A 54,366-nucleotide genomic window follows, 5' to 3' on the forward strand; every position below is an offset into this window, starting at 1 on the left:
GTGTTATGTAGCCTGCTTGGTTCGGTTTCTGCAGCCAGCCGATATCAGCCCAAACCCAACAACCTAGATAGGCGTTTCGCATTCTCGTGAAACGCTTTCAAGCTTCGTGCGCCGCTGAGCAGAAGATAACCAATAAAGCAGCGAAATGTTAGCAGAAAGCAACGTAACGCCTTGAAGGAATTTGCTTTAGGTGTCGAGTCGGTAAATCGCTTTGTTGGCAAAGAGTCGTTGGAGCGGTACCACGAATGCGTGTTGGGAGTTTTAGCATTAGAATCAGATCCAATCGATCCAAGGCTTTAAGCGTTAGTGGACGGTTTTAACCTACTAGAATCGGTAGATAATTTTTTGATTAACAACTTAGTATAATCAATTTCCAAATCCATATGATTGTAATAGGGAGGTGGAGTGTTATGGACGTTCATGTTGTTCAAAGTGGAGAGAATTTATGGAAGATCTCAAACAGGTATGGGGTGACCATTCAATCAATCATAGAATTAAACGGATTACCATCGGCGACTTCTATTGTTCCTGGACTTGCATTATATATCCCTAACACTCTACAGCCGCTTCGCTATTATCGAATACAAGCAGGGGATCAAATCTGGAAATTAGCACAGCGATTTATAATCGACGCCTCCTCCATTCTAGCTGTGAATCCAGGGCTGGATCCAAATCAACTCCTAATCGGCCAAATTATCAGGATCCCATCACCAATAAAGTTTGAAATTTCCACACTGGGATTTATTGTGCCATCATCGGCAAGCACCGTTTATTCAATCCTTGATTCTGTTGCCGGCCAATTGACCTATGGGGCCATCGTTGCCTATTCATTTACAAGAGGAAGGTTACGCCTATAACGAAACCGAGGATGCCGATATTATAGCAAGGTGTATGGAATTGAACATTACACCGCTATTGATGATCCGGAATTTTACAGGCAGTAATTTCAGTGCGGAGCTTGCCGGAAAGGTTCTACAAAATCCCGCCTTTCGTGGAAATTTAGTAGCAAGTATTGTGAATCTCACCATACAACGGGGGTTTGGCGGCGTAAGTATTGACTTTGAGTTTATCCCTCCGGCAAGGCGCATTGATTTTATTACTTTTTTAGGAGATTTAAAGAATGCATTAGGCGGGCTGATCTTGCATGTAAATGTTCACGCGAAAACAGCAGATATACCGACCAATCGAATCATCGGGGCATACGACTATGCGGCTATTGGTAACGTGTCCGACCTGGTAGCGGTCATGACGATTGACTACGGTTATCCCGGTGGTCCGCCTGATCCGGTTGCTCCGGTTTCATGGATGGAGCAAGTGATTCAATACTCGATAACCCAAATTAATCCACGAAAGCTGCAAATCGCCATGCCGCTTTATGGGTACGACAAGGTGGTTCATACTAATAAAACACATGCTCAATCGGTTCTTGGCGCCCAAAATCAAGCCATCTCAACCGGGTCTCCGATTGAATTTAATCAAACTGCTAAATCACCATGGTATCGGTATTGGCATGGAGTAGAAGAGCATGTCGTCTGGTTTGAAGACATTCGGAGCTATATAGAAAAATACCGTTTAATTGATATTTACCAATTAAGTGGCACGACTTTTTGGCAGATAAGTCTGCCGGCACCGCAAAATTGGGCGTATCTTAGTAAAAATATTAATGTTTTAAAAAAATAGGGCCTAAAAACTGCATTTTTGGAAACACTTTTTAAAAAAAGGGAAGGCTGGTTCATAGATTGATAAAGAGTGTGAACTATTACGTTTTACTAATCATCATGCTGTTTGCTGTAACATCTCCAAGCCATCACGTTAAAGCAATGAATGGCCATAAGAATTGGAGCCAGCAGCTAAATTATATCATTCAATCGGACCCAGATTTAGAGGGGCAATTGCTGGAATCAGTATTCGAAATGCAACGAACGGTGAAATTATTTATGATCATCAAGGAGATATTCGATTACGTCCCGCTTCAAACATGAAGTTGTTTACAGCCGCGGCCGCTTTAAGCGTTTTGGGAGAGAATTATTCTTTTACGACGGAAGTGCTTACAGATTCCAAAGTGAAAAATAATACATTGCATGGCAATATTTATCTAAAAGGTAAAGGTGACCCAACCTTATTAAAGTCTGATTTTGATCAAATGGCTGGGGAGATAAAAAAGAAGGGAATTAAACAGATAAAGGGAAATCTGGTTGGGGATGATTCGCGTTACGATGATGTTCGTTATTCACTCGATATGCCATGGAGTGACGAAACCACCTATTATGGAGCCCAGATTTCTGCACTTACCGCCTCCCCAACAAATGACTACGATGCAGGTTCTGTTAAAGTGAAAGTTAAACCGGGAACAAAAATTGGGGACATGGTGAATGTGGAAGTTACACCGAAAACAAATTATATGAAGATCACCAATCATGCTGTCACGGTTGAAGCTGATGGCAATAAGAAGATCTCTGTCGAGCGGGATCACGCAACGAACACGATCACCATTGAAGGGACAATTCCATTAAAATCCAAAGCGGTTACAGAATGGATTGGTGTGTGGGACCCGACCAGGTATGCAGCCACGCTTTTTAAGAAATCATTAGCCAAACATGGAATCACTGTGTCCGGAAAAATCGTATCAGGCGAGGTGCCTGATACAGCAAGAGTTTTGACGAACCACCAATCGATGCCCTTATCGGAATTGCTTGTTCCATTTATGAAGCTGAGTAACAATGTGCACGCTGAGATATTAATCAAAGAAATGGGCAAGGTGATGAAAGGAGAAGGAAGTTGGGAAAAGGGGTTAGCTGTTATGGAAACCGAAGCCGCACGTTTCGGTGTAAATACAAAAACAATGGTAATCCGGGATGGTTCAGGCATATCCCATGTTGATCTTGTCCCAGCCAATCAAATCACCCAGCTATTATTTGCTGTCCAGAAGGAAACGTGGTTCACTACCTATCTCCATTCACTGCCTGTAGCTGGTGTCCATGAGAAAATGGTAGGGGGATCCCTAAGGAATCGATTAAAAAATCCAAGTACCCTCGGAAAAGTCAAGGCAAAAACCGGTACGATTTCTACTGTTAGTTCATTATCAGGCTATGCAACCACGAAAAGTGGACAAACATTGATATTTTCTATCCTGTTAAATAATTTAGTGAATGAAAAAAAAGGGAAAATAATTGAAGATCAAATCGTGCAGCTGTTAGGGAACCTATATTAAGTAAATTATGGCGGAAAATGATAGGTAAAATACCTTGGACATGACATTTATCATGCCCGGTATATGACACCTGCTACTAACAAGTCCAAATCCCTTCCTTTATAATTGGTTTAACGCCACATTCCAAGAAGGGAACTCAACTAAATGACCTTACAAAATACGAAAAACTTAAAAAAGCAAATGACTCCTTTTGAAAAATCAACGACAAAGCAAAGTATATGGCAGATCATTAACACGGTCGTGCCATTTATGATCCTATGGTTCCTTGCTTATCAAAGTCTCTCTGTCTCCTATTGGTTGACACTCGTTCCATCCATCCTTGCTGCCGGGTATTTAGTACGGATTTTCATTATTTTTCATGATTGTACCCATCATTCGTTCTTTAAAAGCCGCCGTGCTAACCGAGCAGTGGGGACATGTATGGGGGTTTTAACATTATTCCCATTTGATCAATGGGGTCATGAGCACTCGGTTCATCATGCGACAAGTGGTAACCTTGATAAGCGAGGCACTGGAGATATTTGGACACTTACAGTTGATGAATACCTAGCAGCACCACTTAAACTGCGTTTAGCCTATCGATTTTATCGTAATCCTTTGGTAATGTTTGGATTAGGTCCGATTTATGTATTCCTTCTTAAAAATAGATTTAACCGTAAAGGTGCTAGAACGAAGGAACGTAACAACACCTATTTAACGAATGTAATCATCGTTGCTTTGATTGCAATATTCTGCTGGGCAATAGGGTGGCAGACATTTCTGTTAGTACAGGGCACAATTTTTATGATTTCAGGATCAGCAGGTATTTGGCTTTTTTATGTACAGCACACCTTTGAGGATTCCTATTTTGAAGAAGATAAAGAGTGGGAATACGTGAAAGCTGCTGTGGAGGGAAGTTCTTTTTATAAGCTTCCAAAAATCATGCAATTTCTAACAGGAAATATCGGCTTTCACCACGTACACCATTTAAGTCCAAGGGTACCTAATTATAAACTGGAAGAGGCACACAAAAATACACCTCCGTTACAAAATGTACCGACTATCACGCTTACGACAAGCTTACGGTCACTTCGCTTCCGCTTATGGGATGAGAAAAACAAGAATTTCGTGACCTTTAAGGATATTAAATCTGCAGCTAAAAGTAGTGTTTCGCATCAAATTAAACCAGAACTTTAAGAATACCGTCAATGGCTGACTCCTTTTACTAAAGAGGAATCTCTGCTTAGTTGCGGCTGCCAGATAAGGAGAGAACATAATGATACGGATTGTCATCGCAGAAGATCAGGAACTGCTGTTAGGGGCAATGGGTTCGCTCCTCAATTTGGAAGATGATATGGAAGTAGTAGGACTGGCAAGCAATGGGGAAGAGGCACTTACGCTTGTACACCAATTACAGCCCGATGTTTGCCTGATGGATATTGAGATGCCCAAAATAACGGGGCTTGAGGCAGCGGAAGCATTAAATCCGTCACCCTGCAAAGTAATCATTTTAACAACCTTTGCTAGGATAGGATATTTTAGACGTGCCTTAGAAGCGAATGTTAAAGGTTATTTATTGAAGGATAGTCCGAGTGACGAGTTGGTCTCCTCAATACGGAGTGTTATAGCTGGAAAGCGGATTTATTCTCCTGAATTAATGGACTCGGAATCCAGTGCTGATGAATTAGATAATGATAAAACTATAAATGAGAACTCTACTGATCAAAGTAAAACACTTGGCACCGTTAGAAGCTATTTTTCAACCATAATAGATAAAATAAAGTTACCAACCGGATAGGGTTATGGTGATTTTTAAAGAAGCGGGCTGTATCCAATTTGGATACAGTTTCTTTGGTTAATAGTGGAATAATGGGTAAGTAAAAAAAAGAGGGCCATTACTTTGAAAATATCAAGTATTGATTTTACAATGAGAATGTTGATTTAATAAAGATAAAGTAGATTTAAAATTAGGAGAACATAATATGAATAAAAAACAAGGACAGCAATTATCGGAGCGGTTTGAAGTCGCCTACAATCAAGTTCATGAGGCACTACGCGACATTGTTCAAATCAATGATGAAAGATTTGTAGTTTTGGTGAAGGTTGGGGCAAAAAAATATCAAATTATCGAAACCTTTAAGAAAGATTTAGAGCAATACGCACGGCTCAGAAACGCAATTGTCCACGAAAAAATGGAGGTTGGCTTCTATATCGCTGAACCAAATGCAAAGGTGGTTAGTCATATTGAAAAAATCGCCAATGTCTTAAGCCGTCCTAATTACGCACTTTCCATTGCCTCAAAAAAGGTCGTTTATTTTGATGTACAGGACAGCATTTTAAAAGTAACTGATGCCATAAAAGAATTCGGTTATTCTAAGTTTCCAATCTATAAAAATAAAAAATGCATCGGCCTTTTGACGGCTGGATCCATCGTAAAATGGATGGCGCAACATATGGAGGCCGGACGAGTGAACCTATCGGATATCCGTGTTTCTGCTATTCTGGAGTACGAAAAAGATCGTCCGATAGAGATAGTCAATAAAAGTATCAATATATTTGAGGTTGAAAATATCTTTGAAAAAGCCCATAAAAAGAAACGTAAAATTGAAGGTGTAATTATCACAGAAAATGGGAGTGACGATGAGGTACCATTAGGCATTATCACCGCTTGGGATTTGATTGAAATTGATTATACTGTGGACTAAATGAAAGAGGGAGCAGCAATAGCGCTGCTCCCTTGTATGTTAGGGCATATCATCAAAATTAAACTCGCTTAGTTGGTCCATGTGGCTGGCAATCATCGCGATAATCGTTGACGCTTCCTCTTTACTAAAAACGAAATGGGATTCATCCTTGATTAGCTCGTCATCGGTTGTCCAAATCCGGTTCACCCGTTTGAGGACGCCATCACCTGTTGCCTGAACGACACCAAACTGATAGGTTACTTCCACCTCGTCTTCATGCTTGAAGGCTGTCACTTCTGGTGTAGACCAATCGACATCAATTTCCTCAAAGATATCATCGGTGTTGATTTGTTCTGCTTCAAAGTATTCTTCATCATCATCGTCCACCGTTCCGCATTCATCTTCAAAACTTTCATCAGACTGCAGATAGACGCCATCGTCTGTATAATGGTCTTCGCCGTTGATGTAGTCATGAAGGCTTGCATGTACTTCCTCGACAATTTCCTCGATGTCTGAAAGGATGATTTTCGCCGTGTGGCCGCTGTCAACATCGAAGCTATCAATGTAAAATTCTTCGTTTTGCGGGTCGAAAAACAGCGTGCAAAAATAATCTCTGTCAAGTTCCTCGGTGTCCACATCAGTGGTATCAACGTAAAACTCAATCCTTGGATGCTTGGCGGCTCTCTCAATTGTCATTTGACCAACCTGATCATATTCTTCACAAATCGACTCCAGGTGATCCTGCAGTTCCGCACATACTCTGTCAAACCATTCTAACGACATCAAACATCCCATCCTCTCAATGTTAATCGAGGTTATTATTTCCAACATTTAAAAATATATAAGTTGCTGAGAATTTCTTTATTTGCTTTTTTTTAACTCCAAGGAGCACATTGTATTGGATTTCAAACCTGGTATGTTACTATATTACATAATCAAAGAAAAACGAGGTGTTTTCATGAAAATTGAAGTATGGTCTGATTATGTATGTCCGTTTTGTTATATTGGGAAACGCAGGTTAGAAGAGGCGTTAGATCAATTTCCACATAAAGATCAGGTAGAGGTTGAATTTAAAAGTTTTGAACTGGATCCGAATTCGTCCGAATACAGTGGTCAGAATATACATGAAGTGTTAGCAAAAAAGTATGGCATGAGTATTGAACAGGCAAAGCAAGCCAATCTAGGTGTCGGCCAGCAGGCAGCGTCAGTCGGATTAACATATGATTTTGAAGGGATGAAACCTACTAATACATTTGATGCCCACCGCTTGGCAAAGTTTGCGAAAACAAAAGGGAAAGAAGCAATGGTTACTGAAAAGCTCCTTCATGGCTATTTCAGCGAATCAAAGCATATAGGCGATATTGATACTTTAGCAGATATTGCTGAGGTATCAGGTATAGACCGGCAAGAGGTATTGGCGGTTCTTCAAGATAAAACCGCTTATGCCAACGAGGTGCGTGCAGATGAAGGAATAGCCCAGCAATATCAGATTAGCGGCGTTCCCTATTTTATTATCAATTCCAAATATGCCATTTCCGGTGCTCAGCCACTAGAAACGTTTAAAGGTGCGTTGGAAAAAGTTTGGGAGGAAGAATCACCTGCACCGATCCTTCAGGATCTTTCGACCGAGGAAGATGTTAGTTGTGCCGATGGAAACTGTGTGATTCCCAAAGAGAAATAGATCGAAAAAAACATGGGAAAGTATGCATTGGCGTGCTTTCCCATGTTATTGGCGTAATCCATTACCTGCGACTGCGAATACAATATTCCCACATGTTGCCGTCTTGCCAACAAGTCTTTACCTGTTCATTGCCACGAGAAGTGTTCCGCCAACCGGAGCAGCATCTCCTCGTATTTCTTCTTGAAGTATGCCGTCTCGACGTTTTTCTACGTGAAGTATTGTGAGAACTTGATGTGACACGTCTTGAAGTCCTTCTTCGTGATGTCATCTGACGCCGTGAGGTTCTTCGTCGTGAAGTTCCACGGTGCTGTCCTGGGTCTCTAAACATAAAGTCTCCGAAACCACCACGTCTAACTTCGTCCGCTGCCCTTTGAATATCCTCTGATGAAAATTCACTCACCTTAATTTAGCACCTCCTTAAAATCCAGAAAAGGAAGTATACAATCCAATTGACATGATTGGCGTTCATACTCACTCTTCTTTAATCAATTTACGTTTGTACAGTTGTCCCTGTTTGGGACAAACGCCTATGTAAAGAAAATATGCAATTAAAACGTGACCTTCATTCTTTATTATTCATACGAATAAAGAAAGGAGGTATAAATAATCGCCGTGGATACAAGCATTCCGCACTATAAGCTTTTTATTAAACCAATTGACCTGCGAGAGCTTAGAAGAGACATCTGGATTGATGAACCAGTTCCAGCCCAGTTAACGATAGATGGGAGAAGGCTTGAGATTGATTTAAGTTATCGTGGATCCCATATTCGAGATTTTTCGAAAAAGTCTTATCAAATTGCATTTTATAACCCTAAAAAATATAAAGGTTCTAGCCGGATGCACCTTAATGCTGAATTTAAAGATCCATCACTCATCCGAAACAAATTGTCTTTTGATTTCTTCTCAGAGATTGGCGTTTTATCACCGCAATCTAAACATGTTTTCTTAATGCAAAATGGCAGGGCAGATGGAGTTTATTTAGAAATCGAGTCGGTGGATGAGAATTTTTTACAAAGAAGAGTCCTTCCAACCGGAAGTATTTTTTATGCAGTCGATGGGGATGCAAACTTTTCTTTAATGAGTGACTTAGACAAAGAAACAAAGAAATCATTGGAGTTGGGATATGAAAGAAAGTGCGGCACTCCCGAGGAAGATTTTTACTTACAAGAATTTATCTTTCACATTAACACGATTCCACAATCTGATTTTGAAAAAGAAATCCAGAATTATGTCGACGTGGAAAAATACCTTCGTTGGATTGCCGGGATAATTTTCACATCTAACTATGATGGTTTTGTTCATAACTATGCCCTTTACAGGAATGGAACTACCGGCTTATTTGAAGTGATTCCCTGGGATTATGATGCAACATGGGGACGAGATGTCAACGGAAAGGTAATGGAAGCGAATTATGTCCCGATTGATGGTTTTAATACATTAACAGCAAGGCTCCTTGATGTTGATTATTTTCGTAATCGGTACCGAAACTTGCTTAAAGAAATTATGGAACAACAATTTACCCTGGAATTTATGATGCCAAAGGTTGAAAGATTGCTCCAACAGGTTCGTCCGTTTGTGCTGCAGGATCCTTATATAAAGCATAATATAGCTGACTTTGATAAGGAGCCTGAAGTGATTTCTAAGTATATTGAGGATAGAAGAATGTATTTACAGAGAAAATTATTAAACTGGGAATAGAGAAAAAGATGCCGATTGGCATCTTTTACATTTCAGAGATATTTGACATAGACTTAGCCCCTAATAGGTCTCCAAATATTGCCGTCCAAAATATAACCTTCCACTTCAAAATCATCATTCGGCGTTGCGCTCCATCCAAAGTTGTCTTGGCCTCTATTATTCCTGCGTGAACGATTGCAACATCTTGACCCGCCTTGCCCCGAAGTATTCCTTCTTGAAGTATTCCTTCTTGAAGTATTCCTTCTTGAAGTATTTCTTCTGGAAGTATTTCTTCTTGAGGTATTTCTTCTGGAAGTTACCATGACAGAAGTAGGGCGGTTTCTGGAAGTATTTCGACGAGAAGTTACCATGACAGAAGTAGGGCGGTTTCTGGAAGTATTTCGACGAGAAGTTACCATGACAGAAGTAGGGCGGTTTCTGGAAGTATTTCGACGAGAAGTTACCATGACAGAAGTAGGACGGTTTCTGGAAGTATTTCGACGAGAAGTTACCATGACAGAAGTAGGTCGGTTTCTGGAAGTATTCCATCGAGAAGTCACCATGACAGAAGTAGGACGGTTTCTAGAGGTATTGCGTCGAGAAGTCACCATGACAGAAGTAGGACGGTTTCTGGAAGTATTGCGTCGAGAAGTCACCATGACAGAAGTAGGACGGTTTCTGGAAGTATTGCGTCGAGAAGTCACCATGACAGAAGTAGGACGGTTTCTGGAAGTGTTCCTGCGAGCCTTATTTTGATGCATTGGTTTTGCGGTTCTCCTACGTGAAGTTTTCCGATGTCCAGGAGGCTTTGGTCCATGATGTCTTTTGTGATGTGATCTCTTTTTTAATCCAGGGTCATTAAACATGTGTTTTCCTTGACCGGACCTTTTTACCTCCTCTGCAGCCTTTTGAATATCATCTGAAGAAAAATGTCTCATTATTTCACCTCTTATTATTCTTGAAAAGGGAAGACGGAAGCAATACACAAATAAATACTGCTCGTCTCCTATTCTCCTACTAATCTACGTAGGTCACGTACAATTTGTATAGGGGAATGACTCAATAATTAAAAAAGATTGTCCAAAACCAACATAAAAAAGGTGACATACTTAAAAAGGGTGTCAGGCACCAATTTTTCAAAACTGGGATAAGATTTTTTTCAAATATAAAGGGTTTTTTCGAATCATTGCTGAAATTAATAAGTGAATTTTCAAAAAAGGAGATGGATGTTATGTTTTCCCCACTAACCCCACTTGATTGGAAACGGCGAGCGATAAAATATTATCCTAAAAAAACAGCTGTGATTGACGGTGAAAAAGAATTTACATATCAAGAATTTGGACAACGAGTAGATCAGCTTTCGGCAGCATTGTATCAAGCGGGAATATCGGAGGGTGATCACGTAGCGGTGATGCTGCCTAACACCCATTATATGTTGGAAAGCTTTTATGGAATTTGCCAACTTGGTGCTGTCATGGTTCCATTGAATTACCGTTTGTCCGCAGAGGATTTGGAGTACATTATCCGTCACAGTGATTCAAAGATGTTAATTGTCGATGAAGAATTTTGCGCACCGATTGAGAAAATCATTCATCGACTTTCCCTTGATCCAATCATTATCGTGCCAGTTCCGGGACAAAAAACATCTTTAAAAAGTGTGGATTATGAGGATTTCCTTCGCCATGCTCCAAAAATTTCCAAGTTACCGAAAGTGGAAATTGATGAAAATCAGCTTCTTACTCTCAATTATACGAGTGGAACCACTTCAAAACCAAAGGGTGTTATGTTAACACATCGAGGAAATTACCTGAATGCAGCTAATTTCCTTTATCATCTGAATGTACAACATGATGATGTATATCTACACACGTTACCGATGTTTCACGCAAATGGCTGGGGAGGGGTATGGGCAATTACAGCAGCCGGCGGTACCCATGTTTGTTTGCGAAAGGTTGATCCACCGCTTATTCTCGAACTATTTGAAGAAAAAAATATTTCACTGTTATGTGGGGCGCCGACCGTGGTGAACATGCTGGTAAATGATCCAAAGGCGAAGGAAGTCGAAATCAAGACGAATCCTCGGATGGCTACAGCAGGGGCACCGCCTGCAGCTGCGTTGATTCATAAAGCACAAGAAATTCTAGGATTAAATATGATCCACGTATACGGGTTGACGGAAACATCACCGTTCATTCTCTATTGTGAATGGAAAAAAGAATTTGAATCAAAGTCGTCGGATGAACAAGCAACAATTAAGGCAAGACAGGGTATTGAACTCGCGTTTAATGGAGAAACAAGGGTCGTCCATCAGGACGGTCAGGAAGTTGCCTGGAATGGACGAGAGCTGGGAGAGATTGTTACCCGCGGAAATGTGGTCATGGCGGGATATTATAAGGACCCTGAAACGACTGCTGCTTCAATTAGGGATGGATGGTTCCATACTGGCGATTTGGCGGTTACTCATCCAGACGGATTCATAGAAATCCAAGACCGTGCCAAGGATTTGATTATTTCAGGAGGAGAAAATATTTCTTCTACTGAGGTCGAAGGGGTTTTGTATAAACACCCAGATGTCTTGGAGACTGCAGTTATTGCCATTCCGGATGAAAAATGGGGCGAGGTTCCAAAGGCCATCATCGTGTTGCAACCCGGAGCAAACGTCACGGAAGAGGAAATCATCCAATTTTGCCGAGCGAACATGGCCCACTTTAAATCACCAAAAGCGGTCGAATTTGTGGAGGCTCTTCCAAAAACAGCCACAGGTAAACTGCAAAAATATCGTTTGAGAGAAATGTATTGGCAGGGTCCGAAAAGAGTGAATTAACTGATCATAAACAAAAGGCAATGATTTCAAGATCAATGCCTTTTGTTGTACGATTCTTAACGGCCTCAACGATATATTGCCCGTGAAAAAATCATTCCTTTTTAAATTCAATTGTGCTTCTAACTGTGTTAATCGGACGGACTAGTTTCTCGATCTGTTCTCGTTTTGTCTCTAAGAATGGAGGCAATGATAACTTTTCTCCAAGAGTTTCATACGGTTCATCACCCATAAATCCTGGTCCGTCTGTTGCGAATTCAAATAAGATTTGTGGGGCCACTCTTACATACAATGAACCAAAAAAGTATTGATCGACAAAACCAGAGGTTTGGAAGCCGAAACCTTCCATTCGCCCTATCCAATCTTCTAAAACAGAACGATCTTCCACACGGAATGCTGCATGGTGTACTGTCCCAAATCCTTGTTGTGCCTGTGGAAGAACCGCATTATATTCGACGACAACCTGTGCACCATTGCCGCCTTCTCCTACTTCGAATAAATGGAAGGCACCTTCGTGAGCAATTTCTTTAAACAGTAACACCTTTTCCATCATTTCTTTAAAATAGTCAAAGTTGGCGATGCGAACGAATATCGGTCCTAATCCGGTAATGGCATACTCTAATGGGATCGGTCCATTTTGCCATGGTGTGCCAGAAGCAACCCCTTTATTGGTTTCATCTGAAATCAATTGATACTGCTGATCATCAAAATCAACAAATGATAATGTCTTTTTGCCAAATTGCTCTTTAATCGCAGTATGTTTTACTTCTAAACGGTCAAAACGTTTGACCCAATAATTCAGGGCAGCATCACTCGGAACACGGAAGGAAGTTTTTGAAATCTCATTGGTCCCATGAGTCCCTTTTGGAATGCCGGGGAAGTCGAAGAATGTCATATCGGTGCCAGGGCTTCCGGAATCGTCTGCAAAAAATAAATGGTAGGTTTGAATATCATCCTGATTGACTGTTTTCTTAACTAAGCGCATCCCTAAAACATTTGTGAAAAATTCGTAGTTTTTTTCAGCACTGCTCGTAATTGCGGTAACATGGTGGATCCCTTTTAATCTGCTCATTTGAATTCCTCCTTAAAGATGTTTATATTATTCCATTCCAGAATTGATTCACCCATATCTCAAGTTCATACATCTTTAATTCGAGATAAATATATCATGGATAAAAGACAATGTCAAGATTGGAAATATTACGCCTACAGCAAACGTCATTCCCATTTTAATTTTAGAAGTGATCGTTCTTAAAGTTTTCACAATTAAAAGCATACTTATGATGTTAATCACAAACATCCCTTTTTTTAAGTGTTAAGTTTGTAATGAGAAATGTTTCACAAGTATGCAGCAATAGTGAAGGAGAATCTTTTATGAGTGAATTCATTAATAACCGAAAAAATTTGACCACTACTAATACAGATCGTCTTACCATATTAAAGCAAATCTTTCAGGACCTTCATAACGGGCGCAATCTTGATGAGGTAAAAGCACATTTTGATGCCTTTATTGGAAAAATTACCGTCGATGAAATTTCCCAGCTCCAGCATGATTTTGTTGAAGGTATATCTGCTGAGGAGCTGCAGCGCTTATACACAAAACATACGGCAATATTTAAAGGTTCAATTGAGGAAGAGAGTGAACAATACAGGAAACCAGAGGAACAGCCGGGGCATCCCATTCATACCTTTAAACTTGAAAATCAAGAAATTGAAAAATTATTAAAAACGCAGATTCAGATCCATCTATGGCAATTTGATAAAGATGATAGTACTGAAAATGTATATACGCTATTGGAAGATATCAATCTCTTGTTGGACATTGATAAACATTACAGCCGAAAGGAGAATTTGATTTTTCCTTATTTAGAAAAGTATGGTATTTATGGACCAACCACTAATATGTGGCGAATCGATGACTTTATCCGCGATGCGATTAAAGATGCCAAACAAAAGTTAGCCAATTATCATGGCGACAAGCAAGCAGTATCGAGTGTAATGGATTATGTCATTCAAGAAGTAGGGGAGATGATTTATCGAGAAGAAAACATCCTCTTCCCCATGGCATTGAAAAATCTAACGGAGGATGAGTGGGTAAAAATTGCCCATGAAAGTGATGAAATTGGTTTTTGCTTGACGGCACCTGCAGAAGAATGGAAACCAGACAGAAAAGGACTGAACGAAAAGGCAATCTCCGAAGGATATATTAAAATGGAAACCGGAATCTTATCATTAAAACAGCTTGAGCTGTTGTTAAATCATTTGCCGGTGGATATCACATTCATTGACCAGGATGATGTAGTCCGTTACTTCTCGCATGGGAAAGAAAGAATCTTTGCACGGACGAAAGCCATTATCGGCCGAACCGTTCAAAACTGCCACCCGCCAAGAAGTGTCCATGTGGTCGAGGAACTGCTAGCCGACTTTAAATCAGGCAAAAAAAACACAGAGGACTTCTGGATTCCGTTTAAGGATAAATATGTCTATATTCGTTATTTCGCTGTTCGTGATGAGACAGGAAAATACATTGGCACGCTAGAATTTACCCAAAATATTGCACCGATTAAAGGAATCGATGGTGAAAAACGAATATTATCTTAACTGATAAAACCTGCCTAGTTTGCATGATAGAATCGTGTCAAGCTTGGCAGGTTTTTTCTATGAGGCGCTTTCAATAGGTTGGTCTATATTGCGACATGAACAGTCAAATCTAGTGATTAATTAATTTTTGTGTCGATAAAAAAGCAGGACAAATTCACAAAGCTGTAACAGATAAACCGGAAAGTTGGAAAAAATCGGGGATAATAAGAGTAGTAGAAGAACGTTAATTCCATCTAATGAAAGGAAGAAAATTTTTTTTACGAGGTGAAGAACAATGGTAAATAGAAAATGGATTGCTTTGTTGTTGGCTGGCGGAAAGGGGACTAGGCTGAACCTCCTTACAAAGACACTAGTAAAACCAGCCGTGCCATTTGGCGGGAAATACCGCATCATTGACTTTACTCTAAGTAATTGCAAAAACTCTGGAATCGATACAGTTGGTATTTTAACTCAATATAAGCCCTATGAGCTGCATGCCCATCTTGGCCAATGCAGTTATTGGAATTTGTATAATCGGAATGGCGGTCTAACCATCCTTCCACCTTATCAGCATTGTGACTCTGGGGTTGAGTGGTATGAGGGTACTTCACATGCTGTATTTCAGAACATTGAATTTATCGAGCAATGTAATCCTGACTACGTTGCCATACTATCTGCAGATCAAATTTATAAAATGGATTATTCAATCATGTTGGAGCAGCATATTGAAACGAAAGCAGATTGTACCATTGCTGTTGTTGAAGTTCCATTGGAAGAAGCCAGCCGCTTTGGAATCATCCAAATGGATAAAAGAACGAATAAAATTATCGATTTTGAGGAAAAGCCAAAACGACCAACATCGAATCTGGCTTCTATGGGTATTTATATTTTTTCGTGGCCGATATTAAGAGAGTATTTGTGGCAAGAGGAACAAAAGGAATATACCAATAGAGACTTCGGCAAAGATATTATTCCGTCTATGCTGTGCGATGGCTTACGGCTATATGCCTACTGTTTTGACAATTACTGGCGGGATGTTGGCACTGTACATAGTTATTGGGAGGCCAATATGGATCTGTTAAATGGAGAGAATAATATATTTTTACAAAACCCCAAGTGGCCAATCCATACAGTTGAAACAACGGAGCCGCCGTTATTTTTAGCCGAAAGTGCAAAGATTCATCAAAGTTTGATTTCTGAAGGCTGCGAAATTTACGGTTCAATCGAAAAATCAGTTGTCTTTAACGGTGTTAAAGTTGGAAAGGGAGCACGGCTCAAAAACGCTGTGATCCTGCCTCATACAACAATTGAAGAAAATGTCTGGATTGAGAATGCTGTTGTCGGCAGCCAATCGATCATCAAGAATGGCGTCATTATTGTCTCAAATAATCCAAAAATGCAATTAATGGTTGTCGGACATAACGAAATCGTCGATCCCGCCATTAAGGGCAATACTCCACAGGAAAATGTGATATCGGTCATGTCATAGCAGGGAATGATAGAAATTGAATGTTCTTCTTTTTTGTTAGTTTCTCTTTATAATTATTCCACTATTCAAAAAATAATTTGTTTTTACCTATTAAAGTGGTAAACTATAAAAATATAATTGATAGGGGAGAGGGGCAACATGATTAAAGCGATTTTTTTTGATTTAGACGATACACTACTTTGGGACCAAAAAAGTGTAAAGGAAGCATTTGCGGCCACATGTAAAGTAGCAGAAGACCGGTGTGGAATTGATACAGATCAGCTAGAGGAAGCTGTGCGGGAGGCTGCGAGAAAGTTGTATGCTTCATATGAATTTTATTCTTTTACGCAAATGATAGGGATTAATCCATTCGAAGGATTATGGGGTAACTTTTTAGATGAAAATCATGATCATTTTAAAAAAATGCAGGAAACTGTTCCTACTTATCGGAAAGATGCTTGGACAAAAGGGCTTTTGACGTTGGGGATTGACGACCCTGCCCTGGGCCTTGAGTTAGCTGAGCGATTTCCACAGGAACGGCGAAAGGCACCGTTTGTTTACGAGGAATCCTTTAAAACTCTTGATGCCTTAAATGATCATTATCAGTTGCTTTTATTGACAAATGGGTCACCGGATTTACAAAATACAAAATTAGAGATTACACCCGAACTTGTCCCGTATTTTGATCATATTGTCATTTCTGGAGATTTCGGTAAGGGAAAGCCCGATCCTTCTATTTTTGAACATGCTTTGTCACTCCTTTCACTAAAGAAGGAGGAAGTGATAATGGTTGGAGATAATTTGATGACAGATATCCTTGGGGCGAACCGTGCGGGAATCAAAACCGTTTGGATTAATCGTCACAACAAAGTGAGAAATGAGGTAATCCCTTCATTCGAAATTCAGCATTTAGAAGAGCTTTTTCCAATCTTGGAGAATCTGTAGAGTTTAAAAAAAGGCTCAATCCAATGACATAGAAGCTGTAACTTTATTCCTCCTTTCTGCGACTATTTAGCTGAAACACCAAAATAGTAAAAGGGGTTTGGGATAAATGGTAACTAAAAAAATACTAATTATTATTAGTTCAACAGTTGTCATTGGACTTTTAGCTAGTTGCGGAATAGAGACAAAATCAAATGGGGGAGTGGAAGGGATAAAAACAGAAACTACTGAAGGAAATGAGATTGCTGCGAATTTCTTGCCTACTATCGATATTAGTGCTGAGAAAAATGAGACGCTTGTCCATTACAAAGTGAAAAATATTTCGGGACAAACAAAAAAACTTACGTTTCCAACTGGATTGGAAGCTGATTACATTGTTTACGATCAAGCAGGAAAGAAAGTAAAGCAATTTTCCGATGAAGTTGCATCCACACAAGCAATAAGAGAAATTACTTTAGAAAATAATCAAGAAATGACGAACGATTTTGCGATTACGGACCTGCCGAATGGCCAGTACAAAATTGAAGTTTTCTTAACTGCAAAAGAGGAAGAAGCAAAATCAGTTACAAACTTAATAATAAAAAATTCATTTGCAAAAGGCTCAGGCACGTACGTTGGTCAAATGGATCCACACACAATCGAAATTGACATGGAAGGGAAAAAAGTAGCCTATCAGCTGTCAGATGAAGCCCGAAACCAATTATCTTCCCTTCAAGAAGGCGGGACCGTTTCGTTCCACTATATAGAAAATGAAGCAGGACAAAAAGTCATTCAAATGTTTGTAGAAGAGTGATGTAAACGTGCCAATATTCTAAATTAAAAATATGCCTTAAGAATCACCTTTTTGCAGTTCCCAAAATCAGTTTGGGAACTGTTTTTTATTTTTCTAACATAATTTTAGGGAAAGGTGGATTTTTTTAGGCTAAACCTTGATTTTATCAAAAAAACTGTAAACGTTTGTCATTTCTAAATCGTCTAAATAATCCCTAAAATGAGTTGATTTTCTCTCTTGAGAATAGTAATATTAGTCACGGAAAAGTTTGATTAAGGATGATAGATTTCAATTATCAGTTAAATTACATCAGGGTGGGACAGTTTATATGCAAAATAAATTGCCGTTTTCAAGGTATTTCATTATAGGAGTTATGTTGTTTGCCTTATTTTTCGGTGCAGGGAATTTAATTTTTCCGGCTGGACTTGGGCAGCAAGCAGGAACGAATATTTGGATGGCTGTCGGAGGATTTTTGATCACAGGAATCGGGCTTCCATTCCTTGGCATTTTAGCGATGGGGGTTTCCGGCAGTAAGAATTTGCAAGAACTTGCTAGCAGGATTCATCCACTTTACGGAATCATCTTTACAGCATTACTCTATTTAACAATTGGGCCATTCTTTGCTGCGCCAAGGACGGGAGCAGTAGCCTACGATATCGGGATTGCTCCCTTAGTCGGTGAAGGATTGGGCCAAGTCGGATTAATTATTTTTACAGCTGTTTTCTTTATTGTCACACTATGGTTTTCATTAAACCCTGCTAAAATCGTGGACAACGTTGGAAAAATCCTTTCTCCAGGCATAATCGTTCTTATTTTTGTTTTATTGGTTATGGCAGTGGTGAAACCAATCGGTCCGATAAGTGCACCACAGGAAGCTTATGCTAATGGGGCTTTCATGAAGGGGATCATGGAAGGGTATAACACAATGGATGCCCTTGCCTCACTCGTTTTTGGAATTATTGTGATCAATGCCATTCGTTCGATGGGAATCACGACTACTCGTGGAATTCTTTCAGCATCTGCTAAGTCCGGAATTGTCGCGATCGTATTCCTTGGAATCATTTACGCTGGTATTGCTTATCTAGGAGCGACAAGTACAGAATCCTTTGGGCTGTTTGAGACTGGTGGGCCAGTTCTTGGGAAGGCAGCATCTTATTATTTTGGTACTTTAGGAACAGTCATGTTAGCAATTGTTATCATCCTAGCCTGTTTGACGACAAGTATTGGATTGATCACGGCTTGCGGGGAATACTTTCATATGTTATTTCCTAAATTCAGTTACAAAATGTGGGTGGTATTCTTTTCACTCGTGTCATTCACTGTCGCGAACTTTGGATTATCGAACATCATTCAATTCTCAATACCTGTTTTAATGTTTTTATATCCATTAGCAGTAGCATTAATGCTTTTGACATTTTTATCAAAATTATTTCATCATTCACGTCTCGTATATCTTTCAGCTACTACGGTTACATTTATGATTAGTGTGATTGATGGCATAAAAACATTTTGCCAGCAGCTTGAAATCGGTTATTTTGGCTGGTTAAAAGCGATAATTTCCTTTTATGAAAGGATTTTGCCTTTATACAATGATGGGCTGGGGTGGCTGATTCCAGTTTTGATTGCCATATTGATTTCGACATTAATCGTCCGTGTACAGAACTACTGGGCTTTTCGACTAAAGAGTAAAACGGAGGGTGCGGTTTAACATCTCCACAGTTGTGGAGGTGTTTTTTTCTTAAATTTAACTTATTTACCGTAAAAATGTTATGTAAACTAGAGGCTTGAGGTGCTTGAATTTGGAATTAAGACAACTACAATTTTTCATTGAGGTGGCCAAACATAAAAGTATAACAAAAGCGGCTGAAAATATGCATATTTCACAGCCAGCATTAAGTAAGTCCATCATGGCATTGGAAGAAGAGCTTGGCATGACCCTGATCATTCGCTCCAATAAGACAAGTGATTTGACCGATGCATGGAAGGTTGTAATGGAATATGCGCAGAAAATGAACGTCCTGATTGAAGAAATGAGAACGTCTTTAAATGATTTGACGAACTTAGCAAGGGGTCAAATTAATATCGGGCTTCCACCTTTTATCGGCAGTTTATTTTTTCCGAGGGTTATGGCTAAGTTTCATCGTGCCTATCCTAATATTGAATTGAATATTACAGAGTACGGCGGTTCTTCTTTTAATAGCTCTTTTCTTTAAAGTCATCAAGTTGGAATGGGTAGAGAAGGGTGCAAATTGGCTATTGGCAGAATTGCTGCTTTTCTTTATACCTTCCGCGGTCGGGATTGTGAACTATCATGATATTTTGAGCCTGCAGGGAGCGGAGATTGTTGGATTAATTGCAATAAGTACAATCATAGTTATGGGATTGACAGCCTTAGTTGCGGAAAAAATGACGGGCAGGAAAAGGAGTGAGCAGCATTGACGATGATCCTGTTTACTTTTGCAACGTATCTGATTTACCGTTTTTCCAAAATGGTGAATGGAAAATGGAGTATTCCACTTTTTCATCCCTTACTCTTAGCACCTATCCTATTAATTGTACTAATTTCAGTAACAAATGTTTCTGCAAACCAATATATTAAAGATGTCAAATGGCTGACACATTTACTCGGCCCAGCTACAGTTGCTTTTGCCGTACCAATATTCCCTCTCTAATGAATTTGAACATACATCACCTATTGTAGAAATGGTAATTATAGTGCTTATTGGAGCCTTTTTCTTTTAAAAAAATAGAAAGGATTCCATTATAATAGTCACATGATAGGTATTTAGGTATAATTAATTGACTGATTATTTTCCATTTTTTAAAAATTGCCAAATATAATGAAAAGGAATGTCCATTTTTCCAAGTTAACCAACTCAATTGAGGAGGGGAAATGATGCTGCGAAGGGTAATCGCCGTTACGGACGATGAGGCAAGTATCAAAAAGGCGATAAAAGAAGTACTAAGGTCGAAACATAAAGGCTTTGAATTTGCCCTGGATTTAACGAGAATAAAAGATAAGGATCGAAAAAAAGAGATTATGAAGCTGTTAACAAAATATTAAAAGATAAGAGGAAAGATGGTTTTCAAAAAAAGGGAACGAGCCATAAAAAATGGCTCGTTCTTATTAATTTGCTGGGACTTTTTCTTCGTTTTTTAGTAATGGGAGAAGCTGTCGAACAGCATAGGCAAAGCCATCTTCATCATTACTCTTCGTGATGATATCTGCTTTTTGCTGAACATGAGTTGGGGCATTTCCCATCGCAACGGAAGTCGTCGCCACTTCAAATTGGGCAAGGTCATTCCCGCCATCTCCAAAAGCAATAATTTCATCAAATATATGGCCCGTCATTGCTTGATAGCGTAATAAAGCCTTTCCTTTATGGGCTTCGTTAGAGGTGATTTCGACATTATTAGGGAAGGAGGACGCTACTGAAATTGAAAATTTGCCGGCTATTTGTGCTTTTACCGCTGTGATTTTTTCGAGTTGATCATGATGGACTAGTGCAATAAGTTTATAGATTTTTAGATTGTCTATTTCAAGAATTTCAGCATAATTAAATTCATTAAAAAGTGTATCAAGCTCCTGCCTTGTTTTACCATGTAATGGCGGCAATGTTGACGGAAAGCCGCCATGATTGGTGTAGACGAGGATTCCTACACCAAATTCCCTTAAAATGGAGAATAATTCAAGATATGTTTCAGGCGATAATGTCGCTTCAAACATCAGCTCTCTTGTATGGGAGTATAGAACAGAACCATTAACACAAAAAATTGGAATCTCCATATTTTGGATGGCTTTTAAATTAATCACATCTGCATAGGCGCGGCCAGTGTTCAAAATAAGACAATGTCCTTGTTCCTGCAGATCGTTTAAAGCTTTTAGATTTTCTTCCGAGATTTCATGGTCAGAGTTTAATAATGTTCCGTCTAAATCGATTGATAAACATTTCATCGTTCATAAGTCCTTTCTCATTTGATCTTAACGGAAAAGGCAAGCCGGTTTGTACTGGCTTGCCTTTATCTATGTGATCTATGAAAAACGCAGCAGTTATGCGCGTCTTCCGCCTCGGCCGCCCCGTTTTGATTCCGTGTTACGTTTAAGGCTAGATAAATTCTCTTCACTTGACTTCAAAAATTTAGACATTTTATCTTCAAAACTTTCCTTCGGTTTGAAATTGCCTTTTGAACGAAAGTCTTTCGAACGGTTGTCTGTTCTTCCTTGACGTGGTGGACGTGAATAGGAAGAGGTTTGTCCCTCAGGTTTATCAATTGCTTTTTTAATGGATAAGGCAGTTTTTCCGTCCTTCTCACTAATTACTTTTACTTCGACTACGTCACCTATTTTGAGATGATCATTCACATCCTTTACATAGCTGTCCGCAACCTCACTAATATGCACGAGACCTGTTGAGCCGCCTGGTAATTCTACGAATGCTCCAAAATTAGTGATACCTGTTACTTTACCTTGTACTTTACTGCCTACTTCGACTGACATTGAAATATAGTTCCCCCTCAATAATGTTAAAGACACCTTATTATAACAAATATTTATGAAAAAGAATATCCTCTTTATTTTTATAGCTAAATAGCCCACTTTTGTTTGCTGATATTTACGTGAAATAATTCACAAAAGCTATATAATAATCGATTTTCAAACAAAATTCCAATGAATTGCATCCCCGTTTCGAATTGTTGAATTGTTTTTGAACATTTAGTGACATATCTTCAAAATGGGTGTCCTTTCAAACTAATTGCTATTAAGATAGCTTTAAGATGTGATTTAAATCACACACACAAAAAATTTAAACATGGAAATGTCTTAAATAAGAGAAAGGGGTACTAGTATGAAATTAAAATCGGCTTTATTAATGCTTGTTTTAACCATTGCCACAGTGCTTACAGGATGTGAGCCATTAATGGTTCTTGACCCTAAAGGGCCTCAAGCGGAAAGGCAAGCCCATGATATCTTGTTATCGATTGGAATCATGTCATTTATTGTGGTTGTTGTTTTCGCTATTTTGATTTATGTGTTAATTAAGTATCGCGCTTCTAAGGCAAGCCCGGACTATGAACCGCCTCACATCGAGGGGAATAAATGGGTCGAATTGATCTGTGTCGGAATTCCAATCGTTATTGTTACGTACTTTTCGATTGTATCTGTACAAAGTAACTATATTGTTGAAGCTAAACCACTTGGATATCAGGATAAGGAACCTTTAGTTATATATGCTTCATCATCTGACTGGAAATGGCATTTTAGTTACCCGGAGGAAAATATTGAAACGGTTAACTATTTATATATTCCAACAGACCGTCCGATTGAATTTAAGCTATATTCATATGGACCGATTACAAGTTTCTGGATTCCGCAGCTTGGCGGACAAAAATATGCAATGTCTGATATGATCACGACATTGCACTTAGCTGCAGATGAACCCGGTGAAATGATGGGCCGAAACGCAAACTTCAGCGGTAAAGGATTCGCTGAAAATATGTTCAATGTTACGGCAATGTCCGAAGAGGATTTTGATAAATGGGTAAAAGACGTGAAGAAGACCGCAAACCCTCTAACGGAGAACAAGTTTAACGAGTTATTAAAACCGGGGCATCTCGGACAAATGACATTTACTGGTACGCATTTAGGCTTTAATCCTCCTCCTAATGAACATCACATGGGTTCGGACAAACAAGAGGAAGATCATGCTGGACATTCACCAATGGAAATGGATATGTCTGATCACTAAAATTATGAGTAAATATTGAACGGTAAATGAATAGTTAAAAAAATGAATTTCTTGGAAGGAGTTTATAAAAGGATGGAGTTCTTTGAACGATTTGCCATATCACATCCAAGTATTGCGATCTATGCATCAATGGTTGCAATTGGTCTTACAGTGATTGCCATTATTGCTGGCTTAACCTATTTTAAAAAATGGGGTTATTTATGGCAGGAATGGTTAACAACGGTTGACCATAAACGAATTGGGATTATGTATTTAATCTCTGCTTTGATTATGTTATTCAGAGGCGGAGTGGACGCAATTATGATGCGGGCCCAGCTTGCTGTCCCAGATAGTAAGCTGCTTGATGCACAGCATTATAATGAAGTTTTCTCAACACATGGTGTTGTTATGGTCATGTTTATGGCAATGCCATTCATCTTTGCCTTTATGAACTATGTTGTTCCATTACAAATTGGAGCACGGGATGTGGCATTTCCTAGATTAAATGCATTAAGCTTTTGGTTATTCTTCTTTGGCGCAATGCTATTTAATATCTCTTTTGTTGTCGGAGGATCACCTGATGCAGGCTGGACTTCTTATTTCCCGCTTGCAGGGAATGAATTCAGTAAATCAGTTGGAACGAACTATTATATGATCGCTATTCAAATATCCGGAATTGGATCGCTAATGACCGGTATTAATATGATTACAACGATTATGAAAATGAGAGCACCAGGCATGACCTTAATGAAGATGCCGATGTTTACCTGGTCTGTTTTAGTGACGAACCTAATTATCGTTACGGTTTTCCCTGTCATTACAGTGGCACTTGCAATGGGAAGCATGGACAGATTATTTGGAACCCATTTCTTCGCAACCACAAATGGTGGTATGGATATGCTCTGGGCCAACTTGTTCTGGGTATGGGGACATCCTGAAGTTTATATTCTCATTTTACCTGCGTTTGGCATATACAGTGAAATTATTTCAACATTCGCAGGAAGAAACCTTTATGGCTATAAATCCATGGTCGCTTCCATGGTTATTATTTCAGCTCTTTCCTGTATGGTTTGGGCACACCATTTCTTTACTATGGGTCAAGGGGCGGTAGCAAACAGCTTCTTTTCCATAACAACTATGATGATTGCTGTACCTACAGGAGTTAAGATTTTTAACTGGTTATTCACATTATGGAAAGGGAAAATTCGCTTTACCGTTCCAATGCTATATTCGCTCGGATTTATTCCGTTATTTGTCATTGGCGGGGTAACAGGGGTAATGTTAGCAATGTCAGCAGCTGACTACCAGTATCATAATACAATGTTCTTAGTCGCTCACTTCCATAATACGATTATTCCTGGTGTTGTATTTGCAATGCTTGCCGGTCTAACGTATTATTGGCCAAAAATGTTTGGCTTTATGTTAAATGAAAGAATTGGAAAATGGGCATTCTCGCTTCTTTCCATTGGCTTTTGCTTAGCTTTCTTCCCAATGTACATTACAGGCTTAGATGGACAGGCGCGACGTATGTACACCTATTCTGAGGCAACTGGCTATGGGCCATTAAATATGCTATCGTTCGTTGGCGCTGGGGTTATGGCAATCAGCTTTGCTCTAATCGTCTACAACGTTTATTACAGTGTTCGTTATTCGCCAAGAAATATTGGCGCGGATCCTTGGGATGCCCGGTCACTTGAATGGGCAACACATACTCCGGTACCGGAATATAACTTTGCCATTGAACCACAAGTTGCTTCAAGTCAAGCGTTTTGGGATGCAAAGAAAAAAGACCACGAGTTGTTCCCTGGTAAATTGGAAAAAATCCATATGCCGAATAACAGTGGAGTTCCATTTATAATGAGTGCGATATTCTTTGTATTTGGATTCTCGATGATCTTCTCACTATGGATTCCAGCGATTATTTCACTGATTGCCATCTTTGCATGTATGGCACACCGTTCATTTGAAAAAGATCATGGGCGATATATATCTGTTAAAGAAATAGAAGAAACTGAAACAAAATTGCGAGGTGTTAACTAATGAAAATCGATCACTCGCTGCCATTAGAATATAGTACAAAAGAAAATGATATGAAAATTTTTGGTTTTTGGGTTTTTATTGCAGCCGAAATTATGCTTTTTGCAACACTGTTTACATCTTACTTTACGTTAGAGCATAGAACCGGAAGCGGGCCAAGCGGCGCTGAAATTTTTGAAATTACGCCTGTCTTAATTGAAACTCTTGTATTATTAACAAGCAGTTTCACGATTGGACTTGGTGTTCATGCCATGCGCATCGGGAACAAAAAAGCAATGATGACCTTTTTTGCAGTTACATTGTTATTAGGTTTAGGTTTCTTAAGTGTTGAAATTTACGAGTTTATGCATTATGCCCATATCGGAGCTGGGTTACAAGTTAGTGCCTTTACAGCCATGCTCCTAACAACATTAGGAACACATGGGCTGCACGTTACCTTTGGATTATTCTGGGGAACAGCCATCCTAATTCAGTTGAAGAAACGAGGCTTAACTCCGGAAACAGCGAATAAATCCTTTATCTTCTCATTATATTGGCACTTCTTAGATGTCGTCTGGATCTTTATTTTCAGCTTCATCTATTTGAAAGGAATGATGTAAGATGAGCGAATTATTTCCGCGTAAACAAATAATGGGTTTTGTTTTTTCCTTAGTTTTAACAGCAGCTGCCCTTGCAGTATATTTCCTTCACTTGTCATTTGCACAAGGAATGATTGTTCTGATTGTTACTGCTTTTGTGCAAGCACTTCTTCAGCTTGTTGTGTTTATGCATGCAGGTGAAACGGAAGATAAATGGGTGATTTACGGTAAAGTAGGTTTTATGATTGCCATTGCCTTAATTACCGTGTTTGGTACATTACTCCTTTTCCTTTGGGATATGTAAAAAAACGAAGAAAGAGAGCGCTGATGCTCTCTTTCTTCATTTTATATAAGTATTAAAATTATCATTTAACTAAATACATTCCATTCTTATTTCTAATCGGCGTAATTTCAATTCCCTTATCCGTATTTTCAACCATCTCCTCAGTCGCAATAAAAAACATACCCATAAGAAAGAACATAACCGCTCCAACAATGGTTCCGACACCAATACCGATAACTGGAATGAATCCGCTTACAACACCGTATAAAAAGATCATTATACCTGTCATTAATGTAATACCGCCAGCCCATTTTGTTGCGTTTAAAATTTTCATACGTGAATTCAACATAACGATCTCCTCCAAATCCCCTTATACTACTATTATTCATGTTGTTCACAAAATTGTCAAAACTTTGTTCACAAATTTGTCAAAGTTATTTTTAAAAAGCGGTTGAAAAGGTTTACGAAGTGGATATTATTATTAATCGTTCTGACTAAAAGAAAAGTAAGAGCTTATTTCCTTGATTTCTAACAAAAATAATTTTAATCTAATACTAGTATCATACTAACAATGAATTAGGGGAGACAGAACATGAAAGAAGTAAAAACTGAGCAAGAATACCGTGAGCAAATCAAAAAAGATGAACTAACTGTGGGTATTTTTACCACAACATGGTGTCCGGATTGCAAACGGTTGGCGATGTTCATTGATGAAGTGATCGAAGAGAATCATGACAAACAATGGATCAAAATTGACCGCGATGAATTTCCAGAAATCTCTGAGGAGCAAAATGTAATGGGGATTCCTTCATTATTAGTATTCAAAAATGGTGAAAAATTAGCTCATTTACATAGTGCCAACGCTAAAACACAGGACCAAGTCAGGGAATTCTTGAATAGTCTTTAATTAGTACTATTCAGGGGAACCCAAAGCAAAAAAGTGTTTATGGTCATGAACAAAGCAATCGGATTTCCGATTGCTTTGTTTGTTCTACATTCAATGGTTGGATTAATAGATCTTATCACCATTGAAGATTGAATTCTTTACAACAACATAATCTACATTACGGATGGCTTCTAACTTGTTTCCTCCTGAATAGGAAATCGATGATTGAAGATCTTGTTCCATTTCGATTAATGTATCTTTTAAAGATCCCCGATACTCGACATACATTTTCTTACCTTCAACGTTTTTCTTTTCGCCTTTTTGGAATTCCGATGCGGAACCAAAATATTCTTTATAAAGCTTGCCATCTCTTTCAACGGTTTCGCCCGGAGATTCTTCATGGCCGGCAAATAGGGAACCGATCATGACCATTCTTGCCCCGAATCTGACGGATTTGGCGATATCACCATGTGTACGAATACCACCATCGGCAATAACCGGCTTACTAGCTGCCTTCGCACACCAACGCAATGCCGCCAATTGCCATCCACCAGTTCCAAATCCAGTCTTAATCTTTGTAATACAAACCTTTCCTGGTCCAATTCCTACTTTGGTAGCATCTGCACCCGCGTGTTCTAACTCTCTTACTGCTTCTGGAGTTCCTACATTACCTGCAATCACAAAGCTTTCCGGTAAATGTTTCTTAATATGCTTAATCATCTCGATAACGGCATTGGAATGACCATGAGCGATATCGATTGTAATGTATTCCGGGATAAGCTGTTCCTCTGCAAGTTGTTGGATAAATTGATATTCTTCTTCTTTGACACCTACACTAATTGAGGCGTACAAACCTCGTGTTTTCATATCTTTAATAAAATCAGTCCGCTTCTCTGGTTCAAAACGATGCATGACATAAAAGTACCCATTTTCAGCTAAGGTTATTGACAGCTTTTCATCGATAATTGTTTGCATATTGGCAGGTACCACAGGCAACTTGAAAGTACGCCCGCCTAATGTGACAGATGTATCACACTCAGAACGGCTATTTACGATACATTTTGCCGGAACCAATTGAATATCTTCGTAATCAAATACATTTTCCATGAGTTGCACCCCTAAACACGAATATTAAAGTTAAATAGAATAATTATTGTTCGTACATTTGCTAATTTACATCATTTTTATTAGTATGTCAAAGGTTTATATAGTTATTTAGCAATATTTACTGTTTTTTATTAAAAAACCCATTGAATTTATGAATCAGCATGCAGCGTTACATCACTTCATAGGATAGAGTAACAGAAACGGGGTGATTGCTTGAGGCGTTGGTTAAAAGCGATTATTTTGATCTATCTTTCCCTAATGTTTTTTGGAGGCTTTTTAGCGGTAGGATTGTTATGGACGGGAGCTCTTGAAAAATCACTGCCATTTATTTCTCAAATTAAAAACTTCCTTTATTATTTCTTTGCTGGAGCAATCGGCGGTTCATTGCGGCACCTTTATATGTTTTGTTCTCATTACATGGAAGGTGAATTACAGGATTATCGAAAGTGGATTATGTATATTTTTTATCCGATTTTTGCAACAGGAACTTCTGTAGTCGCCGTCACATTAATCCAAAGCGGACTATTTTTAATTGAATTCTCTGATTACGAAGACACTCCTTATGCACCAATCAGCATTGCGTTTTTTGTTGGATTTGGATTCAATAGGTTTCTTCATTTACTAAATACTGTCTCAAAAAATTTATTCCAGGCAAATAAACAGAATAGTTCCCGGTTAAACAAATAACCATTCCATTTCAATAGATAACATAAAAAGGGTTGATTTTATCAATACTAAATTGGAGGTCAACTGCAGAAATTGATTTAGAGGGAGAAGTGGTTATGGATCAAAGGTATAACACGGATAATGATGCATCAGTAGAATTAATAAAAGCACTTAAAAAAAGTAAACCCAGAAGTAACATAAAAATGAGTGAAGCAGAAAGAAGAATGAAAAATCAAGGTGAGGGAAAATGAGGAAAAAACGCAACAACTTGAATAATTTGGAGGTAAAGTCATGACCGATAAAAATCCAATTGAATATACAGGACAGGTATTGGATCAGAGGAATACCCTGACCGGACCTAATGATGCGGGTAAGGGGTCTTACCCGGAACGGCCTAAACATGTGCCGATTCATCAGGGGAAAAGTAAAAAAGTGCGTTAAAAGGGGGGATTTTATCTCCTCTTTCTTTATGACCGGCTACCTGAGACACTATAGGCATTTAAGTTTAATTCTTATATTCCAATTGGTATGATGGGAGTGTATCTATTTATGGAAGGACAAATTGCTTATGACAAATTTTCATATACCTGTATCTGTATTAAATTTAGCACCAATTCGCGATGGACAGGGTCCGAAACAAGCGATTGATGCCATGGTGGATCTGGCGCAAGCGGTTGAAAAAATGGGCTATCAGCGATATTGGATTGCGGAGCATCATAATACGCCAACACTCGTTAGTTCTGCTACGTCAATTTTAATCAAACATACATTAGAACATACTGATCATATCCGTGTGGGATCAGGCGGGGTCATGCTGCCTAACCATTCGCCATTAGTGGTGGCCGAGCAATTCGGGACGATGGCTACTATTTATCCGAATCGTGTAGATCTTGGTCTTGGCCGTGCACCGGGAACTGATATGATGACCGCTAGCGCCTTAAGACGTTCGAAAAATGATTCGGTATATACATTTCCAGAAGATGTAAACGCGTTAATTACCTATTTTGGTACCGAAGAAATGCAAAGTTATGTAAGGGCCTATCCTGGGGTAGGCACGAATATTCCAATCTATATCCTTGGTTCATCCACGGATTCTGCTTATTTAGCGGCAAGTTTAGGCTTACCGTATGTATTTGCATCCCATTTTGCGCCAAGATATATGGAAGAAGCGATTAGAATCTATCGCGAACGATTCCAGCCATCTGAGTATTTAGACAAGCCCTATATGATCGTTTGCTTAAATGTCATCGCAGCGGAGACGGATGAAGAGGCGAAAAGGCAATCGACAACGATGCAGCAATTTTTCCTGAATGTTGTTCGCGGGTCCAGAAATCCGTTGCAACCACCAGTAGAGAACATGGATGAGATTTGGAACTCAGCGGAAAAGGAAATGGCTTCGTCTATGTCTAGTGTGACCCTGATGGGCAGCAAAGAAACCGTCAAACAACAATTTATACGTTTTCAAGAAACATATAACGTCGATGAGCTCATGGCCGTATCTTATATCTATGATCCTGATAAACAAATACGTTCGTATGAAATATTAAAGGAAGTTGTGGACGGAAAATAAGAGCATCCAATCATAAAAGGCATGTACCATACAAGAGGTACATGCCTTTGATTTAATTATATTTCGGATGGTGGGGCTGCCTGCCTATTTTCTAATTGATGTAGCCTTTTGACAATTCTCCGTTTGCGGTATAACATCATGCCGGCTTCGGCAACATCTCCCAGAGAGGATCGATTGATAAAGGCGCCAAAAATCATTCCTGCAATCGGGATCATTTGAAAAAGCTTCTTCCAGCCAAAATTGTCCCGATAAGTTGTTACCACTTCACGCCAGCCCTGCAATTGGGAAACCATATGGTTGTTCTGTCTCTCTAGATCGAAGGTGGAAAGATCTTCTAAAATAGCCTTTTTTCCAACAATGTCTGAGGAGGAAAACTGCAGACATTTTACAATAAAAATTCTTTCTGACTTATCCTTAGGATCATATCCATAACTTAGCGCAATTTCTTGTAGGACTTTGAGTGATAATCCTAAAAGGAGAGGAATGTCAATGGCTAAGGTAAACAAGCCGCCAACGCCTGTTGTGGCCCCTTGAATGGTTGCCATATTTGTTCTAGAGTTTCTTATTTCATTTGCAACCACATCCATCTTGCTGATGGGCAGCTGCTCCAGCTGTTGGATGCTAAGGGTATCCCGTTCCAATGAAGTATCTTTGGAGGAAAACTTTTTTAGAATACTTTTTTCACTGATTAAATATTGCCCGCCGGATTGAATGAAGCTGCCTAGTTCATCAATCATTAATCCAATTTTCTCTTGAATAAATTTGGGCGTCAGTTTATCAAGCAGCACGAATGGAAGTCGTCCAATTTTCTCCCAAAACCACAAACCTTTCTGGTCCTTTTCCCATTTTTCTATTTTTTTCAATTCACCTTTTAAAAAATCCGGTGATTCCACATTGATCAACACGTATCAACTCCGTATTCGTCATTTAAGAATATCTTTGTATGTATATACGGACAAGTATGGAACTAGTTTCAACTTTCTTGATTGAATTATTCCAATCCCAAAATATCACACTACATCCACTTTCTGATGATGTGAACTCAACCTATTTAACTAGAAAACAGGAAAATTAAAATGAAAAACGGAAGCAATTCTTTTCACAAGAATGCCTCCGTTTTTTTAATTTGTTGAAGTTTGATTTAATTAACTGTTACTGTTTTGGAATTGAACCATAAATTCACTGAATGCTTTACACGCCTCACTAGGAACAGCGTTGTAAGCTGATACTCGGCACCCACCGATGGAACGGTGCCCGTTTACTCCCACAAAGCCTTCTTGTTTAGCTTGGTCTAAAAATTTCTTTTCCAAGTCCTTTGATTTTAAATTAAAAGTAATGTTCATAAGTGACCGACTGTCAGGCTCAGCATGCCCTGCGTAAAATCCATTACTAGCGTCAATAGCGTCATAAATCAATTTTGCTTTCTTATCATTCTGCTCCGAGATGGCATCTAGTCCACCTAATCCGCTTGCCCAATTCAGCACCTCTCCCAGCATGTAAATACCAAAGGTTGGCGGTGTGTTATACAAGGAGTTGTTCTTGGCATGTATGCCGTACTTTAACATTGTTGGGATATTGGTATTTGCCTGTTCAAGAAAATCCTTGCGAATAATGACAACAGTGACACCTGATGGGCCAAGATTTTTCTGGGCTCCGGCATAAATAAGCGCAAACTTGTTGACATCAAACGGCTTCGAAAGAATATCGCTTGACATATCTGCAATTAATGGAACATCCCCGGTATCTGGATAGTTTTTCCACTGTGTTCCATAGATGGTATTGTTGGAAGTAAGATGTAAATAAGCATCTTGATGATTATACTGTAATTCATCAACCTTTGGTATGCTGTGGTAACCGTCATCTTTTGTGGAAGCTGCATGATAAACATCGCCAAAGAGTTTTGCTTCAATAAAAGCCTTTTCAGACCATGACCCGGTCATCACATACCCAGCTTTTTTCCCCGACTGTAAAAAATTCATAGGGATCATGGAAAACTGAAGGCTAGCTCCACCTTGGAGAAAAAGAATTTCATAATGATCCGGAATACATAAGAGCTTCTTTAAACTGTGAATTGCCTGATTATGTATTTCCTCATATGCATTGCTCCGGTGGCTGAGCTCCATAATTGACATCCCGGTTCCGCGAAAATCAATAAGTTCAGCTTGTGCTTTTTCTAAAACTGAAATAGGCAAAGCAGATGGACCAGCATTAAAATTATAGGTACGATGAGTTTGCAGTTTCATTTTTGATCACTCCAATTTATTTTTACTTGAATATATCATATTTTTTTAATATTTGGTAAATTAAAGCGGTTACATAAAAAAATATTTGTTTGGGGGCTTTTATTTATTATTAACGATTTACATAAGACTTATAGGAATTTTAACATCTTAGTAGAAATATATATATAATGCTATTTTGAGTGAGTGTAATTATTACTATTAATTAAGTAAGAGGCGGTGAGACGAATGAAGGATATTAAATGGGGGAGTCCGCTGAGTTTGGCATGTTTAGGTGTGTTTCTTGGGGGATTGGGCATATTCTTTCATGCGATTTGGTCAAATTTCTTATAACCTATGTTTGATAATGTTAAAAGGTACCACTGATTAAGTTGGTACCTCTTTAATTAGGAGATTATTTACGTTCAATCACCTTTTTTCCCCGGTAAAATACTTTTTTAATCTGCTCCATCTCCGTTATCTCTAATCCGGGTATTCCCTCAGCAACTAAGAAATTGGCCTCTAGTCCTGGTTCTAACCGCCCGAACAAATGGCTTTTTCCAAGAATACCAGACGGATTTGCAGTTAACATTGCTAAAATCTCATTTTCATTGAAGCCATGGGTTTTTAATAATAGCATAGCCGGATGGGCAATTAGCATTAGAACGTCTGGCCCCTGAAGTGAAAGGTCTTGAAAAGGCAGCCAGGAGACACACTGGTATGGCGGAAGATAGGAATCCGTTGAGATTGATACGGGAATAAACTTTTCTGCTAATCTCAAAATGTTTTCAGGAGAATTTGGCGGCAGGTGAGTTCCTCCCATAGGTGTGGCCACAATTTTGACCCCTTGTTTAGCCGTTACGTTGATTTGCTCAGCAGATATTCCATGGGCATGATGCAAAACGTCAATACCAGCCTTCAAGGCCAAATCAATTGCTTGTTCGCCGGCGACATGACAGCCAATTTGTTTTCCTAATTGGTGATAAATATCGACAATTTGCTTTAATTCATCTAATGAATAAATAATTTCCCCTGCACGCGGGACTTCTGTTACTGAGAAATTAGCGGGTGTGGCGTTAATAAAGATATTTTCACCAGGATAATCACTTGCTGCGGCGATTTTTGCGACGATGGATGCCGCACATAAATCCTTTTGATTAACAGCTTTTGACTGTGTTACCGAAGTAAAATGAGCTAATGTTTCGAAACCAATGGAGATGCTAGTCGTGGCAAATGATATGTCCAATGGCATTTGTTTCACTGCATTTCGATAATCTTCTATTGTAAAATCACACAACGGATGGCCGCAGATTTGTTCGCCAAGAGCTGTGATTCCGCAAGATAAGGCATGGAAAAGGATGGATTTTCCGACCCACAAATGCGTCTCGGGTGTCACCGGGTAAAGTGAACTAGGGGCAAATTCTAACAAATGGGTGTGACAATCGACGAGTGAAGGGGTGATGATGTATTCAGAGCAATCCATCACATCAGCCTTCGGAAATTCATCCATCAAACTCTCCCAGTGGCCGACTGCGGCAATTTTTCCATTTTCAACTACCATTGCCCCATTTTCAATCGTGCCAAGGTCACTTACCGTTACAAGTTTCTTTCCGCGAATCATGTATGTCATCATTGATCACACCAGAAATGGAGTGAGGAAGTATCCGAGCACACATGCGGTGATAAAACGAATAACCATGCCAATCACCGCGGCTACTAAAACTTCTCGTTCATTTAATCCGGAAGACTCAGCCCAAGTAACGGGAACCTGACCAAAGATTACCGATAATGGTAAGCCGGAATTCGCTAATACAAATGAGCCGACAATTAACCGTGGATCAATCGTGCTGGCAACGTCAGCGAGTTGTGCCACAGCCAGTGTGGGGGCAGCAAGAATGGAGATAATTCCTGTCATAGGTTCAATACTTAAATAGGTGAGTACAGTCGACAAACTTGACTCGATTACACTCCAAACACCCATGAATTTTAAGGCTCCGATAAAGAAGAACACGGCGGCGACTGCCGGGATGATAATGAGGAATAGAAGCTCAGCCCCTTCTTTTGCAGAAGAAAAGATTGTTTGCAAGAATCTCGTATTTGGCGTAAAGCGGGGCAATTCATCTAGGTCAACTTTTTTCGTATCACGATAGATAGTTTTTGATAAAATATACGGGACGACGATAATTGGAACAAAGATTGATAGAATCACAAGCGGGAAAGCGGTTATATTGAAAGCTGTCAGCGCGATAAGACCTAAAACAAAGGTGGCAAACGATTGCGGGGATTGAATCATTGTCGCAACTGCCATTTTTTGTTCAGCTTTCGTTGCATTCGCTTTGACCAGAATCGGACCAGAAATTTTTCCAGCAGCGTTAATATCCCCAAGGATATTATAGACACTTGGTATAATCACCGAAGGATTAATCTTAAACCATTTCATTATCGGTACAAATATTCGAATGAGCCCATCTGTAAATCCTAATCTCTCCAAAAGACGGCCAACGATAACGCTTACAATAATCGCTATTCCCACTTCACTTGTTAGAAAAATATCAACAACGATTGGCTTCACTTCTTTAATGATTGTATCAAATAACCTTGCTAGTGAATTTGGTGCGAATAATAGAAGAAATAATGAACCAAAAACCAAGAAAACCCCAATTATTTCAAAAAGCAGCCATTTGGTTCGTGTTGTTTTTGGAATGGGGCTTGGTCCTTCTCCATAAAAAAACCTCCCAGACAATTTTAAATAGATTATGTGTAAAAAAGAATTGTGTGTTTGTCTAGGTAATTAAAACATTATTATTTCACTACATTTGTTTTGCTTCACTCTTTGCTTTCACAGAAGTAATAAAAAACTCCTTAAATACATCGCTGGCAGTCGTTAAAACTTGTTTTTTGTTGATGAGGTAAAAATATCGTTTTAGCGGGATTCCATTAATTCTAGTTTGTTTCAGCAGTCCTAAGTTTAGCTCTTTCTGAATCGTTGTTTTTGAAATTATGGCTACTCCCAAACCGGATTCTACTGCAGATTTAATTGATTCTGTATTTTCAAGTTCCATAACAATATGTAACTGTTCTAAATGCAGCTGATGTTCTAATAAATTTGATTCCAAGACCTGCCTTGTCCCTGACCCTTGTTCTCTGGCGATAATTGGCAGGGAAAACAGTAACTCCGGCTCAATTGTTTCATCTGTAAGATAGGGATGGGGGTGCCGAGCGGACGATATGATGACAAGTTCATCCTCTAAAAATGGCAGACTATCCAGTTCTTTGCGTGGTATAGCGGCCTCAATGAATCCTAAATCAATTTTTCCATCCAGCAGTTTTTCAATAATCTGATTGGAATTATCTACTTTCAGACTTAAATGGACATTAGGATATTGCTTAATAAAATCTCCAAGAAAGTAAGGCAGTAAATATTCACCAATGGTTAAACTGGCACCTAGGCGAAGGTCGCCGTGGATGCTGTCAGATAGAAGGGAAATATCCTTTTCCACTTGAGAAACAAGGTTGATTATTTGTTCTGCAAAAATGAACAGGATGTTTCCAGCATGCGTGAGCTCCATTTTTTTTGTGGAGCGGTCAAATAATGTCGTATTTAAATATTCCTCTAAATGTTTGATATGTAAACTGACTGAGGGTTGTGAGAGGTGAAGAACTTTCGCTGTCTCAGAAAAGTTTTTTTTTGTAGCGGCTGTATAAAAAACCTTAAGGTGTTCAAGATTCATTTATATCTCACCTATCTTTATAAATTTATTCCCTATTATAAAGGAAACTAATGACAAGCGCGACATAAATTAGTAACATAAGATTATAAAAATTAATAATTGGAAAATTAAGGAGGTAAATAATAGTGAATTTGAATCCAAAAAATCCGCTGCCACTTCACATTCAATTAAGAAATAAGCTCGAGAAATTAATTAAGGAGGGTTATTACCAAGAGAAAATACCAAGTGAAAGGGAGCTTATGGAGTCCTATAAAGTGAGCAGGAGTACAGTGAGAGAAGCCGTTTCCCATTTAGTAAGAGATGGTATTTTAGAGAAAGTTCACGGAAAAGGGACGTTTATTTCTCTTAAACCAATTCAGGATTGGCTCGGAAGCCTCAGTAGTACAACGGAGATTATTAAACGGATGGGCATGAAACCTGATGCTAAGCTTGTAGAGCATGGCATTGTGACTACAACTAATGAAATAAAAGAAGTAACGGGTTTTCAAGAAGCTTACTATATTAAAAGAATCAGATATGCGAATAATGTCCCCCTTGCCATTGAGGTTCAATACTATCCAATTAAAATTGGTAAAGAATTAGCAGAGCTAGATATTGAAAAAGGCACTTTATTCGATTTGCTTGAGGAGAACTTACAAATTAAATTTTCTGAAGCTGAACAGATCATTACGAGCGGTCAACTTTCCAAAGAAGATGCTAAGCTTTTAGGGATACCCGATCCTTTCAATGTACTTGTTACGGAGCGAATGCTGATGGACATAGAGGGTGATTTAATTGAATATTACATTGCCTATTTTCGCTCTGATATGTACTCATTTCGAATCAAACTTTCAAAAAAGTATAATTAACACAGGCTCCAGCGACAAGCGGAAAGAGAAGAATTAATAATATTAATAGGTGGTATTTAAATACTAAATATTATTTATAGTTAGAATATATTGAAAACTCGGTATATGTGTGATTAAATTTAATTAAGGTTGCTTTGTTATCCAAACTGGTACGGATGACCCGACGTCCGGATATTGATGTTTAGTGTAAACGCTGTCATCCATCAATGATAACTTTTAACCATAATAAAATGAAAGGTCGTGTGGGTTATGATGATCGGTGTACCAAAAGAAATTAAGAATAACGAAAATCGGATTTCAATGGTCCCTGCAAGTGTAGCCTCTTATGTAAGAGCAGGTCATCGTGTCTTAGTTGAAAAAGACGCTGGCCTGGGAAGTGGAATTTCGAATGAAGAATTCGAAAAAGCAGGTGCAACAATTGTCCCGACTGCAAGGGATGCTTGGGCTGCAGACATGGTAGTAAAAGTGAAAGAACCTCAAGTCGAGGAGTTTCAATACCTGCGTAAGGACTTAATCCTATTTACGTATCTCCATTTGGCTGCTGAGCCTGAACTGTTTAAAGCATTAGTAGAAAACCAGGTGACAGCTGTGGCCTATGAAACTATACAGCTAGAAAATCGTTCACTGCCGCTGTTAACGCCAATGAGTGAAGTAGCCGGCAGAATGTCGGTTCAGCTGGGAGCACAATTTTTAGAAAGAATTCATGGAGGAAAAGGGGTTTTATTAGGCGGTGTACCCGGCGTAAAACCTGGAAAAGTTGTCATCATTGGCGGTGGAGTTGTCGGAACAAATGCAGCGAAAATGGCAGTCGGACTTGGAGCGGATGTGACGATCATTGATATAAACGCCGAGCGTCTCCGGCAATTAGATGACCTATTTGGCGGGAGAGTAAAGACAGTGATGTCTAATCCATTCAATATTGCGGAAGAGGTTAGGCAGGCAGACTTGCTGATTGGTGCGGTTTTAATTCCTGGTGCAAAGGCTCCGCAGCTAGTCAGTGAAGAAATGGTAAAACAAATGGAAGAAAGATCTGTCATTATCGATGTTGCTGTTGATCAAGGCGGTTCAATCGAAACCATAGACCATATTACATCTCATGATTCCCCCACATATATCAAACATGGAGTATTACATTACGCTGTACCAAACATTCCTGGAGCCGTTTCTAAAACATCAACGTATGCCCTGTCAAATGTAACTGCCCCATATGGTTTGCTGCTGGCAAACAAAGGGATTCAACAATCTGCACAGCTAAACCCGGCATTAGCAAAAGGCTTTAACACTTTTAAGGGCAAAGTTACTCATCCAGCTGTAGCTGCAACATATAATATTCCTTTTACACCATTAAGTGAAATTCTACAAAAAGTACCATCTACAATTTAATAAATAGGAGGGATCTTCATAATGACGAAACTAGAAGTTCAAGAGCAGGAAATACTTGAAACTCAGGACCAAAATCATTTATGGCATGCAATGAGCCGTCATGTAGAAGGGGGTAAACCAACCATTGCTGAGTCTGGTGATGGCGCGTGGTTTACTGATGTGAATGGCAATCGTTACTTGGACGGTGTGTCCGGCTTATGGTGTTTAAATTTAGGGCATGGGAGAAAGGAAATCGTTGATGCAGCAGCGGAACAAATGATGAAGCTTTCCTATTTCCCACTAACACTCAGTCATATTCCGGCGATCCAATTATCAGCTAAAATCAGTGAACTTTTAGGAGATTCATATAAAACATTCTTTTCTAATAGCGGCTCAGAGGCCAATGAAACGGCGTTTAAGATTGCCAGGCAATATCATATTCAGAATGGCAACCCAGGAAAATTTAAAGTTATTTCTCGGTACCGTGCCTACCATGGTTCGACGCTTGGTGCATTAAGTGCAACGGCACAGGCAAATCGCAGAGTAAAATACGATCCAGCTGTTCCGGGATTTCTTCATGTCCCACCACCATATAGTTATCGCTGCCCGTTCGGTGAAGAGGTCACGGATTGCGATAAAGTGGCTGCAGATATGATTGATCAGGTAATTAATTGGGAAGGGTCTGAAACGGTTGCCGCTGTTATCATGGAACCATTTATTTCGGGCGGCGGGGTGATAATTCCATCAGAGAAATATTTACAGCGTGTAGCTGAGATTTGTAAAAAACACGATGTCCTGCTCATTATGGATGAAGTCGTGTCAGGGTTTGGTAGAACTGGAAAAATGTTCGGCTTCATGCATTCCGAAGGCGTCCAGCCTGATATTGTGACAATGGCAAAGGGGCTGACAAGCGGATATTTACCACTTGGAGCAACGGCGGTTAAATCTCATATTTTTGAAACCTTTAAAGAAAAGGGGGCTGACAAACACCTTCGTCATGTGTCTACTTATGGCGGGCACCCGGCAAGCTGCGCTGTTGCACTTAAAAATATTGAAATTATTGAGGAAGAAAATATCGTAAGCAGAGTTGCCTTATTGGGTGAATCCATTTTAGGCAGATTAAAAGATTTAATTGAACATGAAAATGTTGGGGAAGTTCGCCATAAAGGCTTTCTATATGGAATTGAATTAGTCAAAGATAAAGAGTCCAAGGAACCAGCTGCAGATGAAATGTTGGCTAAAATAATTGGCTTATGTAAAGAGAAAGGCTTAATTATTGGCAGAAATGGTGATACCGTACCAGGTTTTAATAACGTGCTGATTGTTGCCCCTCCACTTTCTTCAACGGAAGAGGACCTGAACTTCCTGGTAGAAACCGTAAAATATGCTTTCGATCAACTAAATTAATCCTAGAAAGGTTGTGCTAATGATGGCAAAAGTAGAAAAGGAATTACAACAAATCAAAACGAAAAAAGTGAAAATGACACCAAGTGAGGCAATTGTAGAGACACTTGTTGCAGAGGGAGTAAAACATATTTCAGGTATTTTGGGCTCTGCTTTTATGGATATGCTTGATCTATTACCTGCTGCTGGAATCCGCTTTATTGGGGTGCGTCATGAACAAAGTGCGGCACATATGGCAGATGCCTATACAAGAGTGAGCGGGGTAGCGGGCGTAGTCATTGGCCAAAATGGACCAGGAATCACTAACATGGTGACTTCTGTAGCTGCTGCGAATCAAGCACACACTCCAATGGTTGTTATCTCACCATCTGCAGGAACACCAACAGTCGGTTGGGACGGATTCCAGGAATGTGACCAAGTATCGGTATTTAAAGCGATTACAAAAGAAACTGTTAGAGTAACCCATCCTGGCCGTGTAGCCGATTGTTTAAGAACAGCTTTCCGTATTGCATATGCCGAGCGGGGACCTGTATTATTCGATATCCCAAGGGACTATTTCTATGGTGAATTAGAAGATGCCATTTTAGAGCCGCATCAATACCGTGTTGATAATCGAGGATGTGGATCCTTAGAGTTTATTGATCAAGCTGTAGAATTACTGGCTAATGCAAAAAATCCTGTTATCATTTCAGGCCGCGGTGTTGTTGATTCTGACGGGATTGAAGCTGTAAAGGATATTGCAGAACACCTTACAGCACCTGTAGCTGTTTCATACATGCATAATGATGCATTCCCGGCGAATCATGCCTTAGCTGTTGGACCAATTGGCTATATGGGAGCAAAATCGGCGATGAATACGCTTAAGGATGCTGACGTTGTGTTAGCACTAGGAACTCGTTTATCCGTTTTTGGAACACTTCCATGCTATGACATCGATTATTTTCCGAAAAGTGCTAAGATTATTCAAGTTGATATCAATCCGCGTAATATTGCGCGTACACATCCTGTGGAAGTGGGGATTATTGGAGATGCCAAGGCAGCTGGTATTGAAATCGCTAAGCGTTTGAAAGAAAAGACTCCAAATTTGGCACCAAATCAAGAAAGACTTCTTAAAGCAGCAGAAGAAAAGGCGAAATGGGAAAAAGAGTTAGTCGATCTTGCAATGGTAGACGGTAGTCCAATTAATCCACGCCGTGCGCTGTTAGAGTTGACAAAGGTTTTACCGGAAAACGCCATTGTGACAACCGATATTGGGAACGTTTCATCAACAGCAAATGCCTATTTGAAATTTAACCATGGGCGCCAGCATATCGCGGCATTAACGTTTGGCAATACTGGATTTGCCTATCCATCTGCATTAGGTGCAAAACTTGCTAATCCAGATAGTCCTGTTGTGGCTATTGTTGGTGACGGTGCATGGGGGATGAGCTTGCACGAAGTGAGCACGGCTGTCGAGGAAAATATTCCTGTAGTTGCATGTGTGTTCAATAATAATGCATGGTGTGCAGAAAAGAAAAACCAAGTTGATTTTTATAATAACCGATTTGTTGGTGCAGATATTCAAAATCCGAATTTCGCAGAAGTGGCAAGATCAATGGGTGCGGTAGGGATTAATGTCGATAAACCTGAGGAGGTTGGACCTGCTATCCAAAGGGCAATTGAATCAAATAAGCCAACTGTAATTGATATTCAGGTGGATGGAACTCAATTAGCACCTCCATTTAGAAAAGATGCATTAAAAATGCCGACAAGACTTTTACCTAAATATGCTCACTTAGATCATAGAAACTGGTAAGACACTCGAAAAAAGGGGCGGCCTGTTTGGGATCGTCCCTCTTTTCTTTCTAAATATCCTCATATCGAACAATTGTCACTGTTTGATTTAAAAAATTACTGAAAGTTGGTGGATATTTTGGAGCATCAACCAGAAAAACTGAAAGCCGGTCTTAAACAAAGGCATTTAACAATGATATCTTTAAGTGGGGTTATTGGTGCCGGGTTGTTTGTGGGAAGCGGTATTATTATCAGTAAAACAGGTCCAGGAGCGATCTTGTCTTATGTTATTGCAGGCTTAATTGTTGTTCTTGTAATGCGGATGCTTGGTGAAATGGCAACCGTTAATCCGAATACAGGATCTTTTGCAGTGTATGCAGGAGATGGCATTGGACCATGGGCTGGTTACACGACGGGATGGTTATATTGGTTTTTCTGGGTTATTGTCATTGCACTTGAGGCAGTTGCAGGTGCAGCAATAATACATGAATGGCTTCCTTCAATTCCTGTCTGGATGATAAGCCTGGCTTTAATTGTCTTATTACAACTTACAAATATTTTTTCGGTTAAATCATTTGGGGAGTTTGAATATTGGTTTTCTATAATTAAAATAGGGAGTATTATCCTGTTTTTAATTTTGGGATTGGCGGTAATTCTTGGGTTCGTAACCCGGTATAAAACCACCTGGCGTTTCTAATCTTACAAATTTCGGCGGTTTCATACCTAACGGTGTTGGTTCAGTTATTGTTGGTATTGCGATTGTGTTTCATGCGTTCGTAGGAGTTGAAATACCTGCGATTGCAGCCGGCGAAACTTCAGATCCAGTTAGTTCTGTAAAAAAGGCGTTAAATAGTGTGGTATGGCGGATTCTAATTTTTTATATTGGTTCAATTGCAGTAGTAGTAACTCTTTTACCTTGGAATTCAGGAACACTGCTAAAAAGCCCGTTTGTTTCGGTACTTGAATTGATAGGAATCCCTTCAGCGGCTGTTTTCATGAATATTGTGGTCTTGACAGCGTTATTGTCTTGTCTGAATTCAGGACTCTATACAAGCTCTCGTATGCTATTTCTCTCTCAAAAAGGTGATGCCCCAAACATATTTTCCAAGTTAAGCAAGAACGGGGTTCCTGTTTTCGCAGTAATTGGAAGCACATTATTTGCTTTTATTAGCACGATTTTTAGTTACATTTCCCCAGATAAGATATTTTTCTTCTTAGTAAACTCTTCAGGCGGGGTTGGAATTCTTGTCTATTTGGCTATCGCGGTATCACACCTGCGCCTAAGAAATAGAATTGAAAAAGCCAATCCAGGAATTTTTAAAGTTAAAATGTGGTTTTTTCCATACTTAACATATGCAACAATCGCTGCTATGATTTCAGTGTTAATTTTAATGGCATTTATTGAATCACAGCGCCCACAGTTTATATTTACATCGCTGTTTACTATCATTGTTATTTCATCTTACTTCGTAAATCGGCGAAGAAAGGAAAGTTTTAAAAGTGAAATAGCGGTAAATACTCGAATTCTAAATACCGATAAACATGAGATCTAATTAACGTTACGATAACCAATTTGTAAATGGAGATTTATAAAAAAGTAAAAGGCTTTTATTTCAGGGAAAATAAAAGCTTTTTACTTTTTTATTCTAGCAGGAGGAACCGGAAACGATGAAAAATGTAATGAAAATAATATTTGGAAATAGTTTAATTGGCATTTCTTACGCTTGTTTAGTTGTCCCTCATGAAATCATAAATGGCGGTGTTACTAGTTTAGCATTAATAGTAAACGCTATTTCAGAGGCAGGGATTGCTAATCTTGCAAATGTAATAACATTACTTTTATTGTTGCTATGTTTAATTTTCCTTGGGAGAGAATATTTTTTTAAATCTATTTTAAGCAGTTTTTGTTACCTGTTCTTCTTTAATTTTTTTTTCTCATTGCATCTTAATATAGATTTACCCTTAACACCCTCCATCATTCTGGCATCTGCCTTAATAGCTCTAGGGTATTACTTATGTATATCTGCGAATGCAACTACTGTAGGGGTCGATGTGATTGCCATCATTTTACACCATAGAAATAAAAAAATTGATATTGCTATTGCAATAAGGAGCCTCAATTATTTGGTGTTATTATCTGGTTTCTGGATTTTTGGATGGACTTCCATTATGAAAGGAGTATTATTTACATTTATTTATTCATATTTATTAAAGAAACTATTGAATAGAAAGGAAGCCTTTGCGGTGGATAATGGCAGGGGAGTAACCAATTGAACAACAAACCGCTTGACCATTGTGATTCAAGCGGTTTTTATGTTATTTATGTTTATGAAGAAATGATACTAATGATCTCTTCTCGCTTTTTAACGAAATCTGGTTCTGCCCTGTACATGCGGCTTTTGCCTTCTTCAATTCTATAAGGCAAGTCGCTGTGCATTTCTTTTATGATGCGGCCTGGCCGGGAGGATAATACGATAATATGCGTTCCTAACAATAAGGCCTCTTCCACATCATGAGTAATAAAGAAAATTGTTTTATGCGTTTCTTTCCATATTTTCCGTATATTATCTTGCATTTGTTCCTTTGTCATTGCATCTAACGCACCAAAGGGTTCATCCATCAATACAATGCGGGGATCATTTGCTAATACTCGGGCAATAGAGGCTCGTTGCTTCATACCACCGGAAAGCTCATAAGATTTTGATTTTTTAAACTGAGAGAGACCAACCATATCTAGATAATGATCAACAATTTCACGCCGTTCTTTCGTTGGAACTTTCCTCATTTTTAGCCCGAATCCAACATTTTCTTCAATATTCAACCATGGATACAGCATTTGGTGCTGGAAAACAACACCACGATGCCGATCAGGTTTAGGTGAAATGGGTTTGTTATCTAGCAAAACTTCACCGGATGTAGCTTGATGAAAGCCCGCTAAAATCCGTAATAACGTTGTTTTTCCACAGCCTGAAGGACCTAATACACAGACGAAACTGCCTTCTTTAATTTGTAAATTAATATTTTGCAGTGCCGTCACTACTTGCTTATCTGTTTGATACGTCAATTCTACATCTTTTATTTGGATGACCATAGATTCGGATGCGGTTTCTGTAAGAGCATAACTATTTATAATAGGGTTCACCTCCTAATCTTTTTGAAGGAATTTTGGTTCAATGGCATCTTCATATGCCTTAAGGTCGGGTACAGAGTCAATCGCCTTTTGCGTTTTTAAAAACTCCGCCGTATCCTTTAGCGCTTTTGAAAATGCTCCTTTTTTATCGACTGTTCCTAAATACTCTTCTGAGGCCTGTTCTTTTGCATCCAACCAGATTAATTGATCCATGAAAAATGTCGCGTCCTCTTTTGAAACGTTTAATTCAGTTTTCATCGAATCAGCCGCTTCTTCTTTGGATGAACGATATAACTGGACGGATTCATCTAATATTTTTATATATTGTTTTAAAACATCCGGATGTTTCTCAATAAAGTCCTTCGTTGCAATCCCTACATCAGCGGTGAGAATTCCATCTTTCGCAAGGTCGCGGCTCGTTAAAATAATATTGCCGTCTGAAACCATCTCTCCTAATGTCGGGTACCAGACATATCCGCCATCAATTTGTCCTTGTTTCCATGCTGCTAACATGTCAGCCGGTTTCATGTCTAAAATGGTTACTTTATTTTGGTCTATTCCTTTTAATTTAAGTGCGGATAACAAACTGTAATGGGTTGTCGAACCGAAAGAGACAGCAATCTTTTTACCTACAACATCTTCAAGTGATTTGATGCCACTATCTTTCTTGGCAATTAATGCCTCGTTATCTCCAATTACATCGTGAAGCCAAATGACTTTGTATGGTAAATTTTGCGCTACCCCTGATGCAACTGAACTAGAACCGATCAAGCCAGCATCAATTTCACCTGCAGCCATGGCAGTATTCACGTCAACCGCCGCTTCAAACTGAACCAATTTGACCGTAACACCTTTGAATTTCTCTTCAAACATTTTGGTAGCTTTTGCTAGCAGCTCTGCATTGGGTATAACTTGATAACCAATTCGAAACTCTACAGTCCCATCAGCGGATTTGGATGTAGTTTTGTTACCGCAGGCACTAATCAATAGTAGTGAGAAAACGATCATCAAACACATGAACCATTTCATCTTGCCATTTCTCATCTCTTTACCCCCAATTTTTTAATCTTTGCCCTTCCAAGGAATCACTTTGTCTTCAATTTTACGAAGGATTCGATCAAGTAAAATCCCTGTCACACCCATTAAAATAATACCTACATACATGATGTCACTTCGTAAATATTTACTTGCATCAAGCACTAACCACCCGATTCCAGAGACAGCGGCTACCATTTCAGACGCAACTAACGTTGTATAGGCAAATCCAATTGCTGTTCGCATCCCGGTGAATATCTCCGGTAAACAGGATGGAAAAATGACATAGCGAAACGTTTGCCAGTTATTTGCACCTAATGAAGTGGCAGAATGGATTCGATCTTCTAAGACACCTTTTACGCCGGAAACTGCGGCGATATACATTGGAGCAAAGGCAGCAAGATATAATAATGCAACCTTTGATAGATCTCCGATTCCAAACCATAATATTAGTAGTGTATAGTATGACAGCGGTGGTAGGGGACGATAGAATTCTAGGATGGGATCTAATGCAGCTCTTACTTTTGATGAATAACCACTGATTAATCCTAAAGGAACTGCTGTAATTAATGCGAAGAAGAATGCCATAGATAGTCTGTATAGACTATCAAGTAGATGAAATAATAGACTATTTCCTTTGTAACCATTAACTAGTAAATCGGTAAAGGCAGCCCACGTTTTTGCCGGGGAAGGGATAAAGACTTCAGAAAAGATATTGAGTTTTGTAACGATATACCAAAGTAAAAATATAATGACAACCGAACTCCACATAATGCCTGTTTCGCCAGAGATTTTCCACTTTCTCTTTTTACGTTCGATTTCCGGTACCTCCTTACTATGTTCTAAAGATGCAAGGGTTTCATACAGTGGAAAGGCATCTTGTTCAACTTTTTTATTCACGTTTCCATTCATAAATGGACATCACTCTCCCTTTTGATTTGTTTCTTTTAAGCCATACTTCAACCTTTTAACCTTTGAAACTGCTTTCATAGTTGGCAAGGAAAAGCATTCGGATATAAATCGAATTATATTGTATAGAAAAGTGGCCGTCAACGAAATTTGAAAATTCCAACTATTCGAAATGCACATACGAGGTATAAGAAAATTTTATAAGTTTCATGAGGATTGATAAAACATAGAAGAGGCAGGAGATGATTACTTTTAAAATTTTTAAAAAATTGTTAACAAACTTCGAAGATCTACTGTATAATGGGTTTCAGCAATTTAATAGAAGGGATTTAACCAGATGAACTCGTTTATTAAAGATCAAATCGAACAATTTAAACAGCGGAATCAAAATCGTGGGCGTTTATTAGTCAGCTGTCCAGACCAACCAGGTATTGTGTCTGCTATTTCTCAATTTTTGTTTTCACATAATGCTAATATTATTGAGTCCAGTCAGTATTCAACCAATCCGGAGGGAGGGGTGTTTTTCATTCGAATTGAGTTTGAATGTCCATTTTTAATAGAGAAAGAGACTCTAATGGAACAACAATTTACAGAGCTCGCTGAAACGTTTTCAATGGACTGGCGTTTAACACCTGTTTACAAAGTGAAAAAAACGGCGATATTTGTCTCAAAGGAACTGCACTGCCTGCTGGAACTTTTATGGGAATGGCAAAGCGGCGATTTACTAACTGACATTGCCCTAGTCATCAGTAATCATGAAGAGGCGAGGGATGTGGTGGAAGGTTTAAATATTCCATTCTATTATATTCCAGCAAATAAAGAGATTCGGGAACAAGTTGAAGAAAACCAACTGCAGCTGCTTAAAGAATATGATATTGATGTGATTGTGTTAGCCCGGTACATGCAGATTTTAACACCGAAATTTGTGAAAGCTAACCCTAAAAAAATTATCAACATTCACCATTCTTTCTTGCCTGCCTTTATTGGCGCCAGACCATATGAACGGGCATATGAACGCGGGGTGAAATTAATTGGGGCAACAGCACATTTTGTGACAGATGATTTGGATGAAGGGCCAATTATTCAGCAGGATATTGCCAGAGTTGACCACCGTTCTGATGTCCATTCACTAAAGAAAAAAGGACGTGCTATTGAACGAAGCGTATTGGCCCGTGCGGTAAAATGGCATCTGGAAGACCGAATTATTGTTCAACAAAATAAGACAATTGTTTTTTAATTGTGTTCAGTATTCTTTAATAATAACACTTGAAAATAGATATTAGATACCATCCAAAAATTTGGATGGCTTTTTTGTTTCCAAAAACTATAAGGAATGGTGATCCGTAAGACCCAATGCCAATGGCAGGCACCATCTTATCTTTTGAGTTAACAAGTTATTCATGGTGTAAATATCTGTTTTCTTGTGAAGATTTTTATCTTTAGTCACAAAATTGCCTTTTTTTATCAAAAGATAATGTATAAATAATATAGAAGTTTTAGAATTATTAGATTTCCAAAAACTAACGAAAGTAAAAAACTGCTTATATTGGAGGTGACTTAAGGTCTGTTTATCCGATACTGGGTAATGTCTAAAAAATCAAATAAAGCTGAGATTATTAGGTGATTGAAATTCTTCTTACACTTTGAACTTCTGTAGAGTACTAAAATATGAATTGGGGGAAATAGGATGAGAAAATTTGGGATGATTGTATTTGTCATTTTATTGCTTGCGATGACTGGATGCTCTGGACAAACTAGTACGGAAGTTCAAAAAGAAGGCGCTAAAAATAATAAGTCTTCTATTTCAATAGGAGTCGCAACATGGGTAGGGTACGGCCCTCTTTATATAGCTCAGGAAAAGGGATATTTTAAAAAGAATGGTATTAATGTAGATTTAATGAAAATGGAAAGCAACACTGATCGTCGAACTGCTCTATCAGCAAATCGGATTCAAGGATTTGCATCAACTGTAGACACACATGTTGTAACGGCGGCAAGTAATGTACCAGTTGTGCAGGTCGTTGCCCTTGATGAGTCACACGGTGGAGATGGAATTGTAGCAAAGAAAGAAATTAAAAGTTTACAAGATCTTAAAGGAAAACGTGTAGCTGTTCAGACTGATGGTGGAGCTAGCTTCTTCTGGTTTCTCTATTTATTAAAACAAGAAGGAATTGATTTTAAAGAGATTGATGCGCAGAATATGACGGCAGGTGATGCCGGAGCGGCATTTGTAGCAAATAAAGTAGATGCAGCTGTGACCTGGGAGCCATGGTTAACGAAAGCGAAGGACACTAATTTTGGAAGCGTTCTCATAAAAAGTGACGCATCCCCTGGTGTCATTACAAGTACAATTGCCATGAGACAAGATTTTACAAAAGAGAATCCAAAAGCGGTAAAAGCTTTAGTGAAATCTTGGTTTGAAGCGATAGAATTCTATAAAACGAATCCGGAAGAAGCGTTGAAAATTATGGGGAAAGCTATGGGGCAATCTCCGGATGAACTGGAAGAATCCTTACAAGGTGTCCGCTTTTATGATGAGGAAGGAAATAAAAAATATTTCGGCACAAAAGATCACCCAGGACCGTTGCACGAACTTTCAAAACTAGGCGCTGATTTTTGGAGACAGCAAAAGTTAATTGATAATGAGCCAAATATTGATGAAATCATTGATTACTCATTTGTTCATATGGATGTGAAATAGATAAATAAAATAATCAAGTTAAAAAAGTGTAATATATCATAAAAAAGAGTACTTACTGAAAACTAATTTAAAATATATAATTATGAATAATCAGAATATTAAATCGAATGAATGGAGGATTTTATATGACATTAACACAAGAGGAATTTTTGACAGAGTTTAGAGGAATCAAGGAGGAGCTAAAAGAATACGCAGAAAAGAAAGCGTATAACTTTTGGACTCGAGAGGATCTGACCCAAGAAGAAGTTTTTATTGCCATTGAACAAAGAGTCTGGTTGGAAATCGCCTATGTCTTCTTCCTTGGAAAACAAATTAATGATTATTGGAAGGAGCTGGACAGAACGACGGTTACGGCATTGTGCAAGCATATGTGGGAAGAAGCTCACCATTACGAGATTATTTGCAGGGTACTTGAAAAGCATGGTTACTCGGCGCCAACTGAACCACCAAAAGAACATTTGGGGTGGGAGAACCTACATTGGGAGGCACTTGAGAAGGACCGTGCCTGTGCTGTTGCAGTTTGGAACTGTTCTGAAACATCAACAACAACTACACATGACATCGTCATCGAGAACTGCCGCAGAATTGGTCTGCCAGACTTGGCAAGATGTTACGAAACAATTAAAAAAGATGAAGAATTCCATGCCAGACTTGGGGAGATGATTGTAGAAAAGTATGTGGTTTCAGATTCACATCGTGAAAACGCAATCTGGGGCGCTCGCCGTCTTCGCGAAGAAATGATGCATTATTATGATACGATTTACCCAGTTCCAAATGAAACAGCCTAGGCATTTGTTCAAATACTTATAAACTCTTATAAAAGAATTGAGTCATGTATCTCTAGTATTTTACAAAGTGATGCATGGCTCAATTTTAAGATTTTAATAGCAAATGTATCAGAACCCGAATGAAAGTATGTGATTTTTTTGAACAATCTATTACTCATAACTACAGATGACAAATTTATGACTGATCTCTTTCATCAAATAAATGATGAGTATGAATTTGGTTTTACGATAGAAATGAGTAATAAAATGTCCTTGTTGAAAGAGGAGTTAGGGTTTAATCTTGACAAGGTATCAGTCATCCTCGATCTAGATAGCATGACTATACTTGCTCAAGACGTCGTTTTCACACAATTAATTAAAAGGAAGTTTTCATTTCCTTTAATTGTAATTAAGACAGAGTACACTGATCAAGAAATGAGATTGCTTTTTAAAAATGGTGTTTTTGATTGTTTAAGTAAACCATTAGACAAGGAAGTAGTGTATCGTCTACTGCAAGAGCTCAAAATGGAAGCTAAGCAATCCGATCAGATGCTACAACAAAGGAATGAAGATCCCCATAATATTATGTCATCATTGCGAGTCAGCCTTATTTATAATTTATTATATGGGAATATCAAAAACTCGAGAGAAATTTGGGAGCAAAGTCAGTTAATTGGGTTGTCTTCAGTGCCAAACACGGCAATGGCATTACAAATTGATGAATTCTTTTCGAAAAATGTAGGGAAAAGTAAGCAGTTTCAAGACTTTGTTCGTAATGAAATTATCACGGTTACTCGTCAATATTTTAATATAAGTCAAGAGGAGTGCTTAGCCATGGGAACGGCAGAGGATAAGTTTGCCATTCTACTCTCACTCCCTCTTCGAAATGAAAAACCAGCATATAAATATTTTGCTAAGATGTTAGCTGAAAATGTGAAAGAGTTTATTAAAGAAAATACAGGGTATTCCGTCACGATAGGAATTGGAAATTTTTATGAAGATGTAAGGAATTTGCATTTCTCTTACCAAGAAGCTCAACATGCACTAAAATATAAGTTCTTTTGGGGGAAGGATATTGTTATTCATAATGATGACGTAGAGCAGTTCACCAATGAATTTGTCTTATTACCGAATCAGGATGTTACGGCATTGGCAAATAAATTGATGGTTGCTGACGTTGCAGCTGTGAAGGAAAATATGAAAAAATTATTTGAACAATTGTTTTCTTTACAGAATGTCGACCCCGAAGTGTTGAAATTACAAGTATCAGAAATATCAACCAAGCTTGCTCGATCTGCCATTAATGGAGGGGCAAATCAGAAAGAAATTCACATGATACTTTTGGAATATACATCAAAATTAAGACTGATCGAAAATTTGGCTCAATTGGAGCAGTGGCTAAGAGATATGATCCATCGCTTTGTTGACCTAATTTTCAATAATAGTAATCATCATACACTTAAGTCAATCCAAAAGGCAATGGATTATATTGAGAAGCATTATTTGGAGCAGATAACATTAGAAAAAGTCTCTAGTCATGTTCATCTAAGTCCTACATACTTCAGTCGAATTTTTAAAAGTGCTACAGGAAATAATTTTGTTGAATATATTACCTATTTACGAATAGAAAAAGCGAAAGATTTGCTAGAAGACTTGAATTATACAGTTTACCAAATCGCTTTTGAAGTAGGCTACAGTAACTCTCATTATTTCAGCCGTGTATTTAAAACAATGGTTGGAAAAACTCCAAGTGATTATCGCAACTCCATTTTGGTACCATCGGGAAGTCCAACTGAGAATCAGAAATTGTTGCCCTTTGATCGAAAAGTGAATAAGTAAGGAGTAAAAGCAGAGGCCAAAAGGGACACCTTCAACATGAAGAGGGTGTCCTTTTTATGTGGTTAACTAAACAATGATTAGAGTATGAAAGCAGCAATCATCCCAAATATAAATAGGGGGATGTTAAAGTGCATAAAGGTAGGAACACATGTATCCCAAATATGATTATGCCTTCCATCGGCATTTAATCCGATTGTTGGTCCGATTGTACTATCTGATGCAGGTGAACCTGCATCGCCTAATGCACTTGCAGTTCCAATCAGTGCTGCTGTTGCCAGTGGAGAAAAACCGACGGATAGGCATAATGGAACATAGACAGCCGCTAAAATGGGGATTGTCCCAAAAGAAGTACCAATTCCCATGGTTATTAGCAGGCCAACGGAAAGAATAATGAATGATGTAAATAATTTACTGCCTCCAATTATATTAGATGTATGCGCTACCAAATCACTGATCTCACCAGTTTCCTTCAAAATAGTTGAATAACCGGCAGCTATCAACAATACAAAGGCAATGGTACCCATCATTTTCATTCCATCATCGACGAATTCATCCCCCTTAAAAAACGGGGTAACCCCGCCTAAAAACATTGCCAAGATTCCTACGAGAGCGCCTATTGCAAGGGAGTGGGTATAAAGTTGTATCCCTAAAGATAAAACAATCGCAAATAATGTAATGACATGCTGCTTGTTAAATGGCATAACTTCTGAGGCTGCTGATATTTCTATCGAGGCAAGAGAATTCTCCAATTCCTTTGAAGAACTTATTACTTTTTCTTTTCGATACGTAATGAAGACGGCGATTAACAACCCAACGATCATTCCAATGCCTGGAATAAGGAGGGCTAGGGGAAGTTGGCTGACCGAAATATTCATTCCATATTTTTTCATCTCACTAGCAATAATTTGGTGAAACATGAGTCCATATCCTGCAGGAATCATGATGTAAGGAGCTTTCAAACCAAAAGTCAAGGCAGTAGCTACTCCTCGCCGGTCTATTTTCATCCGGTCGAACAGCTGGAGTAAAGGAGGGATTAGAATTGGGATAAAGGCAATGTGTACAGGGACTAAGTTTTGTGAAAAACTGGATATTCCAGCAATCACTAACAGAATAACTCCCCGTTTCCCTTTCATGAATTTCAATAATTTTTTTACTAATATCCCCGTAATCCCAGAATATTTAATCATGACGGCAAAAATCCCTAGTAAAATAACACTTAATGCCGTTTCAGCTTGCCCGCCCATTCCTGAAATGAGCATATTCATCGTTTCAATTGTGGAGAGTCCTCCTATTAAGCCTGCGCTAAGTGCAGCTAGTAAAATACTTATTAGCACGTTCACCCGCAACATGCTTAATACGATTAGAAGCAATACAGAAATAATCACAGCATACATGATTCGTTTCCTCCTTTTCACGTTATCAATAGTAGAAATACGCCGCGCCACGGATCAAAAGCATAATTGAACAATACTTATTTTAAAAAAATAGGTTCATTTTAAATCCTCCTCCTCGCAATTGTTACAATATTATGAATCTTTTTAATATTACCTTATCAATTCACATTCAGATAGTACTCTTTTTTATGAAATACTATAGTTTTTTAGCTTGGTTGAAGGGAAGGCAGAAAAGGTTAACTATATTCGTTGGAGTATTTTCTTCATCAACTAAATTATTGTTTTATTGTGAACTTTTTTGACTTAAATAGTGAAACAGCTTAGTTTTATTCTGAATATTGTGTAAAATATGTATGAGTTTAAGAATATGACTCTATGTATGTGAAATAAATTTAACTATCAGGAACCGGTTTAAACATTGATGAACCATTTTTCAAAGAAGGATTTACCATGTCAGAACATTTATGGCGTCTGAAGCGTGCACGAAAAAATGCGAAAGCGTTTCACGATAAACGCGAAACGCCTATCTAGGTTGTTGGGTTTGGTTAATATCGGTGCACAACTGAACGAAGAAACTGTAATAACA

General features: G+C 38.7%; 53 protein-coding genes and 4 pseudogenes. 39 read left to right on the plus strand and 18 right to left on the minus strand.

Features of this window, described 5'->3' with window-relative positions:
* The first annotated feature begins 132 nt into the window (after window positions 1-132).
* The 7 genes and pseudogenes from ACO1D1_RS25375 to ACO1D1_RS25405 all read left to right on the plus strand — a co-directional run bounded on the left by ACO1D1_RS25375 (window position 133) and on the right by ACO1D1_RS25405 (window position 5,895).
* The gene (locus tag ACO1D1_RS25375) at window positions 133-300 is read left to right on the plus strand and encodes a hypothetical protein (RefSeq protein ID WP_423337576.1); all 168 of its coding nucleotides are present in this window, start codon (window positions 133-135) and stop codon (window positions 298-300) included.
* A gap of 110 nt (window positions 301-410) precedes the next feature.
* Window positions 411-857: a LysM peptidoglycan-binding domain-containing protein gene (locus tag ACO1D1_RS25380; RefSeq protein ID WP_423337559.1), complete on the plus strand. Its 447-nt coding sequence runs from the start codon at window positions 411-413 to the stop codon at window positions 855-857.
* Window positions 820-1,680 carry a glycosyl hydrolase family 18 protein gene (locus ACO1D1_RS25385; RefSeq protein WP_423337560.1) on the plus strand — a complete coding sequence of 287 codons (861 nt, stop codon included), beginning with the start codon at window positions 820-822 and terminating at the stop codon, window positions 1,678-1,680. The genes ACO1D1_RS25380 and ACO1D1_RS25385 overlap by 38 nt, the downstream gene beginning before the upstream one ends.
* Window positions 1,681-1,778: 98 nt before the next feature.
* Window positions 1,779-3,211 (plus strand): annotated as a pseudogene (dacB, locus tag ACO1D1_RS25390) (D-alanyl-D-alanine carboxypeptidase/D-alanyl-D-alanine endopeptidase).
* A 144-nt stretch (window positions 3,212-3,355) separates the two neighbouring features.
* A complete protein-coding gene (locus ACO1D1_RS25395; protein ID WP_149870509.1) occupies window positions 3,356-4,387 on the plus strand; it encodes a fatty acid desaturase in 1,032 nt (343 codons plus the stop codon).
* A gap of 79 nt (window positions 4,388-4,466) precedes the next feature.
* Window positions 4,467-4,988, plus strand: a complete 522-nt coding sequence (locus ACO1D1_RS25400) for a response regulator (RefSeq protein ID WP_149870508.1) — start codon at window positions 4,467-4,469, stop codon at window positions 4,986-4,988.
* A gap of 184 nt (window positions 4,989-5,172) precedes the next feature.
* Window positions 5,173-5,895, plus strand: a complete 723-nt coding sequence (locus tag ACO1D1_RS25405; RefSeq protein ID WP_423337561.1) for a CBS domain-containing protein — start codon at window positions 5,173-5,175, stop codon at window positions 5,893-5,895.
* 39 nt (window positions 5,896-5,934) lie between these two features.
* Here ACO1D1_RS25405 and ACO1D1_RS25410 read toward each other — a convergent pair whose 3' ends face one another.
* A complete protein-coding gene (locus ACO1D1_RS25410) occupies window positions 5,935-6,657 on the minus strand; it encodes a hypothetical protein (RefSeq protein WP_423337562.1) in 723 nt (240 codons plus the stop codon).
* A gap of 175 nt (window positions 6,658-6,832) precedes the next feature.
* Here ACO1D1_RS25410 and ACO1D1_RS25415 point away from each other — a divergent pair, with 175 nt between their 5' ends.
* Window positions 6,833-7,555, plus strand: a complete 723-nt coding sequence (locus tag ACO1D1_RS25415) for a DsbA family oxidoreductase (RefSeq protein ID WP_149870505.1) — start codon at window positions 6,833-6,835, stop codon at window positions 7,553-7,555.
* Window positions 7,556-7,672: 117 nt separating this feature from the next.
* Here the strand turns inward: ACO1D1_RS25415 and ACO1D1_RS25420 are convergent, their stop codons facing one another.
* Both ACO1D1_RS25420 and ACO1D1_RS25425 read right to left on the minus strand, forming a co-directional pair.
* Window positions 7,673-7,795 carry a hypothetical protein gene (locus ACO1D1_RS25420; protein WP_263315194.1) on the minus strand — a complete coding sequence of 41 codons (123 nt, stop codon included), beginning with the start codon at window positions 7,793-7,795 and terminating at the stop codon, window positions 7,673-7,675.
* 85 nt (window positions 7,796-7,880) lie between these two features.
* A pseudogene (locus tag ACO1D1_RS25425) lies at window positions 7,881-7,955 on the minus strand (CotG/ExsB N-terminal domain-containing protein); the annotation flags it as partial.
* Between the two features lie 206 nt (window positions 7,956-8,161).
* Between ACO1D1_RS25425 and ACO1D1_RS25430 the strand changes: the two are divergent.
* The gene (locus tag ACO1D1_RS25430; protein ID WP_149870504.1) at window positions 8,162-9,253 is read left to right on the plus strand and encodes a CotH kinase family protein; all 1,092 of its coding nucleotides are present in this window, start codon (window positions 8,162-8,164) and stop codon (window positions 9,251-9,253) included.
* 174 nt (window positions 9,254-9,427) lie between these two features.
* On the plus strand, window positions 9,428-9,988 hold the full coding sequence (locus ACO1D1_RS25435) for a hypothetical protein (protein ID WP_423337577.1): 561 nt from the start codon (window positions 9,428-9,430) through the stop codon (window positions 9,986-9,988).
* Window positions 9,989-10,095: 107 nt separating this feature from the next.
* Here the strand turns inward: ACO1D1_RS25435 and ACO1D1_RS25440 are convergent.
* Window positions 10,096-10,170 (minus strand): annotated as a pseudogene (locus ACO1D1_RS25440) (CotG/ExsB N-terminal domain-containing protein); the annotation flags it as partial.
* A gap of 293 nt (window positions 10,171-10,463) precedes the next feature.
* Here ACO1D1_RS25440 and ACO1D1_RS25445 point away from each other — a divergent pair.
* On the plus strand, window positions 10,464-12,056 hold the full coding sequence (locus tag ACO1D1_RS25445) for a long-chain-fatty-acid--CoA ligase (RefSeq protein ID WP_149870501.1): 1,593 nt from the start codon (window positions 10,464-10,466) through the stop codon (window positions 12,054-12,056).
* A 91-nt stretch (window positions 12,057-12,147) separates the two neighbouring features.
* Here the strand turns inward: ACO1D1_RS25445 and ACO1D1_RS25450 are convergent, their stop codons facing one another.
* On the minus strand, window positions 12,148-13,125 hold the full coding sequence (locus ACO1D1_RS25450) for a ring-cleaving dioxygenase (protein ID WP_423337563.1): 978 nt from the start codon (window positions 13,123-13,125) through the stop codon (window positions 12,148-12,150).
* Between the two features lie 302 nt (window positions 13,126-13,427).
* Between ACO1D1_RS25450 and ACO1D1_RS25455 the strand changes: the two genes are divergently transcribed.
* The 9 genes from ACO1D1_RS25455 to ACO1D1_RS25495 all read left to right on the plus strand — a co-directional run bounded on the left by ACO1D1_RS25455 (window position 13,428) and on the right by ACO1D1_RS25495 (window position 20,879).
* Window positions 13,428-14,654, plus strand: a complete 1,227-nt coding sequence (locus ACO1D1_RS25455; RefSeq protein WP_149870500.1) for a DUF438 domain-containing protein — start codon at window positions 13,428-13,430, stop codon at window positions 14,652-14,654.
* Between the two features lie 274 nt (window positions 14,655-14,928).
* A complete protein-coding gene (locus tag ACO1D1_RS25460; protein WP_149870499.1) occupies window positions 14,929-16,122 on the plus strand; it encodes a glucose-1-phosphate adenylyltransferase in 1,194 nt (397 codons plus the stop codon).
* A gap of 138 nt (window positions 16,123-16,260) precedes the next feature.
* A complete protein-coding gene (locus ACO1D1_RS25465) occupies window positions 16,261-17,046 on the plus strand; it encodes an HAD family hydrolase (RefSeq protein WP_423337564.1) in 786 nt (261 codons plus the stop codon).
* 106 nt (window positions 17,047-17,152) lie between these two features.
* Window positions 17,153-17,836: a BsuPI-related putative proteinase inhibitor gene (locus ACO1D1_RS25470; RefSeq protein WP_423337565.1), complete on the plus strand. Its 684-nt coding sequence runs from the start codon at window positions 17,153-17,155 to the stop codon at window positions 17,834-17,836.
* A 307-nt stretch (window positions 17,837-18,143) separates the two neighbouring features.
* Window positions 18,144-19,523: a branched-chain amino acid transport system II carrier protein gene (gene brnQ / locus ACO1D1_RS25475; protein ID WP_149870496.1), complete on the plus strand. Its 1,380-nt coding sequence runs from the start codon at window positions 18,144-18,146 to the stop codon at window positions 19,521-19,523.
* 91 nt (window positions 19,524-19,614) lie between these two features.
* Window positions 19,615-20,028 carry a LysR family transcriptional regulator gene (locus tag ACO1D1_RS25480; RefSeq protein ID WP_149870495.1) on the plus strand — a complete coding sequence of 138 codons (414 nt, stop codon included), beginning with the start codon at window positions 19,615-19,617 and terminating at the stop codon, window positions 20,026-20,028.
* Between the two features lie 10 nt (window positions 20,029-20,038).
* Window positions 20,039-20,254, plus strand: a complete 216-nt coding sequence (locus ACO1D1_RS25485; RefSeq protein WP_263315193.1) for a CidA/LrgA family protein — start codon at window positions 20,039-20,041, stop codon at window positions 20,252-20,254.
* Between the two features lie 2 nt (window positions 20,255-20,256).
* Window positions 20,257-20,487, plus strand: a complete 231-nt coding sequence (locus tag ACO1D1_RS25490) for an LrgB family protein (protein ID WP_223821007.1) — start codon at window positions 20,257-20,259, stop codon at window positions 20,485-20,487.
* A 221-nt stretch (window positions 20,488-20,708) separates the two neighbouring features.
* Complete coding sequence (locus ACO1D1_RS25495; protein WP_423337566.1) at window positions 20,709-20,879, plus strand: hypothetical protein; 171 nt, start codon at window positions 20,709-20,711, stop codon at window positions 20,877-20,879.
* A 63-nt stretch (window positions 20,880-20,942) separates the two neighbouring features.
* Here the strand turns inward: ACO1D1_RS25495 and ACO1D1_RS25500 are convergent, their stop codons facing one another.
* Window positions 20,943-21,770, minus strand: coding sequence for an HAD family hydrolase (locus ACO1D1_RS25500; RefSeq protein ID WP_149870492.1), 828 nt, complete (start codon window positions 21,768-21,770; stop codon window positions 20,943-20,945).
* A gap of 96 nt (window positions 21,771-21,866) precedes the next feature.
* Entirely contained in the window at window positions 21,867-22,313 is a 447-nt protein-coding gene (locus ACO1D1_RS25505) for a S1 domain-containing RNA-binding protein (protein WP_149870491.1), read from the minus strand.
* Between the two features lie 349 nt (window positions 22,314-22,662).
* Here ACO1D1_RS25505 and qoxA point away from each other — a divergent pair, with 349 nt between their 5' ends.
* The 4 genes from qoxA (at window position 22,663) to qoxD (ending at window position 26,460) form a co-directional block, all read left to right on the plus strand.
* On the plus strand, window positions 22,663-23,562 hold the full coding sequence (qoxA, locus tag ACO1D1_RS25510) for a cytochrome aa3 quinol oxidase subunit II (protein ID WP_149870490.1): 900 nt from the start codon (window positions 22,663-22,665) through the stop codon (window positions 23,560-23,562).
* Between the two features lie 72 nt (window positions 23,563-23,634).
* Complete coding sequence (qoxB, locus tag ACO1D1_RS25515; RefSeq protein ID WP_423337567.1) at window positions 23,635-25,581, plus strand: cytochrome aa3 quinol oxidase subunit I; 1,947 nt, start codon at window positions 23,635-23,637, stop codon at window positions 25,579-25,581.
* Window positions 25,581-26,177: a cytochrome aa3 quinol oxidase subunit III gene (gene qoxC, locus ACO1D1_RS25520; protein WP_423337568.1), complete on the plus strand. Its 597-nt coding sequence runs from the start codon at window positions 25,581-25,583 to the stop codon at window positions 26,175-26,177. Before qoxB ends, qoxC begins: the two co-directional genes overlap by 1 nt.
* A gap of 1 nt (window position 26,178) precedes the next feature.
* Window positions 26,179-26,460, plus strand: a complete 282-nt coding sequence (gene qoxD, locus ACO1D1_RS25525; protein ID WP_149870487.1) for a cytochrome aa3 quinol oxidase subunit IV — start codon at window positions 26,179-26,181, stop codon at window positions 26,458-26,460.
* 61 nt (window positions 26,461-26,521) lie between these two features.
* Here the strand turns inward: qoxD and ACO1D1_RS25530 are convergent, their stop codons facing one another.
* Window positions 26,522-26,788 (minus strand): hypothetical protein, encoded by a 267-nt coding sequence (locus tag ACO1D1_RS25530; protein WP_223820782.1) that lies wholly within the window; start codon window positions 26,786-26,788, stop codon window positions 26,522-26,524.
* Between the two features lie 243 nt (window positions 26,789-27,031).
* On the opposite strand from ACO1D1_RS25530, the gene ACO1D1_RS25535 reads away from it, so the two are divergent.
* On the plus strand, window positions 27,032-27,346 hold the full coding sequence (locus ACO1D1_RS25535; RefSeq protein ID WP_149870486.1) for a thioredoxin family protein: 315 nt from the start codon (window positions 27,032-27,034) through the stop codon (window positions 27,344-27,346).
* A gap of 102 nt (window positions 27,347-27,448) precedes the next feature.
* Here the strand turns inward: ACO1D1_RS25535 and guaC are convergent, their stop codons facing one another.
* The gene (gene guaC, locus ACO1D1_RS25540) at window positions 27,449-28,432 is read right to left on the minus strand and encodes a GMP reductase (RefSeq protein ID WP_149870485.1); all 984 of its coding nucleotides are present in this window, start codon (window positions 28,430-28,432) and stop codon (window positions 27,449-27,451) included.
* Between the two features lie 213 nt (window positions 28,433-28,645).
* Between guaC and ACO1D1_RS25545 the strand changes: the two genes are divergently transcribed.
* The 4 genes from ACO1D1_RS25545 to ACO1D1_RS25560 all read left to right on the plus strand — a co-directional run bounded on the left by ACO1D1_RS25545 (window position 28,646) and on the right by ACO1D1_RS25560 (window position 30,668).
* Complete coding sequence (locus tag ACO1D1_RS25545; protein WP_149870484.1) at window positions 28,646-29,119, plus strand: hypothetical protein; 474 nt, start codon at window positions 28,646-28,648, stop codon at window positions 29,117-29,119.
* Window positions 29,120-29,214: 95 nt separating this feature from the next.
* Window positions 29,215-29,349: a hypothetical protein gene (locus tag ACO1D1_RS25550; RefSeq protein ID WP_263315192.1), complete on the plus strand. Its 135-nt coding sequence runs from the start codon at window positions 29,215-29,217 to the stop codon at window positions 29,347-29,349.
* 40 nt (window positions 29,350-29,389) lie between these two features.
* On the plus strand, window positions 29,390-29,539 hold the full coding sequence (locus ACO1D1_RS25555) for a hypothetical protein (RefSeq protein WP_190284649.1): 150 nt from the start codon (window positions 29,390-29,392) through the stop codon (window positions 29,537-29,539).
* A 127-nt stretch (window positions 29,540-29,666) separates the two neighbouring features.
* A complete protein-coding gene (locus tag ACO1D1_RS25560; protein WP_423337569.1) occupies window positions 29,667-30,668 on the plus strand; it encodes an LLM class flavin-dependent oxidoreductase in 1,002 nt (333 codons plus the stop codon).
* 56 nt (window positions 30,669-30,724) lie between these two features.
* Here ACO1D1_RS25560 and ACO1D1_RS25565 read toward each other — a convergent pair whose 3' ends face one another.
* From ACO1D1_RS25565 to ACO1D1_RS25585, 5 genes are all read right to left on the minus strand, one after another.
* A complete protein-coding gene (locus ACO1D1_RS25565) occupies window positions 30,725-31,570 on the minus strand; it encodes an EcsC family protein (protein WP_223821006.1) in 846 nt (281 codons plus the stop codon).
* 243 nt (window positions 31,571-31,813) lie between these two features.
* Window positions 31,814-32,911, minus strand: a complete 1,098-nt coding sequence (gene serC / locus ACO1D1_RS25570) for a 3-phosphoserine/phosphohydroxythreonine transaminase (protein ID WP_423337570.1) — start codon at window positions 32,909-32,911, stop codon at window positions 31,814-31,816.
* Between the two features lie 391 nt (window positions 32,912-33,302).
* Window positions 33,303-34,520 (minus strand): amidohydrolase family protein, encoded by a 1,218-nt coding sequence (locus tag ACO1D1_RS25575; protein WP_149870481.1) that lies wholly within the window; start codon window positions 34,518-34,520, stop codon window positions 33,303-33,305.
* A gap of 3 nt (window positions 34,521-34,523) precedes the next feature.
* Entirely contained in the window at window positions 34,524-35,630 is a 1,107-nt protein-coding gene (locus ACO1D1_RS25580) for a hypothetical protein (RefSeq protein ID WP_423337571.1), read from the minus strand.
* 67 nt (window positions 35,631-35,697) lie between these two features.
* Window positions 35,698-36,618 carry a selenium metabolism-associated LysR family transcriptional regulator gene (locus tag ACO1D1_RS25585; RefSeq protein WP_149870479.1) on the minus strand — a complete coding sequence of 307 codons (921 nt, stop codon included), beginning with the start codon at window positions 36,616-36,618 and terminating at the stop codon, window positions 35,698-35,700.
* A gap of 125 nt (window positions 36,619-36,743) precedes the next feature.
* Between ACO1D1_RS25585 and ACO1D1_RS25590 the strand changes: the two genes are divergently transcribed.
* From ACO1D1_RS25590 to ACO1D1_RS25615, 6 genes and pseudogenes are all read left to right on the plus strand, one after another.
* Entirely contained in the window at window positions 36,744-37,466 is a 723-nt protein-coding gene (locus ACO1D1_RS25590; protein ID WP_149870478.1) for a GntR family transcriptional regulator, read from the plus strand.
* 249 nt (window positions 37,467-37,715) lie between these two features.
* Entirely contained in the window at window positions 37,716-38,849 is a 1,134-nt protein-coding gene (gene ald / locus ACO1D1_RS25595; protein WP_423337572.1) for an alanine dehydrogenase, read from the plus strand.
* 21 nt (window positions 38,850-38,870) lie between these two features.
* The gene (locus ACO1D1_RS25600; protein ID WP_149870476.1) at window positions 38,871-40,235 is read left to right on the plus strand and encodes an aminotransferase; all 1,365 of its coding nucleotides are present in this window, start codon (window positions 38,871-38,873) and stop codon (window positions 40,233-40,235) included.
* 22 nt (window positions 40,236-40,257) lie between these two features.
* The gene (xsc, locus tag ACO1D1_RS25605; protein ID WP_149870475.1) at window positions 40,258-42,027 is read left to right on the plus strand and encodes a sulfoacetaldehyde acetyltransferase; all 1,770 of its coding nucleotides are present in this window, start codon (window positions 40,258-40,260) and stop codon (window positions 42,025-42,027) included.
* Window positions 42,028-42,198: 171 nt separating this feature from the next.
* Window positions 42,199-43,558: pseudogene (locus ACO1D1_RS25610) on the plus strand (amino acid permease).
* Between the two features lie 115 nt (window positions 43,559-43,673).
* Window positions 43,674-44,279, plus strand: a complete 606-nt coding sequence (locus ACO1D1_RS25615) for a YitT family protein (RefSeq protein WP_149870474.1) — start codon at window positions 43,674-43,676, stop codon at window positions 44,277-44,279.
* A gap of 52 nt (window positions 44,280-44,331) precedes the next feature.
* Here the strand turns inward: ACO1D1_RS25615 and ACO1D1_RS25620 are convergent, their stop codons facing one another.
* The 3 genes from ACO1D1_RS25620 to ACO1D1_RS25630 are packed head-to-tail and all read right to left on the minus strand — an operon-like array spanning window position 44,332 to window position 47,082.
* Window positions 44,332-45,147, minus strand: a complete 816-nt coding sequence (locus ACO1D1_RS25620) for an ABC transporter ATP-binding protein (RefSeq protein WP_223820781.1) — start codon at window positions 45,145-45,147, stop codon at window positions 44,332-44,334.
* Window positions 45,148-45,150: 3 nt separating this feature from the next.
* Window positions 45,151-46,179: a MetQ/NlpA family ABC transporter substrate-binding protein gene (locus ACO1D1_RS25625; protein ID WP_149870473.1), complete on the minus strand. Its 1,029-nt coding sequence runs from the start codon at window positions 46,177-46,179 to the stop codon at window positions 45,151-45,153.
* Between the two features lie 18 nt (window positions 46,180-46,197).
* A complete protein-coding gene (locus ACO1D1_RS25630) occupies window positions 46,198-47,082 on the minus strand; it encodes an ABC transporter permease (RefSeq protein ID WP_317845663.1) in 885 nt (294 codons plus the stop codon).
* Window positions 47,083-47,416: 334 nt separating this feature from the next.
* On the opposite strand from ACO1D1_RS25630, the gene purU reads away from it, so the two are divergent.
* The 4 genes from purU to ACO1D1_RS25650 all read left to right on the plus strand — a co-directional run bounded on the left by purU (window position 47,417) and on the right by ACO1D1_RS25650 (window position 52,386).
* Complete coding sequence (gene purU, locus ACO1D1_RS25635) at window positions 47,417-48,316, plus strand: formyltetrahydrofolate deformylase (RefSeq protein ID WP_423337573.1); 900 nt, start codon at window positions 47,417-47,419, stop codon at window positions 48,314-48,316.
* Between the two features lie 450 nt (window positions 48,317-48,766).
* Window positions 48,767-49,780: an ABC transporter substrate-binding protein gene (locus ACO1D1_RS25640; protein ID WP_423337574.1), complete on the plus strand. Its 1,014-nt coding sequence runs from the start codon at window positions 48,767-48,769 to the stop codon at window positions 49,778-49,780.
* Between the two features lie 125 nt (window positions 49,781-49,905).
* Window positions 49,906-50,568, plus strand: a complete 663-nt coding sequence (locus tag ACO1D1_RS25645) for a hypothetical protein (protein WP_149870470.1) — start codon at window positions 49,906-49,908, stop codon at window positions 50,566-50,568.
* A 177-nt stretch (window positions 50,569-50,745) separates the two neighbouring features.
* Window positions 50,746-52,386 (plus strand): helix-turn-helix domain-containing protein, encoded by a 1,641-nt coding sequence (locus ACO1D1_RS25650; RefSeq protein ID WP_149870469.1) that lies wholly within the window; start codon window positions 50,746-50,748, stop codon window positions 52,384-52,386.
* A gap of 77 nt (window positions 52,387-52,463) precedes the next feature.
* On the opposite strand, the gene ACO1D1_RS25655 is transcribed toward ACO1D1_RS25650, so the two are convergent.
* A complete protein-coding gene (locus ACO1D1_RS25655; protein ID WP_423337575.1) occupies window positions 52,464-53,780 on the minus strand; it encodes a Na+/H+ antiporter family protein in 1,317 nt (438 codons plus the stop codon).
* Between the last annotated feature and the right edge of the window lie 586 nt (window positions 53,781-54,366).

Source organism: Neobacillus sp. 19 (assembly GCF_049463095.1).
Taxonomy (GTDB): domain Bacteria; phylum Bacillota; class Bacilli; order Bacillales; family Cytobacillaceae; genus Neobacillus.

Coding starts and splice junctions, on each gene's coding strand:
- qoxA (WP_149870490.1), top strand. CDS start 22,663: ATGAAATTAAAATCGGCTTTATTAATGCTTGTTTTAACCATTGCCACA.
- brnQ (WP_149870496.1), top strand. CDS start 18,144: ATGCAAAATAAATTGCCGTTTTCAAGGTATTTCATTATAGGAGTTATG.
- ACO1D1_RS25500 (WP_149870492.1), bottom strand. CDS start 21,770: ATGAAATGTTTATCAATCGATTTAGACGGAACATTATTAAACTCTGAC.
- ACO1D1_RS25395 (WP_149870509.1), top strand. CDS start 3,356: ATGACCTTACAAAATACGAAAAACTTAAAAAAGCAAATGACTCCTTTT.
- ACO1D1_RS25495 (WP_423337566.1), top strand. CDS start 20,709: ATGATGCTGCGAAGGGTAATCGCCGTTACGGACGATGAGGCAAGTATC.
- ACO1D1_RS25400 (WP_149870508.1), top strand. CDS start 4,467: ATGATACGGATTGTCATCGCAGAAGATCAGGAACTGCTGTTAGGGGCA.
- ACO1D1_RS25645 (WP_149870470.1), top strand. CDS start 49,906: ATGACATTAACACAAGAGGAATTTTTGACAGAGTTTAGAGGAATCAAG.
- qoxD (WP_149870487.1), top strand. CDS start 26,179: ATGAGCGAATTATTTCCGCGTAAACAAATAATGGGTTTTGTTTTTTCC.
- ACO1D1_RS25615 (WP_149870474.1), top strand. CDS start 43,674: ATGAAAAATGTAATGAAAATAATATTTGGAAATAGTTTAATTGGCATT.
- ACO1D1_RS25625 (WP_149870473.1), bottom strand. CDS start 46,179: ATGAGAAATGGCAAGATGAAATGGTTCATGTGTTTGATGATCGTTTTC.
- ACO1D1_RS25650 (WP_149870469.1), top strand. CDS start 50,746: ATGACTGATCTCTTTCATCAAATAAATGATGAGTATGAATTTGGTTTT.
- ACO1D1_RS25405 (WP_423337561.1), top strand. CDS start 5,173: ATGAATAAAAAACAAGGACAGCAATTATCGGAGCGGTTTGAAGTCGCC.
- ACO1D1_RS25535 (WP_149870486.1), top strand. CDS start 27,032: ATGAAAGAAGTAAAAACTGAGCAAGAATACCGTGAGCAAATCAAAAAA.
- ald (WP_423337572.1), top strand. CDS start 37,716: ATGATGATCGGTGTACCAAAAGAAATTAAGAATAACGAAAATCGGATT.
- ACO1D1_RS25460 (WP_149870499.1), top strand. CDS start 14,929: ATGGTAAATAGAAAATGGATTGCTTTGTTGTTGGCTGGCGGAAAGGGG.
- ACO1D1_RS25575 (WP_149870481.1), bottom strand. CDS start 34,520: ATGATGACATACATGATTCGCGGAAAGAAACTTGTAACGGTAAGTGAC.
- guaC (WP_149870485.1), bottom strand. CDS start 28,432: ATGGAAAATGTATTTGATTACGAAGATATTCAATTGGTTCCGGCAAAA.
- ACO1D1_RS25380 (WP_423337559.1), top strand. CDS start 411: ATGGACGTTCATGTTGTTCAAAGTGGAGAGAATTTATGGAAGATCTCA.
- ACO1D1_RS25630 (WP_317845663.1), bottom strand. CDS start 47,082: ATGAATGGAAACGTGAATAAAAAAGTTGAACAAGATGCCTTTCCACTG.
- purU (WP_423337573.1), top strand. CDS start 47,417: ATGAACTCGTTTATTAAAGATCAAATCGAACAATTTAAACAGCGGAAT.
- ACO1D1_RS25450 (WP_423337563.1), bottom strand. CDS start 13,125: ATGAGCAGATTAAAAGGGATCCACCATGTTACCGCAATTACGAGCAGT.
- serC (WP_423337570.1), bottom strand. CDS start 32,911: ATGAAACTGCAAACTCATCGTACCTATAATTTTAATGCTGGTCCATCT.
- ACO1D1_RS25640 (WP_423337574.1), top strand. CDS start 48,767: ATGAGAAAATTTGGGATGATTGTATTTGTCATTTTATTGCTTGCGATG.
- ACO1D1_RS25585 (WP_149870479.1), bottom strand. CDS start 36,618: ATGAATCTTGAACACCTTAAGGTTTTTTATACAGCCGCTACAAAAAAA.
- ACO1D1_RS25600 (WP_149870476.1), top strand. CDS start 38,871: ATGACGAAACTAGAAGTTCAAGAGCAGGAAATACTTGAAACTCAGGAC.
- ACO1D1_RS25505 (WP_149870491.1), bottom strand. CDS start 22,313: ATGTCAGTCGAAGTAGGCAGTAAAGTACAAGGTAAAGTAACAGGTATC.
- ACO1D1_RS25410 (WP_423337562.1), bottom strand. CDS start 6,657: ATGTCGTTAGAATGGTTTGACAGAGTATGTGCGGAACTGCAGGATCAC.
- ACO1D1_RS25530 (WP_223820782.1), bottom strand. CDS start 26,788: ATGTTGAATTCACGTATGAAAATTTTAAACGCAACAAAATGGGCTGGC.
- ACO1D1_RS25555 (WP_190284649.1), top strand. CDS start 29,390: ATGACCGATAAAAATCCAATTGAATATACAGGACAGGTATTGGATCAG.
- xsc (WP_149870475.1), top strand. CDS start 40,258: ATGGCAAAAGTAGAAAAGGAATTACAACAAATCAAAACGAAAAAAGTG.
- ACO1D1_RS25470 (WP_423337565.1), top strand. CDS start 17,153: ATGGTAACTAAAAAAATACTAATTATTATTAGTTCAACAGTTGTCATT.
- ACO1D1_RS25445 (WP_149870501.1), top strand. CDS start 10,464: ATGTTTTCCCCACTAACCCCACTTGATTGGAAACGGCGAGCGATAAAA.
- ACO1D1_RS25490 (WP_223821007.1), top strand. CDS start 20,257: ATGATCCTGTTTACTTTTGCAACGTATCTGATTTACCGTTTTTCCAAA.
- ACO1D1_RS25550 (WP_263315192.1), top strand. CDS start 29,215: ATGGATCAAAGGTATAACACGGATAATGATGCATCAGTAGAATTAATA.
- qoxC (WP_423337568.1), top strand. CDS start 25,581: ATGAAAATCGATCACTCGCTGCCATTAGAATATAGTACAAAAGAAAAT.
- ACO1D1_RS25415 (WP_149870505.1), top strand. CDS start 6,833: ATGAAAATTGAAGTATGGTCTGATTATGTATGTCCGTTTTGTTATATT.
- ACO1D1_RS25465 (WP_423337564.1), top strand. CDS start 16,261: ATGATTAAAGCGATTTTTTTTGATTTAGACGATACACTACTTTGGGAC.
- ACO1D1_RS25560 (WP_423337569.1), top strand. CDS start 29,667: ATGACAAATTTTCATATACCTGTATCTGTATTAAATTTAGCACCAATT.
- ACO1D1_RS25655 (WP_423337575.1), bottom strand. CDS start 53,780: ATGTATGCTGTGATTATTTCTGTATTGCTTCTAATCGTATTAAGCATG.
- qoxB (WP_423337567.1), top strand. CDS start 23,635: ATGGAGTTCTTTGAACGATTTGCCATATCACATCCAAGTATTGCGATC.
- ACO1D1_RS25455 (WP_149870500.1), top strand. CDS start 13,428: ATGAGTGAATTCATTAATAACCGAAAAAATTTGACCACTACTAATACA.